General features: G+C 69.8%; 43 protein-coding genes and 2 pseudogenes (2 of these 45 cut by a window edge). 31 read left to right on the top strand and 14 right to left on the bottom strand.

The window, feature by feature from the left end; all coding sequences use genetic code 11:
* From ABD357_RS40215 to ABD357_RS40205, 3 genes and pseudogenes are all read left to right on the top strand, one after another.
* Nucleotides 1–352 (top strand): annotated as a pseudogene (locus ABD357_RS40215) (5-deoxy-glucuronate isomerase); its annotated part reaches 111 nt to the left of the window's first position; the annotation flags it as partial.
* The gene (gene iolD, locus ABD357_RS40210; RefSeq protein WP_344396381.1) at nucleotides 349–2,283 is read left to right on the top strand and encodes a 3D-(3,5/4)-trihydroxycyclohexane-1,2-dione acylhydrolase (decyclizing); all 1,935 of its coding nucleotides are present in this window, start codon (nucleotides 349–351) and stop codon (nucleotides 2,281–2,283) included. The pseudogene ABD357_RS40215 and the gene iolD, both read left to right, overlap by 4 nt.
* Nucleotides 2,284–2,297: 14 nt before the next feature.
* Nucleotides 2,298–2,477, top strand: a pseudogene (locus ABD357_RS40205) (methylmalonate-semialdehyde dehydrogenase (CoA acylating)); the annotation flags it as partial.
* Between the two features lie 265 nt (nucleotides 2,478–2,742).
* Here the strand turns inward: ABD357_RS40205 and ABD357_RS40200 are convergent.
* Nucleotides 2,743–3,951, bottom strand: coding sequence for a S8 family peptidase (locus tag ABD357_RS40200; RefSeq protein WP_344396380.1), 1,209 nt, complete (start codon nucleotides 3,949–3,951; stop codon nucleotides 2,743–2,745).
* Between the two features lie 399 nt (nucleotides 3,952–4,350).
* Here ABD357_RS40200 and ABD357_RS40195 point away from each other — a divergent pair, with 399 nt between their 5' ends.
* From ABD357_RS40195 to ABD357_RS40180, 4 genes are all read left to right on the top strand, one after another.
* Nucleotides 4,351–7,167 (top strand): alpha/beta fold hydrolase, encoded by a 2,817-nt coding sequence (locus ABD357_RS40195; RefSeq protein WP_344396379.1) that lies wholly within the window; start codon nucleotides 4,351–4,353, stop codon nucleotides 7,165–7,167.
* Entirely contained in the window at nucleotides 7,164–8,042 is an 879-nt protein-coding gene (locus tag ABD357_RS40190) for an ABC transporter permease (RefSeq protein ID WP_344396378.1), read from the top strand. The genes ABD357_RS40195 and ABD357_RS40190 overlap by 4 nt, the downstream gene beginning before the upstream one ends.
* Nucleotides 8,043–8,244: 202 nt before the next feature.
* A complete protein-coding gene (locus tag ABD357_RS40185) occupies nucleotides 8,245–8,754 on the top strand; it encodes a hypothetical protein (RefSeq protein WP_344396377.1) in 510 nt (169 codons plus the stop codon).
* 436 nt (nucleotides 8,755–9,190) lie between these two features.
* A complete protein-coding gene (locus ABD357_RS40180) occupies nucleotides 9,191–10,783 on the top strand; it encodes a vWA domain-containing protein (protein WP_344396376.1) in 1,593 nt (530 codons plus the stop codon).
* 4 nt (nucleotides 10,784–10,787) lie between these two features.
* Here ABD357_RS40180 and lacZ read toward each other — a convergent pair whose 3' ends face one another.
* Nucleotides 10,788–13,934, bottom strand: a complete 3,147-nt coding sequence (gene lacZ / locus ABD357_RS40175; RefSeq protein ID WP_344396375.1) for a beta-galactosidase, LacZ type — start codon at nucleotides 13,932–13,934, stop codon at nucleotides 10,788–10,790.
* A 282-nt stretch (nucleotides 13,935–14,216) separates the two neighbouring features.
* Here lacZ and ABD357_RS40170 point away from each other — a divergent pair, with 282 nt between their 5' ends.
* Nucleotides 14,217–16,136, top strand: a complete 1,920-nt coding sequence (locus ABD357_RS40170) for an AMP-dependent synthetase/ligase (protein ID WP_344396374.1) — start codon at nucleotides 14,217–14,219, stop codon at nucleotides 16,134–16,136.
* 208 nt (nucleotides 16,137–16,344) lie between these two features.
* Here the strand turns inward: ABD357_RS40170 and ABD357_RS40165 are convergent, their stop codons facing one another.
* Nucleotides 16,345–17,748 carry a condensation domain-containing protein gene (locus ABD357_RS40165; protein WP_344396373.1) on the bottom strand — a complete coding sequence of 468 codons (1,404 nt, stop codon included), beginning with the start codon at nucleotides 17,746–17,748 and terminating at the stop codon, nucleotides 16,345–16,347.
* A gap of 477 nt (nucleotides 17,749–18,225) precedes the next feature.
* A complete protein-coding gene (locus ABD357_RS40160; protein ID WP_344396372.1) occupies nucleotides 18,226–18,357 on the bottom strand; it encodes a hypothetical protein in 132 nt (43 codons plus the stop codon).
* 266 nt (nucleotides 18,358–18,623) lie between these two features.
* Between ABD357_RS40160 and ABD357_RS40155 the strand changes: the two genes are divergently transcribed.
* The 5 genes from ABD357_RS40155 (at nucleotide 18,624) to ABD357_RS40135 (ending at nucleotide 24,425) form a co-directional block, all read left to right on the top strand.
* A complete protein-coding gene (locus ABD357_RS40155; protein WP_344396371.1) occupies nucleotides 18,624–18,794 on the top strand; it encodes a hypothetical protein in 171 nt (56 codons plus the stop codon).
* A gap of 241 nt (nucleotides 18,795–19,035) precedes the next feature.
* On the top strand, nucleotides 19,036–19,368 hold the full coding sequence (locus ABD357_RS40150; RefSeq protein ID WP_344396370.1) for a hypothetical protein: 333 nt from the start codon (nucleotides 19,036–19,038) through the stop codon (nucleotides 19,366–19,368).
* 1,958 nt (nucleotides 19,369–21,326) lie between these two features.
* Nucleotides 21,327–21,569 (top strand): hypothetical protein, encoded by a 243-nt coding sequence (locus ABD357_RS40145; protein WP_344396369.1) that lies wholly within the window; start codon nucleotides 21,327–21,329, stop codon nucleotides 21,567–21,569.
* A 650-nt stretch (nucleotides 21,570–22,219) separates the two neighbouring features.
* Entirely contained in the window at nucleotides 22,220–22,903 is a 684-nt protein-coding gene (locus ABD357_RS40140) for an LPXTG cell wall anchor domain-containing protein (RefSeq protein WP_425585202.1), read from the top strand.
* A 229-nt stretch (nucleotides 22,904–23,132) separates the two neighbouring features.
* On the top strand, nucleotides 23,133–24,425 hold the full coding sequence (locus ABD357_RS40135; protein WP_344396368.1) for a glycoside hydrolase family 26 protein: 1,293 nt from the start codon (nucleotides 23,133–23,135) through the stop codon (nucleotides 24,423–24,425).
* Here the strand turns inward: ABD357_RS40135 and ABD357_RS40130 are convergent.
* The 8 genes from ABD357_RS40130 to ABD357_RS40095 form a co-directional block, all read right to left on the bottom strand.
* Nucleotides 24,415–25,527 (bottom strand): GNAT family N-acetyltransferase, encoded by a 1,113-nt coding sequence (locus ABD357_RS40130; protein WP_425585208.1) that lies wholly within the window; start codon nucleotides 25,525–25,527, stop codon nucleotides 24,415–24,417. The genes ABD357_RS40135 and ABD357_RS40130 overlap by 11 nt on opposite strands.
* A 5-nt stretch (nucleotides 25,528–25,532) precedes the next feature.
* Entirely contained in the window at nucleotides 25,533–26,216 is a 684-nt protein-coding gene (locus ABD357_RS40125; protein WP_344396366.1) for a YveK family protein, read from the bottom strand.
* Between the two features lie 19 nt (nucleotides 26,217–26,235).
* The gene (locus tag ABD357_RS40120; RefSeq protein WP_344396472.1) at nucleotides 26,236–27,375 is read right to left on the bottom strand and encodes a glycosyltransferase; all 1,140 of its coding nucleotides are present in this window, start codon (nucleotides 27,373–27,375) and stop codon (nucleotides 26,236–26,238) included.
* Nucleotides 27,376–27,394: 19 nt separating this feature from the next.
* Complete coding sequence (locus ABD357_RS40115; protein WP_344396364.1) at nucleotides 27,395–28,084, bottom strand: polysaccharide deacetylase family protein; 690 nt, start codon at nucleotides 28,082–28,084, stop codon at nucleotides 27,395–27,397.
* 85 nt (nucleotides 28,085–28,169) lie between these two features.
* Nucleotides 28,170–29,897 (bottom strand): murein biosynthesis integral membrane protein MurJ, encoded by a 1,728-nt coding sequence (gene murJ / locus ABD357_RS40110; RefSeq protein ID WP_344396363.1) that lies wholly within the window; start codon nucleotides 29,895–29,897, stop codon nucleotides 28,170–28,172.
* Complete coding sequence (locus tag ABD357_RS40105) at nucleotides 29,894–31,258, bottom strand: O-antigen ligase family protein (protein WP_344396360.1); 1,365 nt, start codon at nucleotides 31,256–31,258, stop codon at nucleotides 29,894–29,896. Before ABD357_RS40105 ends, murJ begins: the two co-directional genes overlap by 4 nt.
* A gap of 6 nt (nucleotides 31,259–31,264) precedes the next feature.
* Nucleotides 31,265–32,854, bottom strand: a complete 1,590-nt coding sequence (locus ABD357_RS40100) for a sugar transferase (RefSeq protein ID WP_344396359.1) — start codon at nucleotides 32,852–32,854, stop codon at nucleotides 31,265–31,267.
* Entirely contained in the window at nucleotides 32,851–34,122 is a 1,272-nt protein-coding gene (locus tag ABD357_RS40095) for a glycosyltransferase family 4 protein (RefSeq protein WP_344396471.1), read from the bottom strand. The genes ABD357_RS40100 and ABD357_RS40095 overlap by 4 nt, the downstream gene beginning before the upstream one ends.
* A 425-nt stretch (nucleotides 34,123–34,547) precedes the next feature.
* On the opposite strand from ABD357_RS40095, the gene ABD357_RS40090 reads away from it, so the two are divergent.
* The 18 genes from ABD357_RS40090 to ABD357_RS40005 all read left to right on the top strand — a co-directional run bounded on the left by ABD357_RS40090 (nucleotide 34,548) and on the right by ABD357_RS40005 (nucleotide 54,793).
* Nucleotides 34,548–35,189: a hypothetical protein gene (locus ABD357_RS40090; RefSeq protein WP_344396357.1), complete on the top strand. Its 642-nt coding sequence runs from the start codon at nucleotides 34,548–34,550 to the stop codon at nucleotides 35,187–35,189.
* A 295-nt stretch (nucleotides 35,190–35,484) separates the two neighbouring features.
* Complete coding sequence (locus tag ABD357_RS40085) at nucleotides 35,485–35,736, top strand: hypothetical protein (protein WP_344396356.1); 252 nt, start codon at nucleotides 35,485–35,487, stop codon at nucleotides 35,734–35,736.
* 338 nt (nucleotides 35,737–36,074) lie between these two features.
* Nucleotides 36,075–36,494 carry a tyrosinase family oxidase copper chaperone gene (locus ABD357_RS40080; RefSeq protein ID WP_344396355.1) on the top strand — a complete coding sequence of 140 codons (420 nt, stop codon included), beginning with the start codon at nucleotides 36,075–36,077 and terminating at the stop codon, nucleotides 36,492–36,494.
* A complete protein-coding gene (locus ABD357_RS40075) occupies nucleotides 36,478–37,344 on the top strand; it encodes a tyrosinase family protein (RefSeq protein ID WP_344396354.1) in 867 nt (288 codons plus the stop codon). The genes ABD357_RS40080 and ABD357_RS40075 overlap by 17 nt, the downstream gene beginning before the upstream one ends.
* A gap of 93 nt (nucleotides 37,345–37,437) precedes the next feature.
* Entirely contained in the window at nucleotides 37,438–37,806 is a 369-nt protein-coding gene (locus ABD357_RS40070; RefSeq protein ID WP_344396353.1) for a hypothetical protein, read from the top strand.
* Nucleotides 37,807–39,637: 1,831 nt separating this feature from the next.
* The gene (locus ABD357_RS40065; protein WP_344396352.1) at nucleotides 39,638–40,381 is read left to right on the top strand and encodes a TetR/AcrR family transcriptional regulator; all 744 of its coding nucleotides are present in this window, start codon (nucleotides 39,638–39,640) and stop codon (nucleotides 40,379–40,381) included.
* A gap of 346 nt (nucleotides 40,382–40,727) precedes the next feature.
* Nucleotides 40,728–41,369 (top strand): thermostable hemolysin, encoded by a 642-nt coding sequence (locus tag ABD357_RS40060; RefSeq protein ID WP_344396351.1) that lies wholly within the window; start codon nucleotides 40,728–40,730, stop codon nucleotides 41,367–41,369.
* The gene (locus tag ABD357_RS40055; RefSeq protein ID WP_344396349.1) at nucleotides 41,366–42,907 is read left to right on the top strand and encodes an AMP-binding protein; all 1,542 of its coding nucleotides are present in this window, start codon (nucleotides 41,366–41,368) and stop codon (nucleotides 42,905–42,907) included. The genes ABD357_RS40060 and ABD357_RS40055 overlap by 4 nt, the downstream gene beginning before the upstream one ends.
* Before the next feature lie 54 nt (nucleotides 42,908–42,961).
* Nucleotides 42,962–43,894 (top strand): TauD/TfdA family dioxygenase, encoded by a 933-nt coding sequence (locus ABD357_RS40050; RefSeq protein WP_344396348.1) that lies wholly within the window; start codon nucleotides 42,962–42,964, stop codon nucleotides 43,892–43,894.
* A gap of 2 nt (nucleotides 43,895–43,896) precedes the next feature.
* A complete protein-coding gene (locus ABD357_RS40045) occupies nucleotides 43,897–44,247 on the top strand; it encodes a darcynin family protein (protein WP_344396347.1) in 351 nt (116 codons plus the stop codon).
* Nucleotides 44,231–45,166, top strand: a complete 936-nt coding sequence (locus tag ABD357_RS40040; RefSeq protein ID WP_344396346.1) for a hypothetical protein — start codon at nucleotides 44,231–44,233, stop codon at nucleotides 45,164–45,166. Before ABD357_RS40045 ends, ABD357_RS40040 begins: the two co-directional genes overlap by 17 nt.
* Nucleotides 45,167–45,198: 32 nt before the next feature.
* On the top strand, nucleotides 45,199–46,410 hold the full coding sequence (locus tag ABD357_RS40035; protein WP_344396345.1) for an aminotransferase class III-fold pyridoxal phosphate-dependent enzyme: 1,212 nt from the start codon (nucleotides 45,199–45,201) through the stop codon (nucleotides 46,408–46,410).
* On the top strand, nucleotides 46,407–47,792 hold the full coding sequence (locus tag ABD357_RS40030; RefSeq protein WP_344396344.1) for an aspartate aminotransferase family protein: 1,386 nt from the start codon (nucleotides 46,407–46,409) through the stop codon (nucleotides 47,790–47,792). Before ABD357_RS40035 ends, ABD357_RS40030 begins: the two co-directional genes overlap by 4 nt.
* A gap of 286 nt (nucleotides 47,793–48,078) precedes the next feature.
* Nucleotides 48,079–49,500 carry an MFS transporter gene (locus ABD357_RS40025; RefSeq protein ID WP_344396343.1) on the top strand — a complete coding sequence of 474 codons (1,422 nt, stop codon included), beginning with the start codon at nucleotides 48,079–48,081 and terminating at the stop codon, nucleotides 49,498–49,500.
* 3 nt (nucleotides 49,501–49,503) lie between these two features.
* Complete coding sequence (locus tag ABD357_RS40020) at nucleotides 49,504–50,802, top strand: metallophosphoesterase (protein WP_344396342.1); 1,299 nt, start codon at nucleotides 49,504–49,506, stop codon at nucleotides 50,800–50,802.
* Nucleotides 50,803–51,101: 299 nt separating this feature from the next.
* Nucleotides 51,102–51,659, top strand: a complete 558-nt coding sequence (locus ABD357_RS40015; RefSeq protein ID WP_344396341.1) for a MarR family winged helix-turn-helix transcriptional regulator — start codon at nucleotides 51,102–51,104, stop codon at nucleotides 51,657–51,659.
* Between the two features lie 1,065 nt (nucleotides 51,660–52,724).
* Complete coding sequence (locus tag ABD357_RS40010) at nucleotides 52,725–54,410, top strand: hypothetical protein (RefSeq protein ID WP_344396340.1); 1,686 nt, start codon at nucleotides 52,725–52,727, stop codon at nucleotides 54,408–54,410.
* Nucleotides 54,410–54,793, top strand: coding sequence for a hypothetical protein (locus tag ABD357_RS40005; protein WP_344396339.1), 384 nt, complete (start codon nucleotides 54,410–54,412; stop codon nucleotides 54,791–54,793). Before ABD357_RS40010 ends, ABD357_RS40005 begins: the two co-directional genes overlap by 1 nt.
* Before the next feature lie 22 nt (nucleotides 54,794–54,815).
* Here ABD357_RS40005 and ABD357_RS40000 read toward each other — a convergent pair whose 3' ends face one another.
* Both ABD357_RS40000 and ABD357_RS39995 read right to left on the bottom strand, forming a co-directional pair.
* Nucleotides 54,816–57,266, bottom strand: a complete 2,451-nt coding sequence (locus ABD357_RS40000; protein ID WP_344396338.1) for a DEAD/DEAH box helicase — start codon at nucleotides 57,264–57,266, stop codon at nucleotides 54,816–54,818.
* On the bottom strand, nucleotides 57,263–57,671 hold the 3' portion of the coding sequence (locus ABD357_RS39995) for a hypothetical protein (protein ID WP_344396337.1). 491 nt of this gene lie beyond the right edge of the window; the window shows 409 of its 900 coding nt (coding positions 492–900); its start codon lies beyond the right edge, outside the window; its stop codon occupies nucleotides 57,263–57,265. The genes ABD357_RS40000 and ABD357_RS39995 overlap by 4 nt, the downstream gene beginning before the upstream one ends.

Raw genomic sequence — 57,671 nt, 5'->3', positions numbered from 1 at the left:
ATCGCCTCCGGCGTGGGAGGCCGCTTCGCCCTGGCAGGAGCGAAGTGCGAGCGCCGACTCCCCGCCCGCTACGGCCCCGCGCCGGAGGTTCCCGTCCACCCCACGAGCGAACGGATTCGGCTGCCGGCGCGTATTTCCCTCGCGTGAGGGCGGTTCCGATGTCCTCGCCGAGGTCCGCACCGGCGATACCGGCGGTGCCTTCCTCGTACTCGACGGATCGCACGGCCCGTCCATCGCCCAGCCCGGTCACGCGGGGTACTACTTGAACGTGACGGCCGGCCCGGGTGAGGACGGGCGGGGGCGGATCTGTTTCCACCCGGGACACGTAGAAAGCACAGAGGGCTTCCGATGACAGAGCCGAAGACGTCAACGGCGACGACAAGGCTGACGGTCGCGCAAGCGCTGGTGCGGTTCCTGGCCGCCCAGTACACGGAACGGGACGGGGTGCGCCGCCGGCTGATCGGCGCAACCTGGGGCATCTTCGGGCACGGCAACGTCGCCGGGCTGGGGCAGGCGCTTCTCGAGTACGCCACCGTGCCTTCCGGGGGGACGCCCCCCGGACGTCCCGTCATGCCGTTCCACCAGGGCCGCAATGAACAGGCGATGGTGCATGCGGCGGTCGGCTACGCCCGTCAGTCGCACCGTCTGTCCGCCCACGCCGTCACGACATCCATCGGCCCGGGCGCCACCAACCTCGTCACGGGCGCCGCCCTCGCCACGATCAACCATCTCCCCGTACTGCTCCTGCCCGGCGACATCTTCGCGACCCGCCCCGCCGACCCTGTCCTCCAGCAGCTCGAAGTCCCGTACGCGGGCGATGTGTCGGTGAACGACTGCCTGCGCCCGGTGTCGAAGTACTTCGACCGCGTCACGCGCCCGGAAGCCCTCATTCCGGCCGCCCTCCAGGCGATGCGCGTGCTCACCGACCCGGTCGAGACGGGCGCCGTCACGCTCGCGCTGCCACAGGACGTGCAGGCCGAGGCGTACGACTGGCCGGAGGAGTTCTTCGCCGACCGCGTCTGGGCCGTCCGCCGTCCGGGCGCGGATCCGGAGGAACTGGCCGCCGCCGTCAGGGCCGTACGGGACGCCCGGCGCCCCTTGGTCGTCGCGGGCGGCGGGGTTCACCACAGCGAGGCCGAGGACGCGCTGAAGGAGTTCGCCGACACCACCCGTATCCCGGTCGCCTCGACCCAGGCGGGCAAGGGCTCCCTCGCCTGGGACCACCCGGCGGACGTCGGCGGCATCGGGCACACCGGCACCGCGACCGCCTGCGAGCTGGCCCGCACCGCCGACCTGGTGATCGGCGTCGGCACCCGCTACACCGACTTCACCACCGCATCCGGCACCCTCTTCGCCGCCCCGGGTGTCCGCTTCCTGAACCTCAACATCGCGCCCTTCGACGGCCACAAGCTGTCCGGGCAGCCGCTGATCGCGGACGCCCGGACGGGCCTGGAGTCGCTCACGGAGGCGCTCGCGCTGCACGGCCACCGCGCCGAGCCGGCGTACGTCACCGAGTACACGGACGACAAGGAGCGCTGGGAGCACCGGGTCGACGCGGCCTACGAGGCGGACGAACCGGACACCCGACCGACCCAGCCGCAGGTCCTCGGCCTGCTCGACGAGCTGGTCACCGAGGACGACATCCTGATCAACGCGGCCGGCTCCCTCCCCGGCGACCTGCAGAAACTGTGGCGGACCCGGTCCCGGGACCAGTATCACGTCGAGTACGGCTACTCCTGCATGGGTTACGAGATCCCGGCCGCGATCGGCGTGCGCATGGCGGCGCCGGACCGTCCCGTATGGGCGCTGGTCGGCGACGGCACGTATCTGATGATGCCGACGGAGATCGTCACCGCCGTCCAGGAAGGCATCGCGATCAAGGTCGTGATCCTCCAGAACCACGGGTACGCGTCCATCGGCGGCCTCTCCGAGACCGTGGGCGCCGAACGGTTCGCCACCGCCTACCGCCACCGGTCCGAGGACGGCACGTTCACGGGGCGCCCGCTGCCCGTCGACCTCGCCGCCAACGCGGCCAGCCTGGGCATGCGGGTGCTGCGTGCGAAGACCGTACGCGATCTGCGGGCCGCCCTCGCCGAGGCACGGGCCGCCGACACACCCGTATGTGTCCACGTGGAGACCGAGACGGCGGACACGGTCACGGGCGCGCCCCCTGCGCAGGCCTGGTGGGACGTACCCGTGGCCGAGACGGCGACCCGCGCGTCGGCGGTCAAGGCACGCGAGGTGTACGACCGGCACGCGGCCACTCGCCGCCGCCATCTGTGAGGGCGTTCCCGGACATCACGAAGACCGTCAGCCACTGGATCGGTGGCAAGACCGTCGAGGGTGCGTCGGGTACGTACGGGCCGGTCGCCGACCTGGCGACCGGCACCGTGACCACTCAGGTCGCCTTCGCGACCGTGGACGCGGCGGTCGCCGCCGCCAGGGAGGCGATCACTGGCGGCAGCCGGCTGGATCAACCGCGCCAGGAGACCAACCAGCAACTCCCGAAATGACTGCCGGCCATTGCGCTGGGTACCGATGCGACAAGCGCCGGCGGACCGGTTCGTAGTAGCAAAAGCCAGACCCTTGGGGGCCCAGGGGTCTGCAGTGTCGCCCGTGCTCGCCAACCTCTTCATGCACTGTGCGCCCAGCGGTGGGAGATCGAGAGCATCCGGAACGAGATCAAGACCCACCAGGGCGGGCCCCGTCTGGTCCTGCGCCCCAGCACTCGGCCAGCGTCATCTACGGTACGAGTCTGAGGAGCCTGTTGGGTGAACCGGATCCGATGTTGCGCAGAACTCCGGTCGTGGCCCCGCTGACGAGAGCGCTGTGTACGGTCGCCGGACTGGCGGTGGGGTGCGAGGTGAGGTAGACCGCCGCGGCTCCCGCGACATGGGGGGTCGCCATCGAGGTGCCGGAGAGCGTGCGCGTCGCCGTGTCGCTGGTGTGCCAGCCGGCGGGAATCGACGAACCGGGGGCGAACATATCGACCACGGAACCGTAGTTGGAGAAACTGGATCTGTAGTCAGAGCTTGTGCTGGCCCCCACGGTGAGGGCAGCACTCACACGGGCGGGTGAGAAGTAGGCGGCATTCCGGGCCGAGTTGCCGGCGGCCACCGCATAGGTGATACCGGAGCCGATGGAGTTCCTCACCGCGGTGTCCAGCGCCGTGCTGGCGCCGGCGCCCAGCGACATGTTGGCGACCGACGGCCCGACGCGGCGCGCAGTGACCCAGTCGACGCCCGCGATGACGCCGGAGGCGGTGCCGGACCCGCTGTTGTTCAGCACCCGTACTGCCACGATATCGGTGCGCTTCGCCACGCCGTACGTACTGCCGGCGACCGTAGTGGCGACGTGCGTTCCGTGACCGTTGCCGTCGGCGGCGATGGGGTCACGGTCGACAAAGTCGTAGCCGTACCTGGCGCGCCCGTCAATCTGACTGTGAGTGATACGCACGCCGGTGTCGATCACGTACACAGTCGCGGAACCGCCCGCCGTATCCGGATACGTGTACGTCAGGTTGAGTGGACGGTTGGCCTGGTCGATCCGGTCCAGGCCCCACGGCGGGAGGATCTGCGTCTCATTGGCGTGGACCTCCTGGTCCTGCTCGACGAACGCGACGGCCGGGTCGGCGGCGAAGCTCCTCGCACCGGAGGCGCTGACACGGACGGCGTAGCCATTGAGCGCGTGGCTGTAGGTCCGCTCCACCGTGGCGCCGTACTTGGCCGCCAGTTCATCGCCTTTCGTCGAGTTCGCATTGAACCCGGCGGACTCCTTCAGCGCGACGATGTAGCTGTTTTCGATGGCGTTGACGGAATCCTCGTGCAGGATCCTTCCGGTGGCCGGGGCGGCTTCGGCGGGCAGGGCGGTACCGCACCCGATGACGGCGGCCGCGGCCGCCGCGGCGATCGCCGCGGCGATCCGCCGCCGGGCGGTGAACATTTCTCTCATCCTGAAGAGCCTTCCTCGGGCGGACCCGTGACGGTGTTCGCTGATGCTGCTGATCCGAGGATGACCAGACGGATCATCATTTAAATGCTCCGTTGGTGCTTTTCACCCTTGATGGCCACTAGTCACCCCGTATGGGCGGAATCTGTGCCGGGGTGTCGGGCGACTGACAGTCACTCAAGGGCTGGTCCGCGGCCGACCGGCTGAGCGCACGAAGCCGGCCTCGTAGCGCGCCGTGAGTGCGGCGGCCTGGGCCGGGTCGTTCACGTCCATCGCGTGGTTGCCCATGGCCTGCGTACCACGGTTGCGGTATGCGCAATGAAGGCCGTACGACCGTGGGAGGTCTGCCACTTCCGACCGGAGACGGCATCCGTTGTCGGTGGCGGCACTTACCGTTGACGCATGGATCTTCGACTGCCCCGACTGCGCGGGGCCGTACTTCGGAGGCCGCGTCGGCTGATCGCCGCCGCGGCCGCCGTGGTCGTGCTCGCCGGCGCCGGTACGTGGACGGCCGTCGCCTCGGACGAGGCCGCACCTGTGGACCGGGCCGACAGAGTCATGGACATGGGCAGCGGGGTGAAGATCGACACCTCGTACTTCACATCGGGCTCCGGCCGCCGCCCCGCCGTCCTCCTCACGCACGGCTTCGGCGGCAGCAAGGACGACGTACGGTCCCAGGCGGAGGACCTGGCGCGCGACGGGTACGCGGTGCTGACCTGGTCGGCACGCGGAATGGGCGAGTCCACGGGCAAGATCGGCCTGAACGACCCCAAGGGCGAGGTCGCCGACGTCTCCAAGCTGATCGACTGGCTGGCCGAGCGCCCCGAGGTCGAGCTGGACCGGGACGGCGACCCGCGCGTCGGCGCCACCGGCGCCTCGTACGGCGGCGCGGTCTCGCTGCTCGCGGCCGGCCACGACCAGCGGGTGGACGCGATCGCCCCGGCGATCACGTACTGGAACCTCGCGGACGCGCTGTTCCCGAACGGCGTCTTCAAGAAGCTGTGGGCCGGGATCTTCGTGAACTCCGGTGGCGGCTGCGACAACTTCGAGGCCACGCTGTGCGAGATGTACCAGCGGGTCGCGGAGTCCGGCGAGCCGGACGCCGAGGCGCGGGAGCTGCTGGAAGCCCGCTCCCCGTCCGCCGTCGGCGCCGAGATCAACGTGCCGACGCTCATCACGCAGGGCCAGACCGACTCCCTGTTCCCGCTCGGCCAGGCCGACGCGATGGCCAAGGCGATCCGGGCCAACGGCGCACCCGTGGACGTCGACTGGATCTCGGGCGGTCACGACGGCGGCGACATGGAGACGGCCCGGGTGTCCGCGCGCGTGGGCACCTGGTTCGACCGCTATCTGAAGGACGAGCCGGGTGTGGACACCGGCCCCGCGTTCCAGGTCACGCGCAGCGGCGGCGTCGATTCCCAGGAGGGCACCACCCGGTTGACCAGCGTGACCTCGGACAGCTACCCCGGCCTGACGAGCAAGACCCGCCCGATCGCCCTGTCCGGGCGTGAGCAGAGCTTCGAGAACCCGGCGGGCGCCAACCCGCCCGCAGTCTCGGCCCTGCCCGGCCTCGGCGGCGCCGGCGGCCTCTCCCAGCTCTCCTCGCTCGGGATCGGCGTGTCCCTCGATTTCCCGGGCCAGTTCGCCGCATTCGACTCCGAGCCCTTCGTGGAGGACCTCCAGATCACCGGCTCGCCGACGGCGACGGTCCATGTGAAGTCGACCAGCGAGGACGCCGTGCTCTTCGCGAAGGTGTACGACGTCGGACCGGACGGCGGCACGCAGCAGGTGCTGCCCGCCCAGCTGGTCGAGCCGATCAGGGTGGAGGACGCGAAGGCCGGCAAGGACGTACGGCTCACTCTGCCGGCGATCGACTACGAGGTGGACGACGGCCACCGGCTGCGCCTGGTCCTCGCCTCGACGGACCTCGGCTACGCGTCACCGACGGCTCCGGCGACCTACACGGTCTCCATGGCGGGAGACGGCGGCCTGAGCGTGCCGATGCCACTCGGCGACTCGGAGGCGACGGCACCACTGCCCGCATGGGTGTGGTGGCTGCCGCTGGCCGGCGCGCTCACAGCGCTGGCCCTGCTGCTGACGGCCCGCCGCCCCACCGCTGCACCTGCCCCCGACCCGGAACTGGCCGATGTCCCGCTCCAGATCACGGACTTGAGCAAGAAGTACGCCAAGTCCAGCGACCGTTACGCGGTCCGGGACCTGTCCTTCACGGTGGAAAAGGGCCAAGTACTGGGCCTGCTGGGCCCGAACGGCGCGGGCAAGACGACGACACTGCGCATGCTGATGGGCCTGATCAAGCCGGACGGCGGCGAGATCCGGGTCTTCGGCCACGCGATCCGCCCGGGCGCCCCGGTGCTGTCCCGCGTCGGTTCCTTCGTCGAGGGCGCGGGCTTCCTGCCGCACCTCTCCGGCCGCGAGAATCTCGAGCTGTACTGGAGGGCCACGGGCCGCCCGCCCGAGGACGCGCACCTGGACGAAGCCCTGGAGATCGCGGGCCTCGGTGACGCCCTGTCCCGCGCGGTCCGCACGTACTCCCAGGGCATGCGCCAGCGCCTCGCCATCGCCCAGGCCATGCTCGGCCTGCCCGACCTCCTCATCCTGGACGAGCCGACCAACGGCCTCGACCCGCCGCAGATCCGCGAGATGCGCCAGGTCGTGATCCGCTACGCGGCCGCGGGCCGTACGGTCATCCTCTCCAGCCATCTGCTGGCCGAGGTCGAGCAGTCCTGCACCCACATCGTGGTCATGGACCACGGCCGCCTGGTCCAGGCGGGCCCCGTGGGCGACATCATCGGCGGCGGCGACACCCTGCTCGTCGGCCTGGCCTCCGACATCGCCGACCCGGTGGTGGAGAAGGTGGCGGCCCTGCGGGACGTGGAGTCGGCGGTACGGACGGATGACGGCCTGCTCGTACGGCTGACTCCGGCGACGGCACCCACACAGGGAGCCGCCGTGCCCGAGACCGCCGGCGTGGGGGCTTCCGTCGGAGCGGACCGCGCCCAGGGCACGGTGACCGTCTCCGGCACCCCGGAGTCCGCGGGCTCCGCGGACTCCGGGAACTCCGAGGGCGCGCCCGGCGTCACCGAGCGGAGCGCCGCGCTGCTCGTCGAGCTCGTACGGCTCGAAGTGCCCGTCGCCTCGATCGGCCCCCACCGTCGCCTGGAGGACGCCTTCCTCACCCTGATCGGAGACTTCGAATGAGCACCCTCGAAAAGGCCGAGAAGGTCGAGAAGGAAGAGGCGGCGGAGGGCTACCGGGCGGGACGGACGCTGCCGCTGCGCGTCGAGCTCGTACGGCAGCTGAAGCGGCGGCGCACGCTCATCATGTTCGGGATCCTGGCCGCCCTGCCGTTCATCCTGGCCATCGCCTTCCAGGTCGGCGGCGAACCGGGCGACGGCAACGACCGCGTGAACCTGATGGACACGGCCACGGCGTCCGGCGCGAACTTCGCCGCGGTGAACCTCTTCGCGTCCGCGGGCTTCCTGCTCGTCGTCCCCGTGGCGCTGTTCTGCGGAGACACGGTCGCCTCGGAAGCGAGCTGGTCGTCTCTGCGCTATCTGCTCGCGGCGCCCGTGCCCCGCGCCCGGCTGCTGTGGTCCAAGCTCGTCGTCGGACTCACCCTCAGCCTCGCCGCGATGGTGCTGCTGCCGGTCATCGCCCTCGCCGTCGGCACGGTCGCGTACGGCTGGGGCCCGCTCCAACTGCCCGTCGGCGGCACACTGCCCAGCGGCGACGCCGCGCGGCTTCTGCTGATCGTGATGGCGTACATCTTCGTGTCCCAGTTCGTCACCGCCGGGCTGGCGTTCTGGCTGTCGACCCGCACGGACGCCCCGCTGGGCGCGGTCGGCGGCGCGGTGGGCCTGACGATCATCGGCAGCGTCCTCGACGAGGTGACGGCCCTCGGTGACTGGCGCGACTTCATCCCCGCGCACTGGCAGTACGCCTGGCTGGACGTCATCCAGCCGGAGCCGGACTACAGCGAGATGATCCAGGGCACGGCCATCTCCGTCACCTACGCACTGGTGCTGTTCGCCCTGGCCTTCCGCGGGTTCGCCCGCAAGGACGTCGTCTCGTAGGCCGAAGGTCGGCTTTATCCGGGCCCGGATGGAACGCCTGTTCCCGACCCGAACATCCGGGACGTATTCGCCACGGTGCGCCACCCCTCCCGCAGAGTAGAAAGATCCATCAGCATGAGCAGGCAAGGGTCCGACCAGCCCTGGCGGTGAGGGGGAGAGCGCTGTCCCGCACGTGCGGGGCCAACGGATCCGGAGGGTCACCATGCAGACAGTCACCAAGCAGGCCACGGAGTGGCTGGCCGCCGCCGCGACCGACCCGCGCGACTGCAAGCGGCGGTGGCAGGGATACGAGGGGATCGCGGTACTGCCCTGCGGACGGTTCTGGGACGTGCTGAGTGTGCCGGAGGAACTGGGTGTGCCGGCCCTGGACGCCCTGCTGTGCATCCCGCAGGCGCCCGGACCCGTACTCGCGGACACGGGCGCACGCAGGGTGGGCTTCTTCCTGCCGCCGGATCCCGAGGGCCGCTGGGTCGGCTCGGATGTCCGGTACCTGGGCAAGGGAGCCTGGATCACGGTGCCGGCGCCGGATCGGACGCCAGGACGTTTCCGATGGCTGGTACCGCCCGACGGCACCGGGACGCTGTTCGTCCCCGCCGCAGTGGAACTGGCCCTCCAGCAGGCCCTCGGCACCCTCGCCGCAAGGGCCTCCACAAAGGCCGCCGCACGGCGCCGCTGCCCGACGTGCGGAACAGCGACCGCGGCAACGAGCTAGGCCGCAAGCCATGCGACAGGACCGCCGCCCCATACGAGGCGGCGGTCCTCTGCCATCGTTCCCGGTCCGGGAACGGTCAGTTGAGACGCGGGCCCATTAAAAGACCGCGGTCGCGCCCGGCAGGCAGGTGAACACCGAAGACCCTTCACTTGTCACGACGCTGCAGGCAGGCACGCTCACCACGCCGCCGAAACCGCTATGCCACCCGCCCCTGGACCTGCCCCTGCCGGAACCAGCCCCGCTGGTCTGCCGCTGAGAACACGGGGTCGTAAGGGCCCCTACGGACACCCTCAGGTCTCCGGGAGATCACCTACCGGTCTCAACAGGCGCCCGCCGTGCCCGCTTTGAGATCGATCCGCAACGCCCCGTGCCGCACACCTCGGCCCTCTCCGGCGTCACAGTCACAGACGTCGACGTCAACTCAGAGGGGGCCCACATGGGCGAGTACCGGACGACACACCGAACACGGCGACCGCGCGGCGCACTTGCCGCTCTGATGGCCGCGGGCTGCCTGCTGCTCGCCGCATGCGGCTCGGGCGCGGGCGAGTCGTCGGCCGACGGCAGCAACAAGGCCAGCGACACCGAGCGCTTCCCGGCTCCAGCCCCCGCGCAGCCGACCGGCCCCGCCGGCACCGACGAAGGCACCCCCCTGGGCGAGCAGCAGGGCGAGATACGCGAGACCACCCCGCCTCCCGCCGACTACCTCTCCACGTTCGCGCTGGACGTCGACACCGCCTCGTACGGATACGCACGCCGCATTCTCGCCGACGGCCGGCGGCCGGACCCGGCGACCATACGGCCCGAGGAGTTCATCAACAGCTTCCGCCAGAACTACGAGCGTCCCGATGGCGACGGCTTCTCCGTCACGGTCGACGGCGCGCGTACGGACGCAGGTGGAGAGAGCGACGACTGGCGGCTCGTGCGCGTCGGTCTCGCCACGCGCCCGGCCGAGGACAGGGGAGAACGGCCGCCCGCCGCCCTCACGTTCGTCATCGACGTCTCGGGCTCCATGGCCGAGCAGGGCCGACTCGACCTGGTCAAGAAGTCTCTCAGCGTGATGACGGACGAACTGCGCGACGACGACTCCGTCGCGATCGTCACCTTCAGCGACGAGGCCGAGACCGTACTGCCGATGACCCGCCTCGGCGACAACCGCGACCGCGTCCACGATGCCGTCGACACCCTGGAACCCACCCTCTCCACCAACCTCGGCGCGGGCGTCGACACGGGATACGCCACCGCCGTCGAGGGCCGCCGCGAAGGCGCCACCAACCGTGTCGTCCTGCTCTCCGACGCCCTCGCCAACACCGGTGACACCGACGCCGACTCGATCCTGGACCGCATCTCCGACGCCCGCCGGGCGTACGGCATCACCCTGTTCGGCGTCGGCGTGGGCAGCGACTACGGCGACGCCCTGATGGAACAGCTCGCCGACAAGGGCGACGGCCACACCACCTACGTATCGAACGAAGAGGACGCCCGCACGGTCTTCGTCGACCGACTGCCCCGCAACATCGACCTGACGGCTCGTGACGCCAAGGCGCAGGTCGCCTTCGACCCGCAGACGGTCGAGCAGTTCCGGCTCATCGGCTACGACAACCGCGAGGTCGCCGACGAGGACTTCCGCAACGACAGCGTCGACGGCGGCGAGATCGGCCCCGGCCACACGGTCACGGCCCTCTACGCCGTCCGCACCAAGCCCGGCGCCTCCGGCCACCTCGCCACCGCGACCGTCCGCTGGCTCGACCCCGACACCCGCACCCCGCACGAGGAGTCGGCCCAGCTGGAGTCCGAAGCCCTCAACCAGCCCCTGTGGAGCCGCGACAACGCCCGCAACGGACTCCAGGTCACCGCCATAGCCGCCTATTTCGCCGACGCCCTCCGCTCCGGCGACTCCCGCTGGTCCGGTCTCCCCGCCGCCCCCTCACTGCCCGAACTGTCCGACCGCGCAGACGAGCTGGCTGACACCACGGAGTCCGAGGAGGTACGCCAACTCGCCGACGCGATCGAACAGGCCGGCCGCCGGTAGCGGACTAGGCGGGCCTGAGCCGATAGGCGTACGTGTACGTCCGGCCGGAGTGCAGCAGGTACTTCTCCAGCGGAGCCGCACCCCACGAGTCGATGCCGCCCACGCCCATCTGCCGGTGGTTGACGCCCAGCACGGTCTCGTCGCGCCGCTTCAACTCGTACGGATGGCGCGGCCCGTCGAGGTCGAACGGCGAGTAGTGCAGCGCGCTGGTCTCCAGCAACGGCTCGCCGTCCGCCGGATCGGCGACCACGGTGAGCCCGTCACCGGAACGGTCGGTCAGCGACAGGTGGCGTACGTCCGTCATGTTCCCCGTCTGCTGGGGGCGGACGTACGGCGCCACCTGATCGTCGACCGTGGATCGCCAACGCCCCACGAACGCAGACGTCTTACGGTCCCAGTAGTTCTCGTGCGGCCCACGACCGAACCAGCCCAGCCGCTCGAAACCCCCGGGAACGGTCAGCAGGGCACCCACCATGGGCAGATCGGGCAACCTCGCGGCCGCCTCAAGTGTGTGCCGCACTCGCACTTCGCCGTCCCCGCGCACCCGGAACTCGGTGCGCCACGACGAGGCGCTCGGCGAGGTGGGCAGCGTACAGCCGACCTCGATGACGACCTCGCCGGGTGAGGGCTGCGAAGCCTTGACCGACGCCACGGTCCGCTTGGCCCCCGCGTCGCGCCACGTGCGCGCCGTGTTCTGGAATTTACGGCCGATGTCGTTATCCGTCGGCCCTCGCCAGAAGTTCGGGACGGGGCCCTCGGCGAGCAGAAGCCGGCCGCGGAAGACGTACGAGGAGAGCGTGCCGGAGGCCTTCGACAGCACGACCTCGACGTTCCGGCCACTCACCTTCACTTCGCTGTCGGTCTCCGTGAGCCTGAGTTCGCCTCGCGGTGCGGGATCGGGAACGGCGGGTGCGGATGCCTTCCAGCCCAACGCCAGCTGTTCGGCGGCGACTTCGTGTCCGGCGTCGGCCCAGCTCGTCTTCTTCCGCAGCACGAAGGAGAGGTTGAGGAAATACTCCGCACCGGGTTCGAGCGCGGACGGCTTCCGGTACGGGATGCGTACGGTGCCCTCCCCGCCCGGCGCGACCTTGGGTGCCGCCAGCGTGCCGTGCTGCACGCGTGCGCCGTCCCGTGTGACCGTCCACCGCAGCTCGTACGCGTCCAGGCCGCTGAACAGGTGCTTGTTACGCACCTTCACCACACCGGCGGCGAGATCACCGGCCGTGATCCCCACCGGCTGGTAGACCTTCTTCGCCTCCAGCAGTCCCGGATGTATGGCCCGGTCACCCGCCACCAGGCCGTTGCAGCAGAAGTTCCCGTCCGTCGGATATCCCGGCTTCCAGTCGCCCCCGAACGACAGATACGTGCGCTTCGGGTCGCCGGGGACGGGCAGCCGTATCGTCTGGTCGGCCCAGTCCCAGAAGAACGCGCCGTGCAGATTCGGATAGCGCTCGATGATGTCCCAGTACTCCGGGAGGTTGCCGCCGCTGTTGCCCATCATGTGCGTGTACTCGCACAGCATGTACGGCTTCGGATTGCCGGACTTGCCGTACCTCTCGACGCCCGCCGGGCTGGTGTACATCTCGCTGTGCACGTCGGTCACGGCGTTCATGCCCTCGTAGTGCACCGGCCGCGAGGCGTCGCGCGCGTGCACCCAGTCGGCCATGACCTTGAAGTTCGAGCCCTGGCCCGCCTCGTTGCCGAGCGACCACACGACCACGCACGCGTGGTTCTTGTCCTGCTCGACCATCGAACGCAGCCGGTCCACGCACGCGTCGGTCCACTCGGGCAGCGAACCCGGCACGGTGTCGCGTACCCCGTGCGTCTCCAGGTTCGTCTCGTCGATGACATACAGGCCGTACTCGTCGCACAACTCGAGCCAGCGCGGGTGATTGGGGTAGTGCGAGGTGCGGACGGCGTTGATGTTGTGCCGCTTCATCAGCAGGATGTCCCGCACCATCCCTGCCTCGTCGACGGCCTGCCCGCGCTCGGGGTCGTTCTCGTGGCGGTTGGTGCCGCGGAACATGATCGGTTTGCCGTTGACGGTGAACGTGCCCGGCCCATAGTCGACTTGGCGGAACCCCACCCGCTTGCTGTGAATGTCGACGGCCCTACCGGAGCCGTCCTTGAGTGTGACGACCAGGGTGTAGAGATTCGGCTGCTCGGCCGACCAGAGGGCCGGGGCCTTCACCTCGCCCTTCAGCGTCACCTCGTCCTCGACGCCGTCCGCCAGCTTCAGCACACGCCGCCCCCGGGCGTCGAACAGCTCGGCCACCACGCGATGCCCGGCGGCCGACTTGTCCCCACCCCGGTCGCGTAAGGCGACATCGACGCTCAGCACGGCGTCGCGGTACGCGGAATCAAGTTCTGTACGCACGAACAGGTCGTCGACGTGCACCTGCGGAACCGAGTACAGATACACGTCCCGGAAGATCCCGGACAGGTCGATCATGTCCTGGTCCTCCAGCCAACTGCCGTCGGACCAGCGGTAGACCTCCACGGCGAGCGTGTTTCGACCGGTCTTCAGATACGGGGTGATGTCGAACTCGGCGGGTGTGTAGCTGTCCTCGCTGTAGCCGACGCGCTTGCCGTTGACCCACACGAAGAACGCGGACTTCACGCCCTGGAAGGAGATCAGTGTGCGCCGGCCCTTCCAGCCGTCGGGGACGGTGAAGGTACGGCGGTACGAGCCGACGGGGTTGAAGTCGTGCGGGATCTGCGGCGGCTCAGGGGTCTCGTAACCGACCCACGGATACGGGATGTTGAGGTAGATCGGCTCCGGGTAGCCCTCGATCTCCCAGTTCGACGGGACGGGGATGCGGTCCCAGGTGCTGTCGTCGAAGCCGGGTGCGTGGAACCCGGTGGGCCGCTGGTCGGGGTTTCTCGCCCAGTGGAATCGCCAACTGCCGTTCAGGGAGCGGTGGTACGGCGACTTCGCGAACTGCCCGCGCCGGGCGTCGGCAGCGCTGGCGTACGGCACGAGGCGGGCGGCCCGGGCCGGCTCTCTGTTGACCTGGAAGACTCTCGGACTCGCGTCCCACTCGTCGCCCGCGGCCGCGAACGCCCGCTTCTGCGCGGCGAACGCGGCTGACCCTGCGAGGGCGGCTCCTGCTGCGAGGACGTTGCGGCGGCTCGGACGGTATGTGCTCATACGGCGGCTCCACCGGAAGGCAACATGAAGCCTCAGCGTCGAACGGAATCGCGCAGGGCGCAAGACCTCCTCCGCCTCATACGCCTCTGGGGATGCCTCTTTGAGGGCGCGGGGCTGTGTCAATTTGCGCCTCCGCCTGGGTGGGCGCGTCCCAGTAGCCGCCCACAGGCCCGAACACAGGCGAACAATCGATTGAAGTTCGGCTACGCGCGAGTAAGTTGACGCCCGCGTAAGTAACGTACCGCACCACTGCAAGTGAGCCGCCGCGACCGGGGAGCCGTCATGGGTGTACGCAAAGATCTGAAACAGGCGAAGAAACGTACCGACCTGGCGAACCGCACCGAGGTCGAGATCGTCAGGGACCACCGAGGCGTCGTCCGCGAGGCCCGTATACCGCCCCTCGCACCGAGGGCCACCACCGGCAGCATCGCCGACCTGCCCTACACCAACGCGGCCGAGGCCCCCGACGCCGTGATCCTCCGCCGCAGGGCGAACGGCACCTGGCACCCGGTCACCGCGGAGGCCTTCGCCGGCGAAGTCACCGCTGTTGCCAAGGGGTTGATCGCGGAGGGCCTCGAACCAGGCGGCCGAGTCGCGCTGATGTCCCGTACCCGCTACGAGTGGACGGTCCTCGACTTCGCGATCTGGGCGGCCGGCGGCCAGTCCGTCCCCATCTACGCCACGTCCTCGGCCGAGCAGATCGAGTGGATCGTCCACGACTCGGGCGCGCGTTTCGTCATAGCCGAGACCCCCGAGAACGCGGAAGCGGTCACGGCCGGCACGGCTGACCACCCGGACCCGCCGCGCGTATGGCAGATCGACGAAGGCGCGATCCCCGAACTCGCCGCCCGTGGCCGGAACATCCCCGACGAGGAAATCATCAAGCGCCGGGAGGCCCTCACCTCCGACACACCCGCGACGATCTGTTACACCTCCGGCACCACGGGCCAGCCCAAAGGCTGCGTCCTCACCCACGCGAACCTGCACGCCGAGGCCGCCAACACGGTCGAACTCCTGCACCCCATCTTCAAGGAGATCACCGGCCAGGTCGCCTCGACCCTCCTCTTCCTCCCTCTCGCCCACATCCTCGGCCGCACCATCCAGATCGCCTGCCTGATGGCCCGTATCGAGCTGGGACACTTCCCCAGCATCACGCCGAACGAACTCCGGCCCGCGCTCAGGGAGTTCGGCCCCACCTTCCTGGTCGGCGTCCCGTACCTCTTCGAGAAGATCCACGCCACCGGCCGCGCGACCGCCGAGCGGATCGGCCGCGCCGCCTCCTTCGACCGTGCCGACCGTATCGCCGTCCGCTTCGGCGAGGCCCACCTCAACAGGTTCCTCGACCGCGGCCAGGGCCCGAACCCCGGCCTGTACGCCGCCTGGGCCCTGTACGACCAGCTGGTCTACCGCCGCATCCGCAAGGAACTCGGCGGCCGCATGCGCTACGCCATCAGCGGCGGCTCCCCCCTCGACCGCAACCTCAACCTCTTCTTCTACGCCGCCGGAATCATCATCTACGAGGGCTACGGCCTGACCGAGACCACAGCCGCCGCAACGATCGTCCCGCCCCTGAAACCCCGCCCCGGCACGGTCGGCCTCCCCGTCCCCGGCACGTCGATCCGTATCAACGACGACGGCGAGGTCCTGATCAAGGGCGGCATCGTCTTCAACGCGTACTGGAAGGACCCCGCCGCCACAGACGCCGCCCTGACCGACGACTGGTTCGCGACCGGCGACCTCGGCGCCCTCGACGAGGACGGCTACCTCACCATCACCGGCCGCAAGAAGGACATCCTCATCACCTCCGGCGGCAAGAACGTCTCACCCGCCATCCTGGAGGACCGCCTCCGCAGCCGCCCCCCGGTGGGCCAGTGCATAGTCGTCGGCGACAACCGCCCCTATGTAGCCGCTCTGATCACCCTCGACCGCGAGGACGTAGCCCACTGGCTCCACGTCCGCGCAATGCCCGCGGACACCCCCATGGCCGACCTCATCCGCGACCCCGCCATGCGAGCCGACGTCCAGAAGGCCGTGGACTACGCGAACCAGGCGGTCTCCCGCGCGGAGTCGATCCGCGAGTTCCTCCTCGTAGAGGGCGAGTTCACGGAGGAGAACCGTCTGCTCACGCCGTCGCTGAAGGTCAAGCGTCATGCGGTGGCGCGGGCGTACGCGGATCAGATCGAGGCGTTGTATCGGGGCTGACGCGCTCCCGGGTGCCGGAGGGGGCGTCGACCAGGTCGGCCAGGACGCGATAGTGACCCTGCCAATCCAGGAGCCACGCCGTCAACCAGCTCGACAGCCTCCTGGTTCGAGGAGGTTGATACTTCCGGGAATGGCTCGGACTGAAGGGAATCGCCCCGTTGTCCGGCCGTGATCACCACCGCCTGCGGCGATACCGACGTCGGTCCCGTCAGACGGGCTCGCCGGGGCCGTTCCGGGCCACCGAGAGGATGACCTCCCGCATCTGCTCGACATACAGCCGCATGTTCTTGTAGGCGATGTCTGTGTCCGGGTAGCGGCCGGCGAAGTACAGTCCCTCATGGAGTCTGTTGAACCAGGCGCACACCCTGTCCCCGTAGGACACTCTGACCAGGCCGTACGCCTTCAGCTCGGTCCAGCGCTCTGATCCGGGGAGACCCCGGGCATCGATGAACGAGACGATCGAGTACAGGTCGGGCGACGTCGGGCGGAAGTCCGAGCCGAGCAGGCGCAGCACCCGGCCGATGGGCATGCGGGCCATCGGCCTGTTGGCGTGCACCGCGGTGTGGACCATCTCCAGGACGCATCGGAAATCGACTGCCTGTGCCGTGTGAATCTCGATCGGCGCGCCGCCGACGTACCAGCCGACGGAGTCCCGCCATTCGCTCTTCGCGCGTGTGTGGAACGGCACGACTGTCCGAAAGGCGGGTTCGCCGCCGATCTTGTGGACGACGAGGCTCGTGGCAGCCAGGAGGCCGACCGGAACCCCGCCGAAGGGCCGGCACGCCTCGTCGAACGCGGCGATGGCGTCGGCGTCGACGAGCATGTCGTGCATGAGCTTCTGCGTGGGCAGAGCGCCGCCGGGATCCAGGCCGAGATCGACGGGGAAGTTCGGCAGGTCCCCGCCGCACAGGTCGATGAACTCCCGCCAGCGGGCGACGATTTCGTGCGTGTCGTCGATCCGGTCCGCGTCTGCCCGCTCGATTTCGCAGAAGTCCACGTAACTGCCGACCGGTGCCCATTGAGCGGGACGGCCCTCGACGGCCGCCGCGCAGAGCTCGTGGATCTCGGCGGGGATCCGTTGGATGGAGTACCCGTCGACGTTGCTGTGGTCGAAGGCCATGTACACGCTCGTGCCGCCGTCCCGGACGATCGCCGCGTAGATGAAGTTCGGCCAGCTGAGCGCGTTCGCCGCGACGTCGAAGCGGTCCTGGAGGCGCTGCACGAGTCTCTCCACGTCGGAGAACTCGCCGACCACCTCGCGATGAAGTACGACGGCCTCGGCATCGAGCGTGAACCGGCGCAATTCGTCGCCGGCCCAGCGGAAGCCGCTGCGCAGTGTCTCGTGCCGGAGGGTCCAGGTCCGCAGTGCGTCCTGCAGTACGTCGAGATCGACCATGCCCGGGATGTCGAACGCCGTGCCGAGCCAGGTCGGAACGAACAGGCCGTCCTCGCGCACCGACTTGGCCGTCCGGATGTGCGATTCCTGGACATACGCCGGTGGCCGGGAATCTTCGGGCAGACCGGTCGCTGTCTCGATGGCCTCCTGATCGAGCGTCCACTCGATGAGGAGTCCCGGCCGGGCCTCGCAATGCTGGATGTCGGTCATTCGCACGGCAGGCATCTCCGTTCACATGGGGTGCAGAGGGGCGGTGACTCGGACCGGACCGTCTCTTCGCCGGCGTCAATGCGGTGCGGACCTGCCGCAAAAACCAGCGCGCCCAGACGTTCACCCGTGCGGCCCGGCGAGAAAGTGAAGGAAGGGGCGACTGCCAGCGTCCCAGCCGGTCTCGGAGGCTCGTCGGCGGTGTGGTGGAAGCAGGTGGCGGGACAACAGCGAGCCGGGGCAGGTATGGCTATCGCGCGAGCGGCACTCGGTGTACGGGGCGGAAAGTCCGGGCCGGCAGGCCGCACCGGTGTTGCTGCTCGGGTGCGGCCGGCGCTGTCGTCCTGGCCGGAGACGCCTTTGTCGGCGCGGCTGGCAGGGGGTGCAGACCATCGTCGTCTTTCCGTCGGCCTGCAGCATGGCGCACACGCGCGGCACAGGGTCCCGCGAGTCTGCGCACGGTTTCCCCGATGGTGATCCTCACCCCTACCGGGTCTTCTGGATGTCGGCTTGGCAGGGCAGCTGCTGCTGGGGAACGGCCTGCGCGGGCACGGCCGTGAAGAGGGGCGTGGCAGCCAGCACAAGGGTGGCCGCTGAACGGAGTATGAGGTAAGACATTTGGTCCTCCCTGGGGCTTGGCAGGCCGGGTCAGGGTGCGGTCTGCCATCGTTGCCACTACGAAATATCCTCTTTGCGGCATTCGATAAGATATGATCACGCCTTTGGGGAGCCTGCAACGCGGATGCGCCGGCAGGCCGAGACATGGCAGGTTCCAGGCCTGCCGGCCCAGCGGCGCCATTGGGCTCCTGGCCGAAGGACGGCAACTCTGTTTCCCTGGCCGAACTAGTCTCCGACCCCCGCTGGGCGCCGATGTCCAGAAGGCCGTGGACTACGCCAACCAGGCGGCCTCCCGCTCCGAGTCCATCCGTGAGTTCCGGCTCGTGGAGGGCGAGTTGACTGAGGATGAGCGCCTTCTCATGGCGCCCCTTGAAGGTCGAGCGGCACCGGTGACGGCGGCGTACGAGGCTGAGATCGAGGTGCTGTGCGGAAGCTGACGCTCTCGCACACGGAAGCGCGGGGTGCGCCGCTGTGGCCGCAGAGCCGGGGGAGACGTGCGCCTCTGGCCAAACGGGTGATCACCTGAGTGGAGCAATGCATTTTGCGTGCTTCGTGCAACCCGTGATCACATCTTCCCGAAATGGCGCGTAAGGGATATTTAGGCGCCGCAATCGAAGGTGCCCCTCTGTGGGCCGTCTGCCCCCCCATGACACTTGAGAGGACTTCATGCCTCACCGCATGCTCCGTTCGGCGGCCACCGTGCTGCTGGCTTCCGCACCGCTCTTCGCCGCCGTGCCCGCGCAGGCAGCCGCCGTGCAGCAGGACTTCCCCTGTGACGCCGACATCGAGAAGGAGGACAAGGAGCTGACCAGTAAGGTCACCCTCACCATCGCATGCGACGAGACGCGGACCGTCGGTACGAGAATCGCCGTCGGCAGTTCCGTCCTGCAGAACCGACAGACCGTTCAGGGTGGTGTTGAACAGAGCTTCACCGTCACCGTGAACAGGGTCCCGCAAGTCTGCGCCACGTTGGAGACCGACGATGAGACCACCACGGTCTGCACGGACTGAAGCCACCCCCTCATCGGCACCCGTCTGATGGAACGGTCGTCGCCGCCCCGTCCAGTGATCCGTGAGGCCTGGTGCTGGTCCACTCCAGCGGGAACGGCGACGTAAGTGCCCGCTGTAGGAAGGACAGCCGCAGCTGGGAACCGGAGCGAATTGCTGACCGGTTGGTCGTACCGCCCGCGTGGTGGCGGGCGCGGCTGGCTGCGTAGCCGCCTTGTTCTCCAGCTTCTCCAGAAGGCGGCCGGCTTGCCGTAGAAGAACGTGCGGGTGGCGATGCGGCCCCAGACGCCCTCGGAATGCGACTGGATGTACACGGCGAGCCCGTCGCCACCGCCGAGAGGTGCGAAGGCTGGGTGAGGCGGTTGCCGACCACCGTGTAGCGGTAGGTGCGGCGGTGTCGTATGTGGAGGACACCCCGACATGGGGCGCCGACCAGGAGCGACGTTGTCCTCCGGTTGGTGAGGCCCTCGGTGCGGACGGTAGTCCTGCCGAGGGCTGTCTTCTGTTTTGGGGTTGTCGCGGCCGGCTGCACCTCACGTTCACGGTTTTCGGGCACCGAGTCACCGGACAGGTGGCTGAGGGACTTGGGGAGCTGGACGGTAGCGGGTCTGGCCGGCTTCCTTGTCCCGTTGGTCCAAGATGAGGCGCGGGACACCGGGGCGCAGGAAAGCGGGTCCCGGTGGCGACCTGCGGGGAAGCGTCCGCGGGGCGGCTGGTGGGGTGCGGGTGGTAGTTGCTGGTGAGCCGGGGAGCCGTATGTTGGGGGCGATCTCCAGGTATTCGACACCCTGACCATTGCTGTGCGTCTTCATTCGCCCCATGGCGTTGCTCAAGTCGGCTCGTGCGGCGCGCATTGGTTCGGGATAGATCGTGGACGAGGGAGAATTCGGCGACCTCCTCCGGCGTCTTCACCAGCTTCCCTGAGAGTGAACTCTGGGTGTAGGCCCCGTTGGGACCCCGTTCAAAAGCTCGGGGAAGGTCAACGACCCCCTCCTGACCGGGTGTTCGCCCTGGCCGAAGGGCAGTGCCCGCATGACCACGTGCGCAGTGCTGGAGGATGACCTGCCGCTCAAGTCGGGTGGTCACGAGCTCGTTGATCTCGGCGTCGGTGTCGCGGGAGCGACTGATGCGCAGCAGGGCACGCGCGTAGGCCTCGTGTCTGCAGGAGGCCGAGCACCTCTTGCCCCGGTACTTGAGCTTTGGTCGCCCTGGTCTCGTGCCCCATGAACTTCCGTGCCCAGTCCGGGATCGGTGTCCTCTTGACGTGGCCCCCCGCAGGGCGATGAGTAGCCATCAGCCCTCGGCAGCGCATCCAGCTTGGCGTTGAGGTCCTTGGATGGGGGCTCCTTGCCCAGTTGGAACTGGTCGATATGGCTGTGGGCGATGGGGACCTTGTCGCCGAGCTGCCGTTGGGTGAGCGCGGCCGCGGATGCGGAGCTTGTTGGCGGCGGCCCGCGGGAGAAGCACACGATGGCCGACCATGAGGTCCCGAACCGCTGGACGGCGAAGGTGAGGGCGGGGCACTGAGGCCGCAGAGAACACGAATGCGGCTGCCGAGGCCTTACGCCGCGATACGGAAACTCCTCGCCAGTGTCCGCGAGGCGAACCTGTAGAGCCGCCTCAACCGGCTCCGGTGGACCGCCAGCGCCACGAACGGCCGGAAATCAAGGCGTCTCGGCCCGATGGCGGGGTCACGGGGAAAGTGCGCGTCGCCCCGCGCATTCGGGCAGCGTTTCGAAAATAACGGTGGTTCAACTCTCTTTCCTGGCAGGTGTGTCCTTGCTCCATTGGGAGGCCGACCCCATGTGACCTGGGCAATCTTAATTCATGTCACCTGCAGTACAGGGCCATGTGGATGAAGTTCCGGGCCCGGGGCCCTTTCAAGTTGTGTGGCCTTCCACGTCGAGGCAGTATCGGTTGCGTTCTTCCGACGGGGAAGAAACAGAAACGGAGATACCAAAATGCGCAAGAGCATGATGCGGGGCGCCGCCTCGACCGTCGCGGCGGTGGCCATCCTCGCGGGTTCTGCCTCGGCTGCCAGCGCCGGGGACTACAGCGACGAGCCGAACATCACCATCGTGAACGAGAACACGAACACGAACACCAACGCGAACGAGAACAACAACACCGCCACGGCCACGGCCACGGCTGGCGCCGACGCCGCCGGGCTCGTCGAAGAGATCGCGGACGTGATCGGGGGCTGATCCCTCGTTTGATCGTTCGAGTCAAGTTCGGCGATCACGGGCATCCCTTGTCGATTCCCTTGGGATCGTAGCTTGACCCGAAAGCGTCTTTCCCTGACGGGCGGGTGAGGGGACACCCTCATCCGTCGAGGGAGAGGCGCTTTCCCTTTCCTTGGTTGATCAACTGAAAAGGCGTCATGCCGCAGGTGGTCGCACGAAGTAGCGCACATCGGAGGGGACATGAGTGACACGATCATCCTGCCGCGTTGTCCGGAAACGGGTAAGGCCTCGTTCCGTACTGAGGGCGAGGCTCGTGTCTGGATTGTCAGGCAGCCGTTGATCGAGAGCATTCCGGACCGGATCTATCAGTGCCCCGAGTGCCGGTACTGGCACTTCACCGGATCGCATCATCTGACCAGTCAGAAAATCCAGTCGCGGCGAAACTATGGCAGGCGTGAAGCCGCTCCCCGGCGCAGTCGTAGGAAGAGAGGGAGGAACTGACGAGAGAGCCAGTTCTTTCGCCCCCACCGTGCCGCTGTCGGAAGACCAGCCGAACGGCTGAGGCGCAGGTCGGCTTGGACCGGTTCCTTCGGTTTGAATGCCGGCTTCTCCCACTTATTTCGAGCAGGAAGACGACCAGATTGCGACAGAACCTGAGCAGGGGAATGGTCGTGGCAGCCGCCGCGACGAGCATTCTGTCCCTGTACGGCACCCCGGTGTTCGCGGACTCGCGTGCCGAGGGAGCCTCCGGGGCATCGTCCGGCGCCCTGTCGGGCGGCGACGTCGAGGCTTCGGTGGACGTTGACGCAGACGACAATTCCGTCGGTGTAAGCGCCGAGGTCGACGCCTCCGCTGAGTACCCCCGGAACAGTGGCCCGGACTCACGCGGATCGAATGGCGCTTCCCCCGGCGTCGATTACGGCGATGACAGCGGCTACGGGGACGACGACAGCGGCTATGGCGACGACGACGTCGGCTACGGGGACGACGAAGGCAGTGGCTATGGCGGCGACGACGTCGGCTACGGGGACGACGAAGGCAGTGGCTATGGCGACGACGTCGGCTACGGGGACGACGGCGGCGACAACTCGCACACGCCGCCCGACGAGCCGTCGACGTCACCGCCTGCCACCACTCCGCCGGAGGTGACGACGCCCACGTCGCCGCACCCGTCCACCCCGGCTGCCGAGCCCCCTGCCGCCGAGCCTCCGGCATTTGAGCCCCCGGCGGAGCCGCCCTCGCTCGCTGAGACCGGTGGTGATGAGCAGGTGCTCCTGGCCTCGGGTGCTGCCGCGCTGATGCTGGCGAGCGGCGCCATTCTGTACCGGCGAGGTCGAGCCGCTTCGCTGAGGTAGCGGGGATTCACGCGGGAGTGCTTCCCTCGGGGGCCGGACGGAGACTCGTCCGGCCCCCGAACTCGTTCCCGGACAGGGCTCACTCGCGTGGGTGGTCAAAGGGTGGCCAGGCAGGGGACTCCGCTGGCGGGATTGCCGTATATGTGACTGGATGTCAGGAACAGTCCAAGGAAATGGGCGGCAGTGCAGCCGTTGCGGCCGCCGTTGATCAGTGGAGACGGGAGCAGCCATGGCCGCACGGTATCGGCGCCTCAGGCGATGGCCCGTTTGTGCGGCGGCCGGGATTGTTGCGGCGGGTGCTCTGCTGGCGGGACCTGGACACCTCGTGGGCGGCGGGGCGGAAGAGGGCGCCAGGACGCCGGGGTCGGTGCCGGCGCCGGGGCCGCTTCCGGCCCCGGCGCCGACAGCCACCGGTGCAACCCCCACCTCTTTCCCCGCCTTCGGGGCCTACCTCGACTACAGTCGGCGTGGTGTCGTGCGGACGGACTGGTTCAGCCGGTGGCTGGGTGGGGCCGAGTTGCGGGTGGGGCGTACGTATCTGGCTGGGGATCTCTGGCGCAATATCGAGGGGGCTCCTCGGTTTCTTGACGACTGGGCTGAGTGGCGGCGGGCCAGGGCGGATCGGATGCTCGTCCTCAATGTGCCGATGATGGAGCGCAACGAGGAGGATGTCTCCGATGCCGAGGTGCGTCACCTGCTGCGTCGGGGCGCGGCCGGGGCGTTCGATGTGCACTTTCGGCGGTTGGCAGAGCGGCTGGTCAAGTTGGGGGTGCCGGACACCGTCTTGGTGTTGGGGTGGGAGATGAACGGCGTCACCTACACGCATCGGTGCGGGCCGGATCCGGATGCCTGGAAGGCGTACTGGAATCGGATCGTCGGCACGATGCGGTCGGTGCCTGGGCAGGCGTTTCGGTTCGACTTCACGCCCAGTCGGGGGCGGGATGCCGTTCCCTGGACCGAGTGTTATCCGGGGGACACGACTGTCGACATCATCGGGATGGACAGTTACGACCAGCCGCGTGGGATGGCGTTCGACGAGCAGGTTTCGGAGCCGTACGGGCTGCAGAAGCATGTGGACTTCGCCAAGGAGCATGGGAAGCCCATCTCGTATCCGGAGTGGGGGTTGTTCCGTAACGGGGACAACGCGGAGTACATGCGGCGCATGCTTGCCTGGATGGATGAGCACAAGCCGGTGTACAACACGATCACCGACTACTGCCCGCACGGGGTGTGGCAGTGCGGGCGGAATCCGCGGGCGGCTCAGGTGTATCGGGCCGTGCTCTACGGACGTACCGAGACCGGGAGCGGGACCACCCCGCCGACGACGTTGCCGGTGCCGTCGCAGGTACCAGCGCCAGTTCCCACTCCCGTGCCCGAGCCCGTTCCTGAGCCCACTCCCGAGCCCCAGACCACCTCAGGCTGCCGCCCGTTGAATCTGAGTGACTGGGTCGAGTACTGGATCGGTGGTGAGCCCTGCATTCGCGATGACTGGTGGGGTGACTGGTGGCCGTTCAGTTGGTGAGCGGGTCCTTCCGGCGGCGTACGAGTTCCCGGGCCCGGTTGCGCCCGTAGGCCTCGCAGGCGACCGCTGACAGGAGGGGGGCGGTGCGGCGGCGGGCCAGTAGGAGGCGCTGGTTGACCACGGCGTACGGGCGCCAGCGGAATTTGTACGGCTCGGTTCCGCGCAGCAGGCTCAGTACCTGGCGGTCGTCGCGGGATACGTGGTCGGCGCAGGCGTGCAGCAGCATGGTGGCGATGTCTGCCTTCCGTTCCCGCAGGCGTGGATGGGCGCCGTAGAGGTAGTTGCCTGCCAGGTGGCGCGCGAGCAGGGTCACGTCGACGGCCAGTACGTCGGGGCCGGCTCGGAACTCGGTCACCACGGCGTCGCCTGACCGGACAAGCGGGCCGAGCGCGCGGGACAGGTGCTCGTGGAAGCGGGGTTTGAGGTGTTCGGGGGTCACCTTTCGGTGCTGCCACTGGAGGCGGTGCAGGTCCAGCATGGTGCGTACGGTCGAGGCCACCTCTTCGGGGCGGACGAAGCGGTGTTCGATGCCCAGTTCGGTGAGCTTGCGGAGCTTGCTCTCGACGCGTCGGGCGCGGCTGGTCGGCATGCGGGTGAGCAGCTCGTTCAGGGGGCGGGCGGGTAGTTCCAGGCACACCGAGTCGGGCAGTTGGAGCTTGGGGCCGCGCCAGTGTTCGTACAGCTGCTCCACTGCGCTGCCTGGTCGGGCCTCTCGGATGTCGATCAGTGTGGTGCGGGCGGCTGTCCACAGGGTCTGAGTGAGGGCAGTTGCTGCGTGGTCGGCGTGGTCGTCGTCGAGTAGTACGTCGCCGTAGTCGGAGATCGGGCCGCCCAGGGGGACCAGGCGGGGCAGCGGGCCTCCGGCGCGCATCAGCGGGGCTGCCGCCCGCAGTTCGGGGCCTTCGCGGACCAGTACCAGCCGCAGTCGGCCCGGGGTGCCGTACGACGTCCACCATGAGTGCAGCCAGGCGTGGCTCTGGAACGGGGTTGCCGTGCCGCAGTTGCGGTACAGCCGGTCCCATGCCGGGGCCAGGGCGGTGAACTCGCGCTCGTCGGTGCACAGTTCGGCCCGCAGTGTGTCCTCGGCCGTCTGCACCGTCAGCCCGCTCACAGCTGTCCGTGTGCGTCGGCGGCCGTGGCCGGGCCGGGGACTACGGCCGGGTTCGCGCCGCCCGCGGCGGTGTTGCGCGGGCGGGCGAGCAGTGCGAGGCCGCCCAGTAGGCCGCCGGCGCTTGCGCCCACCAGGGCGGTCAGGGCCGGGGACGGCGAGGACGGGGCGGTGGGTTTGATGGCCCTGGAGAACCGGCGGAGTTCGACGTGCGTGGCCTTCTTGGTGTGGGTGGCGTGGCGGGTCATCGCGCCGGTGACCGCGTTGGCCATGTCGGCGGCCAGGTCTGGGCGGGTGGACGTGGCCGTCACGGCGATCATCGGGGCGTCCGGCGAGGTCGCCGACCGTACGCTCTCGCGCAGCGTCCGCGCCGGTACGCCCGCCCAGACCTGGGCGTCGCCGAGCACCGCGAGTTGCGTGGCGACCCGGCCGTATGCCTGGGCGAAGCCGAGTGCGGCCTGCGGGTCGGACTTGGCGGTGGGTACGGCGACGACGTAGGCCGCGGCGGAGTAGGCGGGGGGTGTGAGGGTGCCGTACGCGGTACCGGCCAGGGCGCCGGTGAGGGTGCCGGCCGCCAGCAGGGACCAGGGGGGCAGGGCGCGCAGGCGTCTCAGTGCCCGCAGATGAAATGGAGCGGTTGCCGGGGGTGTCTGGGTGGCCGGGGAGTCGGTCTTGGTGGTCATCAGGGGAGCACTCCGAGGGTTACGGGGATGAGACGGCGGCCGCGTACACGTCCATGAGCCGTGCTGCGGTGCGCGTGATGCAGTAGTGGCGGGCGGCGGCGGAGGCCCGGCGTTCCGTCGGGCGGGAGGGGCCGTGTCCGGTCCGGGCGCGGGTCTCGGCCAGGGCGCGGGCGAACGCGTCCGCGCCGCCGCGTACCCGGTGGGCCCCTGCGGCGAGGCGTGGTGGGAGGTCCTCGACGGCTGGGCAGGAGCGGTACAGCACCGGAAGGCCTGCTGCCAGGCCTTCCACGACGGCCAGGCCGAAGGATTCCTCCACGCTCGGTGAGGCGAGTACGTCCATCGCCGAGGTCAGCGAGGGCAGATCCAGACGGTCGCGGGTGCCGTCGGGCTCGTACGGCTGTTCCCCCGTGAACAGCACCCGGCCGGTGACCCCGGCCCGCTGGGCGGCGCGTCGCAGCACGCTCTCCTCGGGGCCGCCGCCGACCAGCAACAGGACGTAGTCGCAGGGGAGTCGGGCGAGGGCGTCGATCAGGACGCCGAACCGCTTGCCCGCGGTCAGCCGGCCGATGCCGCCGACGACGTACGCGTCCTTCGGCAGCCCGAGGCGGCGGCGGGTGCGTTCGCGGCGGGCCGGGTCGAAGCGGAAGCGGGCCACGTCGATGCCGTTGGGCACGACCTCGATGCGCGGCTCGGGCACGCCCCAGCCGCGGAGGAGGTCGGCCACCGTGGGGGAGACGGCGACCGTGGCGCGGCCCAGCCGCTCGCTGGCCAGGTACAGCGAGCGCATTCCGGAGGTGAGGGCACGGCCCTCCAACTGGGTGCCGCCGAGGGAGTGTTCGGTGGCCACCACGGCTCGTACGCCTGCCATGCGGGCGGCGATCCTGCCGTACACGCAGGCCCGGTAGAGGTGGGTGTGTACGAGGTCGTAGCCGCCGTACCGGATCAGGCGGGCGAGGCGGGGCAGGGCGGAGAGGTCCCGGTTGCCGGACATGCCGAGGTGGAGGACCCGGACGCCGTCCGCGGTCAGGCCCTCGGCGACCGGGCCGGGATTGGTGAGGGTCACGACGTCGCAGTTGATGGGCAAGTGGCGCAGGAGTAGGCGGAGTTGCTGTTCCGCGCCGCCTACGCCCAGGCCGGTGATGATGTGCAGGGCCTTCAAGCCGGGCATCGCGAGGGCCTCATACTCCGTCGATGGGACGGCGGTGCAGGTGGTGCAGGCGGCGCTTGAGGTGCAGACGCCAGGCCGTGTCGTTCTCGCCGATGTGGACGCGGGGGAGGGCGTACGGGCCGGTCAGGTCGCCGGGGGTGGTGGCGCAGGCGTAGCTGTAGCCCGCGTCCCGTACGGCTTCGACGGTTCGGCGGTCGACTCGGCCGTATGGGTAGCAGAAGCCGCGGATGTGAGCACCGGTCACTTCGGAGAGCAGTGCTCTGCTGTCGTTCACCTCGGCACGGAGCAGCGTGTCGTCGGCCAGTGTCAGGTCCTGGTGAGTGAGGCCGTGAGAGCCGATCTCGATGCCCTCGGCGGCCGCCTGGCGGATGCCCTCCGCCGACAGCAGCGGCTTGCGCGGGCCACAGGGGTCCCAGGCGTTGTCGCCGCCCAGCCTGCCGGGCAGTACGAACAAAGTGGCGCCGAAGGCGTGGCGGCGCAGCAGCGGCAGGGCGTGCGCGAGGAAATCGGCGTAACCGTCGTCGAACGTCAGGCCCACCAGGTCCTGGCCCTCCCCGCGGGCGCGCGCGGCGAGCAGTTCGCGCATACCGACGCCGCGCAGGCCCCGGCGGCGGAGCCAGCCGAGCTGCCGGTCCAGGCGGTGGGGCGAGACGGTGACACGGTACGGGTCGTTGGAGCAGTCGCCCACGGAGTGGTACATCGCCACCCACGGGGGCGGGCCGGGTCTGCGCCGGGGCGTGTTGGGTCGGGGCGTGTCGGATCGGGGGGCGGCGGAAGGGTCGCGGTCAGCGGACACGGGCACGGGGAAGCCTCCGGGTGATGGTGCGGATCGTGGGAGTGAGGCCCTGCCCGCCCGGCAGCCCGGCGAGCAGGAGGAAGACGACGGTGACGGCCGTGCCGCCGGCCGTGAGCCCGAGGGTGGGGGAGTCGACGAGGCTCGCGCCGGACCAGCCCACCCCACAGGCGACCACCGCGGCGCGCAGCGGTCCGACCGTCGCGGCCAGCACCGGGCGGGTGCGGATCGGTACGCCGCGCGTTCCCATGCCGTACAGCAGGATCAGGGCGGTGAGGCTGATGCCGGCCGCGTTGGCGGCGGCGATGCCGAGCACGCCCCACGGGCCGGCCGTCCACGCGCCGGCCCCCGCGGTGGCGGCGATACCGGCGGTCATGGCGGCCACCGGGTACCAGGTCGGGCGCCCCGCCGAGAAGTATGACCGGACGAGTGCGCCCACCAGTGCGTGGCCGAGCAGACCCAGCGCGTACACACGCATCACGGCGGCAGTGGCCGTCGTGTCCTGCGCGGTGAACGCGCCCCGCTGGAACAGGACATGGACGAGCTGTGGGGCGCAGGCGACGACGACGGCGGTGCCGAGCAGCACGACGTACGACACGGATGCGAGGTCGCGTTCGACGCGGTCGCGGGCCCGCTCGGTGTCGCCCTCGGCCAGTGCCTGCGAGACGACGGGGAAGGTGACCGTGCACAGCATCAGGGCGAGCACCATCGGCAACTGGGCCACCTTTTGGGCGTAGTTGAGATGCGAGATGGTGCCGGCGGGGAGCGGGGAGGCCAGGAAGCGCTCGATGAGTACCTGGGACTGGCGGCACAGGGCGAAGAGCAGGACGGTGAGGAAGAGGGCGAGGTTCAGGGCGCGCGGGTCGGCAGCTGGCTCTCCGAGGGCCGTAGGGGCGGTGGAGGCGGTAGGGGCCATCGCGTTCGTCGCGGTCGGGCCGAGGGTCGTCGCCCGTCGGCGGCGCAACTGCCGTAGCAGCGAGGGTAGTTGGGTGACGATCATGAGCACCCCGCCCAGCGCGACGCCGATAGCCGCCGCTCGCACGCCCCAGCGTCCGCCCAGGACGAACATCGCCGTGATGATGGCGGTGTTGTACGCGACGTAGATGGCCGCCGGCGCGACGAACCTGCGGTGTGCGCGCAGGGCCGCGCTGCAGTAACCCGCGAGGCCGAAGGTCAGGACGCAGGTGCCGGTCAGCCGGGTGCAGTCCACCGCGAGACGGGGGTCCGGGAGCCCCGGCGCCAGCAGCTCGACCAGGTAGGGCGCTCCCCAGATGAGCAGCGCCGACGCCACGGTGAACGCCAGCGTCAGGCGGGGCAGCGTGCCGCGTACCAGGGCGCGCACCGGGTCGCCGCCGCCGGGGTCGCCCGTGCCGCCGTGGGCGCGGCGGGCCACGACCGCGCTGAACGCCGGTACGAGCGCGAAGGCCAGCCCGTCCTCGATCAGCAGCGTCGCCGCGAACTCCGGCACGGTCCAGGCGACCAGGAAGGCGTCCGTCTCGCTCCCCGCCCCGAAGAGATGCGCCATCGCCTGGTCCCGGCCGAGGCCCAGCAGGGCACCGGCCAGGGAGAGGAGGACGGTGACGAAGGCGGCCCTGGCGAGGAAGCCGTGCGAGACGAAAGTGGTCCAACTGCCGGGGGAGGGGCCGGGGGCGCCGGTGCCGGGGCCTGCCACCGCGTTGGCCGTGGTGTCCCCGGCCTGCGGAGGGGGAACGATCGTCATCGTGGAACTGCCTCCCTGGAGGCCTTGGAGACGGCCGGTTCGGGAAAGCCCACCCGGCCCCCCAATGCCCACCACGCCGTCAGGCCCAGGCAGATCGCGGTGAGGACGGTCGTGGGCCCGCCGATATCGGCGTACGCGAAGTTGATCAGCTGCCAGACCAGCAGCCCGCAGGCGACGAGCCCGCAGTCCAGGGACGATTCCTCTGTGAGGGCGTCGCCGGGGTCCCGCGCTCTGCGGGCGCGGACCAGCCTTCGCAGTGCCAGCACCAGCAGCGCCAGCCAGCTCCCCGCGAGGGCCAGCAGCCCGACGATGCCCGCCTCGCTGAGCACCAGCAAGTACATGTTGTGCGGCGACAGCAGCGGCTGCTTCCGGTACTCCGTGCCGGCGCCCTCGATGTCGCTGCCCGACGACAGCGCCAGCGAGGCATGGCCGTCGCGGTGCTCGGGGAAGCCCTTGAAGCCGACGCCCGTGAGCGGCTGTTCACGCCACATATCGGCCGCCGCCGCCCACATCGTGTACCGGTCGGTGACCGACTGGTCCGGCGCGTCGCCGACCTGGCCGATGCTGCTGACCCGCTCCTGCAACAGCGTGGAGCCGACGCCGAACCCGCCGACGAGGATCACCGAGACCGCGGCCACGACCGCACCCGTCGCCACCGCCCGCCGCAGGCCCGCGAGCATCAGCTGAGCCCCGCACGCGACGACCGTCGCGATCCACGCACCACGGCTGAAGGACACGGCCAGCGGCACGACGAGCATCACCATGCACACCAAGGCCCACACCCGCTGTCGTACGGACCCGGCTTCGAGCGCCAGGCCCACCGCGCACACAAGCCCGAAGGACACCACGGTCGCCATGCCCATGACGTCCGCCGGCCCGAAGGTGCCGACCGCCCGGATCTCCTGGCCCATGTACGAGGCGCCGGTCCCTGTCGCGTACTGGTGCACCCCTACGGCCCCCTGCCACACCGCGAGCGCCACCACCGACCAGGCCAGCAGCCGGACGTCGCGCCGGTCGCGGACGAGCATCAGGACGGCGGCCGGGACGAGCACGAAGATCTGCAGCCAGCGCGCGAAGCCGGTGAGCGCCGCGCCCGGCGTCATGGCCCCCGCTGCCGCCACCGCGAACCCGGCCACGGGCAGGCCCAGTACCACTACGGCCGTACGGGACAGAGGGCGCCGCCGGTACCGCAGCAGACGGATCGCGCAGCACAGGACGACGACACCGGAGGCGGCGTCGGCGGGGCTCGCGCCGCCCTCGCCGCCCGGCGTGACGGGCAGCGCGAGCAGGGCGATCACCGCTACCACCGGCAGGACGGGCGCCAGTCCGCGCACGGTCGGCAGGGCGTATGTGTGGCTCACCGGTCGTCAGCTCCCCGTCGGGCGCACCAGCGCGGCGGCCGTGCGCAGCAGGATGCAGATGTCCTGCCACAGCGACCAGTCGTCGATGTACGCGTTGTCGAAGCGGGCGCGGTCCTCGATGGAGGTGTCGCCGCGCAGCCCCTGGATCTGGGCGAGCCCGGTGATGCCGGTCCGCATACGGTGGCGGGCGGCGTAACCGGGGTAGGTCCGGCTGAAGCCGGCGACGAAGTACGGGCGTTCGGGGCGTGGCCCGACAAGGCTCATGTCGCCTCGGAAGACGTTCCACAGCTGGGGAAGCTCGTCGAGCGAGGTCCGGCGCAGGAAGCGGCAGAACCGGCTCATGTCCCGCTCGCCCGCCACACTCCAGCGGGTGGCGGCCTCGTGCTCGTCGGCCGGGCGATGGGTGCGGAACTTCAGAAGGGTGAAGGGGAGTCCGTACTCGCCGATGCGCTCCTGGCGGAAGACGACTCCCGGTCCCTCGCTGATCCGCAGCACCAGTGCGCAGGCCAGCAGTACCGGGGCGGCGAGCAGGAGCAGGGCACCGGAGACCAGTACGTCCAGGGCGCGTTTGGCGGGGCTCATGGGGCGTCGGCCGACTTCCAGGCGACGGCAGGGGAAGCCGGCGATGCGCTCGCGGGGGGTACGGGGATAGAACAGGTGGCTGGTTGACGGCTCGTAGGCCGGGGGGCCCGTGTGCGCGAGTGCCATGCTGCCGGGTCCGTCATGTGGGGCGGGGCCTTTGCCGGTCGCGGTTCCTGACAGGTCGTAGGCGGTGCGGTCGGCCTGCTCGTACGCGGGGCTCAAGGGCGGGTCGTACGACGGCATCTCCGCGTCGATCTCCCACAGCGCGCAGCCTGATTCAGCCAACTCCCTTACCAGTGCGCCGTGTTCACCGACGAGTCCGACGAGGAGCACGGCCCGTACGCCGTTCTGGACGACGGCCCGCTGCACCTCCTCATCCGTGCTGAGCACCGGCAGCCCGGCACCGCCTGCCGTGTCGTCGGCGAGGACGCCCACCGGTCTGAGGCCGCACCCCGGCCGGCGCAGGAAGGCGGCGGCCACGCGCTGGGCGGTGGCGGCCGGGCCCACGACGAGGGCGGCGGCGGGGTTGCGGACCAGCATCCGGCGGCGGCGCCAGTGCACCAGGCCGCGGCCTGCGCAGCTCGCCGCCGTCTGCAGGGCGCAGCCGGTCAGCAGCGTACGGGCGGACGGGGCGTGGGCCGGGGAGAGCGCCGCGACCAGCGCCGCGAGGGCACACCAGGTCACCGTGATCCGGGCGCAGAGGGCGGGGAGTTCGTCCAGGACGGCGGGCACGGCGGCCTGGCGGTACAGCGCCGCCAGCGCGTTCAGCCAGAGGACGGCGAGCAGCAGGGGCGCGGTCAGCAGGGGGTGGGGGAGGGCCGGAGCGGCGGTGAGCGCGGCCGTCGCGTCCACGAGGAGCAGGGGTAGCGCGGGGGTGCGCCGCGCCGCGGGCCGCTGCCTCGCGGGGAACCCCGAGCCGCCGGGGGCCCCGCGTGCGGGGAGGACCGAGACGGGCAGGAATCCCCGCTCCGGTTGCTGGGCTGCGAGGGGAGAGGCGGTGCGTTCGACGGTCACGAGCGGATGGACTCCCTGCACTCGATGGGTTCCTGGGTCACCGGGCGCCCGGAGCCGAGGAGTTCGCGGTAGAGGGCCGCGACCGCCTCGGCCGAGTGCCGCACGTCGTGCGCGGTCAGTACGTGGCGGCGCCCGTGGCGGCCGAGCGACTCGCGCAGCGGCGGATCGAGCAGCGCGCGGGTGAGCGCGTCGGCCAGGGGGCCCGGCCGGCCGGGGGGTACCAGGCAGTGCGTCAGGTGACCGGGCGGCAGACTCTCGCGCGCCCCGGCCACGTCCGTGACCACCACGGGCCGACCGCACGCCATCGCCTCCAGCGGTGCCAGCGCCATGCCCTCCCAGCGGGACGGCAGCACCACCAGGTCGGCGGCCTGGTACCAGGGCACGGCGTCGGCGACGGCACCGGCGAACAGCACGCCCTCGGGCGCGCGGTGCCGCAGCAGCTCCTCGTCCGGCCCGTCCCCGACGAGGGCGAGCCGGGTCCCGGGCACGCGTCGCAGGACCGAGGGCCACGCCTCGAGCAGTACGTCCTGGCCCTTCTGCCGGCACAGCCGTCCTACGCAGACGACCAGGAGGGCGGACCGGTCGAGGGTGGCGAGGGGCGCAGGGGTGGCTCGTACGGGGGTCTCGGTTTGTACGAGGGTGTCGGTGGCGTGGGCTTGTACGGCTGTGTCGGCTTGTGTGGCCGTGTCGGCGGCGGGTTGGAAACGCTGTGGGTCGACCCCGTTGGGGATCAGTCGCCAGTTGGCCCGCACTCCGGCCCGTACGCCTCGCGCGCGCTCTGCCTCGCTGACGCACACCACACGGGCGGCCCATCGCGCCGCCCGCCGCTCCCACGCCAGGGCTGCCGCCGCCGTGAGCCCGCCGACCGCCTCGAACGACCAGGCGTGCGGCTGGAAAACGGTCGGGATCCGCCCCCTGACCGCCAGCCGGGCGGCGAGCCCGGCCTTGGCGCTGTGCGCGTGCAGCACCTCGGGCCGGATCTCGTCGACGATGAGTGCGAGCCGGCGTACCTCACCGGGAAGCGACCATCCCGGCGCGCGGGTGGCGGGCCAGTGCCGTACGTCCGCGCCGAGTTCCCGCAGTGTCCGGGCGAGGCCGCTGCCGGGGCACGCGACCGTGACGTCGAAACCGGCCGCACGCTGCGCCCGCACCAGTTCGGTGACGACGTGGGCGACGCCACCGTCCACCGGCTGGGTGACGTGGAGGACGCGCGGCGAAGTCCCTCGCCGCGTCGCACCGCGCAACGACCCGGCGGACCGGCTGACCATCACCGTACGAGTCGACCCGAAGGGCGGTCGTCCCGCCCTGACGGGCCGTGGGACGGGCGGACCTCCGTGTGAGTCGCAGTGGAAAGAACCCGGGCATGACCCATGACCGGCGTTGCCCTTTCGCGAGGAACATCAAATTCGGCTGACGGTGCGTCACTCTATCCCGGAATACCTCGTATATCGGGCAAGAGTGACAAAGTGCTTAAATCATCGTCTCGTGTCGGTGGCTGTAGGGCCGGTGCCGTCGGGGTGCTGCGCCGAACGGGGCGGAGTGCCGGGAGGGAGCGAACAGTGCCGCTCACCAGTGGCGATGCCTGGTCGGGAGCAGCCTGACGGTCGCTCTGGGCGCCTGATCGGTTGCAGTGTGTGGCCACCGGTTTAAGGGTGGCCCCAAGACCCCACGCACCCTTGCGAAAGGAACCTCCATGCGTGCTCCTTCGGCACGGCGCATCGCGACCACCGCACTCTGCGCCACGTTTCTGATCGGTGTCACGGCTCCTACCGCCATGGCGGCCGACACAGCGCGGGAAAGCACTCGCGAGTCGGCCCCGGCCAACGACGCGGCCACCCTCCAGAGCCAGGTCCAGCAGCTGGGCACCGTCAGCTCCGTGGTGGCCCCGGTCACCGAACTTCAGAACGCCGTGCTCAAGGCCCAGGCCGAGAACTCCCAGCTCTCCGCCGCGGAGGTGACGAGGCTCGGCGACGCCGCCAAGGCCGCCATCGCCGCGGCCGCCGCGAACCCGGTGACTCCCGCGGACCCGTCGACCCCGTCCACGCCGGGCGTGACGACTTCCACCTCGCCCCTGGCGCCGGTGACGCCGGCCGATCCGGCGACGTCGGCCCAGCTGCCCGCTGACGGCCTGCAGGATGCGCTCGCCGCCCTGCAGGAGGCCGTGACCGCCTTGGTCGCCGCCGCCACCTCCGGTGACATCGAGGGTGCCCTCGCCGCGGTCAAGACCGTGTCGCTGAAGCTCGTGGCCGTCGTCCTCGCCCTCCTGGGCGGACTCCCCGGCCTGCCCATTCCCGGCCTGCCCATCCCTGGCCTGCCCCTTGAACAGCCTTCCTGAGAACGGGAGTTGTGCCTGAGGCGAAGCAGGCACAACTCGGCCCGGACGCCGTACCGACGCCGTCGCGGATCGGTACGGCGTCCGTTTCTCCGGCCGGACCCCCGTTGCCCCGTCTTCTTGGTCGCGTTCATAGGAGGATGAGAAACGCGGATAAGACGCGCCCTTCATTCGGGTGACCTTCTCTGCGGCGGGCCGGAATTTTCGGTGTTCGGGGTTTCCGTGGTGTCCGGGGCTCGTTGGCTTCGGTGAAGCAATTCCCGCTGGCGACTCACGGGTTGCCGAAGAAAGGAACGCGATGAAGTCTCTGAAGGCTGCCGCCATCGTTGCCGGTTCCCTGGTCGTGGCTGGTCTCGCCACCCCCGCTGTCGCCGCCGACGTCGCGGGGAGTCAGCCCGCCGACCTCAATGGGAACGTGCGCAACCTCACGCAGGGTGTCAAAGCGCCGGGGCTGGACGGCCAGAAGATGCTCGACACGGAGAAGGGCCTGGTGCCCAAGGCCGTCGAGAAGACGACGGGCACCGTGGGTAACGGCCCGGTGGGGCGCTGAGAACTCGTGCAGAAGTGAAGGATTAGGGCGCACTTTCGTCTCGGGCCTTCGCTCGGATTTTCCGCCCGGGCTCCTTTCCGGATCTGTGTATCGGTGCTTGTGACCGTCCCTGGGTTCCCTGGGCCGATTCCGCCGCATGCGGGATCGGCCCTTTGACCCTGTTCAGCGTTCCGTGCATTCCGTGCGTTCAGTGCGTTCCGCGCAGAGACGAGGAAGGAGACAGATCGTTGTCGAGCAGCAGAACATTGAGGTTTCCATCGGCACGACCGGTACGCAGTGCGGCTGAGCCCGCGGGGCGGCGGCGTGTGTTGCGGGGGGCGTTCGCGGCGGTGGTCGGGATGGCGTCCGCACCGTTCGTGGTGGCGTCGAGGGCGGCCGGGGTGCAGGAGACGCGGTTCGAGGAGACGTATCGCGGACGCCGGATCGTCGGTGTCTGGCACGACGACGGGCGGTCCGGGGGTGGTGGCTCCGGCACCTGGCACATCGCCGTGGACGGCCGGCCGCTGCATCTGATGCGCCGGGCGGACGGCAGCTGGGTGAGCATGGTCGACCACTACCAGTCGTACGCGACTCCGCTCGCCGCCACGCGCGCGGCCGTCGACGAACTCGGCCCCACCGCAGGGCTGGGCGCACCGGAAGGCGCGCCGGATGACACCAGCGGCCGTACGCCGTGCGGGGACCCGGGAGCTAACGGGGACACGGGAACTAACGGGGACACGGGAACTAAGGGGGATCACCGCTGTGGTGTACACGCGTAAGGACGTCAGCACGCTCACCCGGTCCGAGCGGCGCCGGTTCGTCGACGCGCTGCTCGAGGTGAAGCGCCGTGGCGAGTACGACGAGTTCGTGCGCACGCACATCGAGTACTACCGCTCCGACGGCGAGCCCGGGCTGCGCGTCGCCCATATGGCTCCTTCCTTCCTGCCCTGGCACCGCAGGTTCCTGATGGACCTGGAGGAGGCGCTGCGCCGCGTGGACGACTCGGTGACCGTGCCGTACTGGGACTGGACACGCGACCGCACCACCACGTCCGTTCCCTGGACCGAGGACCTGCTCGGCGGCACCGGGCGGCGGTCCGACCGGCAGGTCATGACCGGCCCTTTCGCCTACGGCAACGGCGCGTGGACCATCGAGGTGGGGATCACCGACACCGAGTTCCTCACGCGCGACCTGGGCCGCCGGCGGGACCCGATCGCGCTGCCCACGGCTGAGGATGTGGAACGGGCCCTCGACGACCCCGTCTACGACACGGCTCCCTGGGACTCCACGTCCGCCAAAGGCTTCCGCAACAAGCTGGAGGGATGGGGGTCGGGGCGGGGCTCCGTGTCATGGCGTACGCACAACCGGGTCCACCGTTGGGTCGGCGGCCACATGGTCGGCGGCGCCTCCGTCAACGACCCCGTCTTCTGGCTGCACCACGCCTTCGTCGACCTCCTCTGGTCCCGCTGGCAGCGGCGGCATCCCAGCGCCCGCTATCTCCCCGCCAGGCCGCCGGCCCGGGGCGACGCGCAGCGCGGCCGGGTCGCCGCGCGGAATGAGCGGATGCCGCCATGGGACGTGACGCCGGGCGAGATGGAGGACCACAGCGCGATCTACCGGTACGCGTAGGCCGCACGACGTGCCGGTCCCTGCCGTGCCGGTCCTTCCCGTGGTGGTGCTGCCGTTGTGGGTAATGGCCGGAGCAATGGCCGGAGGAAGAGCATGGCCCGCGTGGTGGTCGAGGGCGCCGACATCGTCGTACGCCTCGCCTGGTGGGAGAAGCTGGCAGCGCGCCGCCGGGGTCTTCGCGTGCCCGTCGCCGCGCTGCGTGGCGTGTATGTCGAGCCCGACTGGTGGCGCGCTCTTCGCGGCGTACACGGCAGCGGCGTCTGGATTCCCGAAAAGCTGTACGCGGGGGTCCGGCAGCTGCCGCACGGCAAGGACTTCGCGGTGGTCCGAGGAGGGGGAGCGGTGCTCTGCGTCGAACTGAGCCGCAGTGCGCCGTTTCGCCGCCTGGCCCTCTCGGTCCCCGATCCCGAGGGTGTCCTCCGCGCCCTGCAGCCCCATGTCCCCCGAGGTCGCCGGAGATGAGTGCTCACTGCACGGGGCCTCGGCATGCGTGTTACTCCGTTCAGCCCCACACTGAGGGGGACCCGGCTGCACGCAGGAGGTGACTGCGGGTGACCAGCAGACGCGCGGCTTGAGGGGCGGCGTTCTCGCGAGCCCGTCGAGCGAGAACCAGCCAGCCGCAGAGCCCGATCACACTTCCCTCGGGAGGCTCCGTGATCTTGATAGCCCTGCTCCTACCGGTCTTCATGATGCTGTTGATGCTCGCGCTGGAGGCCTTCGAGGACTTCCTGTTCCGCCCTGCCAAGCCCCGTCGACATCCCCCCGGCCTCGTTGAGCGTTCCACGCGGCGGCGAAGGCCTCGTCGAGCAGGTTGCCGAGGTCGAGGCGGCCGTCAGAGTCGGTCCGGTGGCTGACGGCGAAGTTCGGGAAGCCCACCGTCCGGAGTCAGGCCGAAGGCGGGCGGGACCAGTCAGACCTCCCGGACGGCGGCAGCCACCTGATCGAGCAGTGCCCTCGACTGTGCGGTCTTCCCGGGGCCCAGCTTCTCGGCGATCCGCTGTGCTGAGCACGGCACGAACCTACTTGGCGTCTGGGCTCGGCGACCTGCAAGGCACTAACAACTGCCTCTGGCCTGCGAAAAAGCAGCGCCCCCGGCGGGAGCCACAGAACATGGCTGGTCGTGCCCACGGCGCTGACCTGCGTATTTGCGCCGTGGTGGCGGTAGAGGGACGGGCCCGGCTGGTGCCGCTTCCGCCGGGAGCGGACTCGACGGTTGCAGAATCCACGAGTGTGGTGGGGGAGAGTACCGCCCCCTGCTGACGCCTTCCACGAGTTCGGCCGACATCGCGGAAACCCGGTGAGCCGGGGAGAAGGTGGTGGCATGGCGAATGCAGAGCGCGCGCAGCCGACCCCTTCGTCGGGGCGCGGCAGATGGGGACCCCGCCCTCTGTTCATGTCCGGTACGTCGTTGTAGACGGGCCGGATGGCGAGGAGCTGCGACGGCGCCAACTGGATGTGATCCGCGACGTCCTGAAGTTTCTTGCGGATCAGGAACAAGCCGCTTGCCCTCCCGGAGACAGCGAGGAGTGACGGTGCGGTAGCCGTGAGTGCTCGACTTACACGCTCCGCGACTCCTCGCACTCGATGTTCTCCCACACTCTCCAACGGCCCTCTGACACCCTCACGGTCTCGGATCCATGGCATGGAGCACGGCGCCCAAGCCTTCGCGGACGCGGCATGCGCGGGCGACCTTCAGCTCGGCCTGCGGGCAACCTGGCCCGACAAATCCACCTCTACCTGGAACCGGGCGGGCTTCACCACCCGTCAACACGCCATCTGGGCATGCGTCGCACGAGAGGCAGGCCTCAGTCGCTGACTGAGCGGAACAGCCAGTTGCTGCGCAGGTCGGCGCTGCCGCACTCCACCATCTGTCGGCGACGGCTGTAGTCTGGCCCAGTTTGGGTGAAATTCTCCCGCCGTCAGAGGGTCAGGACTTGCCCGTCGCCGAGACCGTCAACACGCAGTGCCGGGCGTGGCTTATCTGGCCTCTCTGTGGAAGACGGCTGAAATCTTCCGCCCCTGCGGAGGAGGCGGCAGGCCTGACGGTCGCAACTCCGTTCGAAATGTCGACTGCATGGCGTCAGTGTGCCCTGTGGCCAGCCGGCGAGAGTGAGTAGTCCGCACCGACCTGCAGTCACGCAGCCGTATCAGTCGAAGATTCAGGGCCTCGCTGAAGTTCAGCGCCGTGCGGGTGAAAGTCGATCGCTGGCTGTCAAGCTACTTGAGCCTTACTTAAGCTCGACTTTAGGACAGAATTTTTGACTAGGGGTCGAACTTCGACCATTAGTCGGGCATGCTGGAAGGCATGAGAACTACGCAGAGGAAAGCCCAGGAAGTTGCAGAGCGTGAGCAACGGCTCCTTCGGACAGCGCTGGAGGTGGTAGCGCGGGACGGCTTGCACAACCTCACCCTGGCACGGCTGGCGGCCGAGGCCGGCTACTCGAAGGGAACCATCTACAACCACTTCACGTGTCGCGAGGATCTACTCGTCGCGCTCTCGACGGACAGCGCGAAGCGGCAGATCCGGTACTACCAGGCCATCGCCGATCTGCCATGGGATGGGGTGCGGGCGCTCTACGGCCTCATGCTCGCCTATATGCGGCACGCGGAGACCGCTCCTGAGCTGTTCGAGTCGAGCATCGCGGCCCTCGCCAACGCGGTAGGCGCGTTGGCGTCGCCGGAGCGTCTGGAGCGGAGGGATGTGATCGACCGCCAGATGGGTCAGGTCATCGGTTCTGTCGTGGAAAGGACCAAGCGTGAGGGGGCATTCAAGCACCCGGCACTGCTGCCGGAGGCGGCCCTCGATGCCCTGCGATCGGCGGTCCTCGGGTACACCGTCACCCACCTGCTGTCCCGTCGCTTCCAGTGGGGTGACGTCACGACCGACGGAAATCGCCTGGTTGTGGCTGCTTCGGTGATGCACGGCCTGGGCTGGCCGCGGATCGAGGCGAGCGCTGCGTCTTCGGTGCAGCGGGTTGTGGACGACCTGATTCCCGCGGAGGAGAAGGCAGGAGGAGAGCGGTTGGTTCACGGCTGATCGCGCGGACCGGTTTGCGACGAAGGCGGATGCCCCCGGAGAGGGTGCTTCCGCCTTCTTGTTGTTTGTCCATTTCAACAACCTGGCTGTTACGCAAAGTAATCATCTGGCGAGGTGGCGCTCTCCGTAAGCAACCCTCCCCATCTCCCTCGCGCCTCGTTGTGTGAACTAGTTGTCAAAAATCGACGGATGGTCATAGTGTCTGTCGCGTCGCCGGTTCGGCCCGGCGACGGCACCAATCCCTGGCGGCACGGACCCACTCCGGGTCCAGCTGCCGCTTGCTCGGCCGGCTGGAGATCCCAGGCGGTCGAGGCAGATGAGAACGGCGATTGGAAAAGGGGGAGAAATGCAGATCAATATCGCGCGCAGAGACACCGCGCTGTGGTCCGCGTGCTCGGATCTCGCGCAGGAGCGGTATCGGCGCGACTACCAGGCGGACATCACCGCGGCTCCGGACAGTTTCATCGCGCTGTGCGCCATGGAGGATGGCGTCGAGATTCCCATGGCCTGCGCGGGGCTGACGTTCGGCAGTGCGCGCGGTCTGCTCGTCGACAACTACCTGGGTCGGCCGGCCGCCGAGGCGATCGCCGCGCATGCGGCGACGCCCTGCGAGCCGAGCAGCCTGATCGAGATCGGGCCGCTGGCCTCGCGCGAGGCCGGAGCCGGTCTGGCGCTCATCCGGATGGTGCCGGCCCTGAGCTGGTGCAACGGAGCCGAGTTCCTGATGTGCACCGTGACGCGCTCCCTGGCGCGCACCCTGGCCCGCGTCGGTATCGAGTTCACCGGCCTCGCCCCGGCGCGTGAGGAGTCGCTGCCGGCCGAGCAGCAGGGGCGCTGGGGGTCGTACTACGCGACGGAGCCGGTCGCAGGCTACGTGGACCTTCGTCACTTCGCGGCGCAGCTGAGCATGCGCGGTGACTCCGGCCCGCACCTTGCCGTGACGTGGGAGCAGACGACCACCGAGAGCACGCTGGCGGGTGCGCGATGAAGGACGTGCTCGCCGCCCTGCGGGCGCCGCGGCACCAGGAACTCGTCCTCGTGGAGTGCCTGGCCGAGGACGGCACGGCCGAGCAGACCTACACCTATGGGCAGATGACGGACTGGGCCGACAAGGTGCGCGAGGTGCTGCGGTCCCGTGGTCTCACGTCGGGTGTGCGGGTCGGGCTCGTGGCGGACAACAGCCCGGAGTGGGTGGCCGCCGACCTGGCGCTGCTGATCGACGGGTACACCGAGGTGCCGGTTCCGCTGGCCTTCTCCGCCGAGCAGGCGGCATCGCTGCTCCGCGATGTCCAGGTCTGCGTGGTGGACGCCGCGGGAGCAGCCAAGTTGGCGGCCTGGGGTCTGTCGGGTTCGGCCGAGCCGGTCGTGGTCGAGCGGCCCCGTGACTTCAGCAGCCGCATCCTGAGGGAAGAGGACGGCTCGGGCGCAGCCGATCCCGACCAAATTATCAAGATCATTCACACCTCGGGGACCACCGGCGCCCCCAAGGGCGTCAAGATCCGAGCGGCCGGCCTCGGGGCACTGCTCTCCTCACTGGACGAGGTGTCCCCGTCGGAGGTCTACGACCGTTACCTCTCGTTGGTTCCCTTCAGCCTTCTGGTCGAGCAGGTCACCGCCGTATACCTGCCGATTCTCCGCGGTGGCCGCATGGTTCTGCTGCCCCGTGCCGTGCCGCTGCTGGGCACCGCGGGCTCGCGGGCCGACGAGGCGCTCGACTGGTTGCGGAAGGTCGCTCCTTCGGCTGCCGTGCTGCCGCCGGCGCTGGTCAGCGCCCTGGACAAGGCGGTACGCGACGGCGACGGTGCTCCGCTGTTCCCCGCCGGGCGGTCTCCGTTCCTCATGGCCGGAGGTGCTCCCGTGGACGCTGAGGCGCTCAAGCGCCTGGACGCCGCCGGCTTGCGCGTCCACGAAGGGTACGGGCTGTCGGAGAACGGTTCCGTGGTCTCCTGGAACACCGCGAGGCACTGGCGTCCGGGCACGGTCGGGCGGCCGCTTCCGCACTGCTCGGTCAAACTGTCCGATCAGGGCGAGCTGTTGGTGAAATCCACGTCCCTGTTCGCGGGATACACCGTGGAGGATCCGACCAGCCGGCCGGTGGACGACGCAGGCTGGCTCCACACGGGAGACCGGGCGCTCATCGACGAGGACGGCTTCATCCGCATCCTGGGCCGTCTGAAGAACGTCATCATCACCGGGCACGGACGGAACGTCTCGCCCGAGTGGGTGGAAGGACGGCTGCGTTCGTGCGGCGACGTGGCCGACGCGGTCCTCTTCGGCGAAGGGATGGAGCATCTCGTCGCCGTCCTGGTCTCCTCGTCCCGGGGCAGTGATGCCGCACGCGCGGTGGAGCGCCAGGCACGAGCCTATGCCGAGCGCGCGCTGGCGGAGACCGACCGCCCCGAGCGGTACATCGTCCTGCCGGACGGCAAGGACCTGCGGGAACGCTACTTCACCGTCACCGGCCGCCCGCGCCGTCAGCTCATCTTCGACGAGATAGTGCGCCCCGCGCTCGCACCCGTCGCCTGATCCGTGGACATCACTCGCAACGCACCGCTTCATCAAATTCGTCACATTCATCACATGGGGGAAACGATGACGCACGCCCAGAACACCCAGAACAAGGTGCAACTGACCGCCCTCGGAGACGGCGACGGCCTGCTGGTCACCCCGCGCGACGCCGGCACCAAATTCACCGATCTGTACGAGGCCGGACTCGACGGGCTCCTCGCCGACGCAGGACACCTGCTGATCCGGGACTTCCAGCCTGCGGTCGACGACTTCAACGCGCTTGTCCGGCAGTACAGTTCGCGCACCACGCTGGACCCGGCCCGGGTCTTCCACGGCGACGCCGCGCAGAAGGTCGACTCCGGTACGGACGCGATCGGCCTGCACGTGGAGAACGGAGCGACCCCGTACGCCCCGGAGCTGCTGTGGTTCCACTGCGTGAAGGCCGCCTCCTCCGGTTCGCAGACCACGGTGTGCGACGGCTTCCGAGTCTGGGACGCCCTGTCCGAGCGGGCCAGGGACGTGTTCGCGGCCCAGCCCATCAGCTACACCCGCACCGTGCCGGCCGAGCTGTGGCGCAAGCTGGCCGCCTTCCTCGTCGGAGACGGGCGCGGCCCGGACGAGGTCACCGTCGCCGACCTGTACGCCCAGGCCAACCCGGGCGCCAAGGTCGAGTTCACCGAGCGCCCGGACGGCGGCCTCTTCTACCACTACCAGGTGTTCGCCGCGCACCCCACCAAGTGGTCCACGCGCACCGCCTGGGCCAACAGCCTGCTGGGCCCCTCGTACAACTACGAGGTCCCGGACATCCGGTTCGCGGACGGCAGCCGGATACCCGACGACGTCACCGCCGAGTACATCGAGGTCACCGAGCAGGTGACCGAGGAGATCGCCTGGCAGGACGGCGACATCGTCCTCATCGACAACTCGCGCGTCATGCACGGCCGCCGTGCCATCACCGACACCAACCGCACCATCCTCAACTCCCAGAGCTACGCGAGGAACTGACTATGAAGTACGGGATCTTCATCGGCTACACCTTCACCCCGGCCTGGCTGCAGAAGTCCGGCAAGGAGCGGGAGCAGTTCCAGCAGGAGCACATCGCGCCGCTGATCGCCAAGTACGCCGACCGGCTCACCGTCCAGCACTACGACGCCGAGGCGTTCTCCGCGCAGCCCACGGACTTCGCCTTCATCACGACCGAAGACTTGCGCGCCTACTACTTCTTCATCGAGGAGCTGCGGGACTCGCCGCTGTTCGCAGACGGCTACGCGCAGATCAACGTGATCCACGTCGGCATGGCCGACGGCTACCGGCAGTTCGAGGAGGAGGTCCACGGTGACGGTGACGACGCACACTGACACGCCGGCCGACCACGCCGGCACCCGCGCCCGGCTGCGCGACATCTACGCGGCGGCGCACGAGCAGACCCTGCACCCCAACGCCCTGGGCTGGCCCGGCCGTCCCGACGAGCGGGAGCTGGACTTCATCTCCCACGTGGTCTACGGACGTCCCGGCATGGCTCACGAGGGCTGCGCCTACCTGGTCAAGGAGCTGTCGCAGCTGGCCGAGATCGAGCGACACCTGTCGGCCGTCTTCGGGATCATCACCGCGCAGCTCGGCGCGGACACCTCGCCCGTCAGCGACGGGTACGACCTGCACCACGCGCTCAGCTGCTTCGCCGCCGAGGAGTACCTGCACGCCGACTTCTTCTACCGGTACGTGCGGGAGTTGGCCGCTGAGGACATCAAGCTCGCCGATTCCCTCTTCCCCGAGCGCCTCGCGCTCTACCAGGGCGACGACTCCCCGTACGTGAAGCTCGCGGCGATGTGCATGGCGGCGTACATCGGCGAGTCCGTCATCACGGTGTTCGAGAAGCGCACCGCCCATCTCGACCCGGGGCGCGAGCACTTCCTCACCAAGCTGCTGTGGGCGCACGGCATGGACGAGGCCCGGCACGTGCAGGTCGACCATGTCGTCCTCGAGTGCATCATGCCGTCCTTCAGCGAGGCCGAGCGGCAACGTGCCTTCGAGATCTTCTCCGGAACCGAGGAGCTCAACGCCGAACTGGCGGGCCGCTTCAAGCAGCTCATCGTGGACGTCTTCGGTGTCGACCACACCGTCGGCAACCCCGCCTGGGACGTGCAGCTGCGTCTGACCTCGGCCTTCCGCCAGGCCATGACCGCGACCTGGCCCCCGTCCCCCGTGGACGAGCGGATGGACGACGAGACTCGCAAACTGCTGCACGAGTTCGCCGGGACCGACCGCGTCCACCCCTGATGCACGCCCCACCCAAGCCATTGGAGCAGCACATGAGTTCGCGTGACCCTGGTGCCGTCGTCCGTCGGCACTCCATAGGCACCATCGATCCACACGCTCCCGTCGTCACCGGCATGGTCGGGGCCAGGATGGAGACGGCTGACGGCAGCCACTGGTTCGACGCGTCGACCGGCGGCTTCGGCGCCGGACACCCCAACGTCACCGCCGCCATCGCCGAACAGGCCGGCCGAGTGGCCCTGTCCAGCCGCATCCTGCTCAGCCGGCCGCTGGCCGAGGCCGTCAACGCACTGGACGCCTTCTGCCCGGACCCGCTCACCGTCTCCTACCTGTGCAACAGCGGCGGCGAGGCCCTCGACTCGGCACTGAAACTGGCCAAGGGCACCCACCCCGACCGCTCGCGCGTGCTGGGCATCGCCGGGGAGAACTTCGGCACCCTCACCCACGGCCAAGGCCTCAGCACGGGAGCCACGCCCGTACCTGTCCTGCCGCTGATGCCCGTGACGGTTGCCAGCGCCCGCCCCGAGTCCCTGCTCGAACAGGTCGACGCCACCCTGGCGGCCGTGGTCGTCGCACCCGCGGCCCCCGGCCGCCCGCTGGACCGGCTCTCCCCGCAGTGGTGGCGGGCCCTGCGCGACCGCTGCACCCAGCACGACGTCCTGCTGATCCTGGACGAGCGGCTCACCGCTCCGGCCCGCCTGGGCTGGGACCTCGCCACGCAGGCACTCGGCATCGTCCCCGACGCGCTGATCCTCGGCGAAGCCCTGGGGGCGGACGCCGTACCCGTCGGTGTCATGGTGACCAGCAGGGCGGCGTACGACCGCGTGTACGCCGGGAAGAACCCAAGCCTGCACGGCTCCACGTTCGGCGCCAACCCGCTGTCGGCGGCCGCCGTCTGCGCGGTCCTCGCGGCCGTGGCGGCCGACGGGCTGGCCGACCGGCAGCGCCGGGCGGAGGACAGCGCCCGGCGGCTCCTGGGCGACATCGCCTCGTTCGGCACGGTGACCGAGTTCTGCGCGGACGGCGGCCTGGTGTGGCTGCGCCTCGCCACCGCCGAACAGGCACGAGCCCTGACCGCGGCCCTGGCTGAGGCCAGGATCCTGGTCCGGCCGCCCCTCGGCCCGGATGGCGACGTGGTGGCGATCCTGCCGCCGCTCACCGCCGATCCTGCCGACCTGGAGCAGATCCACGGCATCGTGCGCGCGGTCGCCGAGGAAGTCCTCACCGTGCGGGAGGTCGCCGCATGAACGCCGTACCCCAAGCCGTCCTCCAGCAGCGGCAGGACGTGCTCGACTCACTCGGGCGGCACTGGAACCCGACCGCGGCCCTGATGCTCGCCGCCGCCTCACGGCCCGTCGAGCAGAGCGCGAGTGGCACCGAAGTCATCTCCGAGGAGGGCGACCGCTTCCTGGACCTCGCCGGCAGCTACGGTGTGTTCCTGGTCGGCCACGGAAACCCACAGGTGCGCGACGCGGTGCTCGACACCCTGTGCACCGCGCCGACCGTGCCGCCCGGTGCGGTGCACCCGGCGACCGCCGAACTCTTCGAACTGCTCACCACGATCCTCCCCGCCGGCCTGGACCGCTTCGTCCTCGGTTGCTCGGGCGCCGAGATCAGCGAGACTGCGCTGCGCGCCGTCCACCTAGCCCGCCCTGACCGACGCAGGATCCTCATCGCGGAGGGCGGCTACCACGGCAAGACCCTCGGAGCCCTGACGGTGTTGGGCCAGCCCAACCATCGCGAGCCATTCGAGCCGCTCGGCAGCGAACTGATCACAGTGCCCTACGGGGACGCTGCGGCCGTACGCGAGGCGCTCGCCGACCGGAGCGTGGCGGCGGTCTTCCTGGAGCCCGTCCTCGGCGGCGCCCACCTCACCGTCCCGCCCGAGGGGTACATCGAGGAGGTCGCCGCCGCCTGCCGGGCCACCGGCACCCTGTTCGTCGCGGACGAGATCCAGACCTGCCTCGGGCGCACGGGCAAGATGTTCGCCGTCGAGCACGACGACGTCGTCCCCGACATCCTGCTGTTCTCCAAAGCGCTCACCGGCGGCTTCATCCCGGTCGGGGTGTGCGCGCTCAGTTCCGAGGTGGTGGCGCAGGCCGAGCGGCACCCGCTGTGGCATCCGTCGCTGCTGGCCGGCTCCAGCAGCATCTCGGCCCTGTCCGTGAGCGCCGCGACGGCTGCCATCCGCGAGGTCATCGCCAAAAACCTGCCCCACCGGGCCGCCACCCTCGGCCCGCGCCTGACCGAGGGGCTGGCCGAGGTGGCGCGGCGGCACCCCAAGCACCTGCTGGGTGCCCCCGGGGTCGGCGTCATGGCCGGGTTGCGGACCCGCAACCCCTCGGTGGAGCTGCTGATCTCCATGGTGATGGCTCGTCACGGCATCCACACCGGCCACTCGCTCAACGAGCAGATCGACCACCCCGTCCTGCGCTTCTATCCGCCGCTGACTATCACCGCCGAGGAGATCGACCGGGTCCTCGCGGCGCTCGAGGCCACCATGACCTGGCTGGACCGGCGGCCCCGGCGGCTCACGGACGGCATCACGAAACTGATCCGGCGCCAGTACCAGCTGCCGCCCTGGCTCGTGCTGAAGCTCAGCCACTCGAAGATGCGCGTCGACTGGTGACCGGCGGGCGGGTGCGGCCACGAGCCACGCCCGCCCGGCGATCACAACGGCCACGCAGTACTCCCGTCCTGCCCGCGCAGACCATTACCGCCATGTGGACCGACCAGTTCCGCACGGCGCCGAGGCCCACCCATCACCTGGCCGGCCCGATGGTCTTCGTCTCCCACCGGCGGCGCCCCCGGGCCGCCGGTGGGCCCGGAGGTCGGCGGAGGCACCACCCCTAGCCCCGCCGGCCCCACCACACGGGCTTCCACCACCGGACCTCACGATCGGAAGAGGACCGCTCATGTCCGACACCTCGCTGTCCAGCGGCATCGGCGCCACCGACACACCGGCCCAGAGCGGGCCGACCGATGCCCGAAGCAACCGCAGCTCCCTGCTTGCCGGCGTGCTGCTCGCCTTGTTCCTGGCCGCTGCCGACTCCACCGTGGTGGGCTCGCTGCTGCCCACTATGGCGAACCAGCTGGGCCAGACCGACCTGTACCCCTGGCTGATCTCCGCGTTCCTGCTCACCAGCGTGCTGGTCACGCCGCTGGCGGGCTTCGCCGCCGACCGTTACGGCGGCCGCACCACGATGCTCGCCGCTCTCCTCGCCTTCGCCGTCACCTCCGCGGCGGTGGCGGCGGCCACCACGATGCCGCTGCTCATCGCCGCCCGCGCGGCGCAAGGCATTGGGGCCGGCGCGGTGGCCGCGCTGACCTACGTCGTCATCGGCCAGGCGTTCGGCCCCGATGAGCGCGCCCGCATGCAGGCGACACTCTCCGCCGTATGGGGCCTTGCCGCGGTGGCCGGACCCGCCCTCGGCACGGCCGCCGAGGCCACCGTCGGATGGCGCTGGGTCTTCCTGATCAACCTGCCCCTCGCCGCGCTGGCCGCGTTCCTGGTACGGCGCGTGCCCCCGGCGCAGGCCCAGAGCTCCCGCACCATCAGTCCCTGGGCCTTGCTGTCGTTCGCCCTCGCCCTGGGCGGAGCGCTGCTGCTCCTCGAAGCCCCCGCCCTGGACTTCCCGGCCCTCATCGTCATTGCCCTGGCGGTGCTCACCGCAGTCGGCATCGTCGGCCACGTCGTCCAGGTGCGGCGCAAGCCGCAAGCGGCCGTGGTGCCGGTCGCCTTTGCGACCAGTGGCGAACCGCGCATCGCTGCCCTGCTCACCATCGGAGCGGCCGCCGTCCTCTATGCCTCCGTCACCCTTCTCCCGCTCGCCCTGGCCTCCCACGGCACGGCCGGCGACACGGCGAGCGGTCTCTTCGTCATGGCCGGTGCGCTGGGCTGGGTGGTGGGATCGGCGGTCTGTGCCGGCCTGCTCAAGCGCTTCGGAGCTCGCGGCACGGCGCTGATCGGTGGTCTGCTGCTGACGGCCGGTCCGCTCGTCCTCGTACTCGGCGGCAGCGAATCGCTCGTCCTGGCCGTCATCGGCGAGGCACTGGCAGGTCTCGGCACCGGTTTCGTCGCCACCACCGGCCTGGTGCACATCCAGAACACGTCCCCGGCCCAGTGGATCGGCGCCTACACGGCCGGCATCACCCTGTGCCGCAACGTCGGCGCGGCCCTCGGCATCAACCTCATCGCCACCGTGCAGCTGATCGCCGCGGACCAGCGCACGGGAACGGAAACGGCCAGCGGCTCCTACCAGGCCGCGTTCGTCACCCTGGCGATCATCGGCCTGCTCACGCTCACCGGCGCGCTCCGGCTGCCGAAGCGCGGCTGAGCGATGGTCACGGCGCTCCTGACGTTCGCGCTGTACACGGGTGCCAGCGCCCTCGTGCACTGGTACCTGTGGCGGCGGCTCATCCACGACACCGCCCTCGGCGCGCGCACCGCCCGGCACAGTGGCAGAGTCCTCGCCGTACTGGCCGTACTGGCCGTGCTGCCGCCGCTCGCCATGGCCACCACCAGAGATGCGCCGCAGCACATCGGCCGCTGGATCGCCTGGCCGGGCTACGTGTGGCTCGCATTGATGATGTACCTGACGATCACGCTTCTCCTCGCCGAACCACTTCGGCTCCTGGTCGCGCGTGGCGGCAAGTCTCGTCGTACCAGTGGCGGGACCCATGCTGAAGCACTGCCGCAGAAGGTCCCTGCGGGCGTGACGGAGTCAGGGCGTCCGACACCACAACGTCACATGCCGGGTGGCGAGGGGGAACGCCTGGCGGAGAACCGTGCGCCGAGCGATGGGCCGACGCGGCCGACACGGCGCGTGGTGCTCGCCCGGGCCACCGCCATCACCGCGGGAGCCGTGGCCACCTCACTGGTCGGCCACGGCATGCACACCGCTCTCGGCTCGCCCCGCCTCGCACGCGTACGCATACCTCTCGCACGACTCGGCCGCCAAGCCGACGGATTCCGTATCGCCGTCGTCAGCGACATACACCTCGGCCCGATCCTCGGCGAGCGGCACACGGAACGGATCGTCGAGATCGTCAACCGCGCCGCCCCGGATGCCGTGGCGATCGTGGGCGACCTCGTGGACGGCAGTGTCGACCACCTCGGCCGAGCTGCGGCCCCGTTGCGGCACCTGACCAGCCGCTACGGCAGCTACTTCGTCACAGGCAACCACGAGTACAAGTCCGGCGCCGAACCGTGGATCGAGGAGATCGGCGAACTGGGCATCCGCGTCCTGCGCAACGAACGCCTGGAACTGCCGGCCTTCGACCTCGCGGGCGTCAACGACCTCACGGGTACCGACCACGGCGACGGGCCGGACTACGAGGCCGCGCTGTCCGACCGCGACCCGGGGCGAGCGGTCGTCCTCCTCGCCCACCAGCCGGTGATGGTCCACGAAGCAGCCCGCCGCGGAGTCGACCTGCAACTCTCCGGACACACCCACGGAGGTCAGATGGCCCCACTCGGCCTCCTCGCCTCCCTGCAGCAACCCGCGATCGCCGGCCTGCACGAAATCGACGGCACCCAGCTCTACGTCAGCCGCGGCACAGGCTTCTGGGGACCTCCGGTCCGGGTCGGCGCGCCACCCGATATCACCGTCGTCGAACTGCAGAGCAGAAACAGGTAGCTCTCTTTCCGCACCCATCAGGGGGATCCCGCAATGCGCGTGACACACCGCCCCAGCCACGACCAAGGACTTCGACCCTCCACAGAGCTCCACCCAGGAGAAGCAGACGCCACGGCCCCCTCCTCACAGGACGTGGCAACGGACCCCATCGCACGCATTTTAGGAATGTTCATGGGAGCGAGCCCAGCTGCACCAGCAGTGGGAACCGTTCCCGGTCCGCTACACCGCATCGAGCACTGACGCCCCCGGCGGCGTGTACCGAGCTGCCCCGTCAATACCGCCCGGAAAGGACGACAACCGTGCACCGTCTGGCTCAGGGCGGCGATGAACCGTACGCCCCAACGGGCGACCGACCGACCGTGCGGACAGCGTCGGTTGAGGCGCCGGAAGTCGCGACGCCGGCAAGAGCCTCCGCGATCACCAGGGACTCTCAAACCAGCCAGGTGTTCAGGAGCATGGAGCTGATCAACTCGGCGGTGGAAGCCCGAGCTCACCCCATCTATCAACGACACGGCATCCACCGTGCCGACTACCCCATCCTCGACTCACTCTCCCGTCACCACCCCACGCACATCCTGGCGCCCACGCAACTGGCCCAGCAGTTGATGATCAGCACCGGCGCCCTCACCCCCCGGCTCGACCGACTCGAAGCATCGGGGCTGATAAGGCGCCTCTCCGTACCCCGCGACCGCCGTCGCCTTCACATTCAGCTCACCCCTGCCGGGCGGCGATGCGTCGGGGCTGTCAGACGCGATCTGAGCAGCCATCTGCAAGAGGCCGTCCGGGGCATGGGAAGGATACAGCTCGACGAACTCGCCTCGCTTCTGAAGACACTTGAGGAGCACATCCAAGGATGAACGCCCGCAGCTCCCCTTCCTCGGTCAACCGCCGAGCGCTCCGCCCTGAGCCACGACGGTCGTTCCTCCCGCGCCGAGGGTCGCGTGCTGCCTGGTAGCGTGTACCAACTTCGAAGCATCCACTGCGGGTTGGTGCTGAGAAGGCCGCCAACTGCGCGGGGCTGATCAGGCGCAGGCTCCCCCTTCGCGGCGCCTGCCGAGGTCGCTGGGCGCCCATAGCCCTTGAGCGGGGGACCAGCCATGTTTTGGGTGCCCCGTAGGGCCCGAACCTGTGGCCGGCCGCTCACATTTCGAGCCATGGCCAAGGGGTCGTGACCTGCGTTTTTCCCTCAGCTTTGCCGGGATTCTGCCGACTCGGCTTTTCCTCGCTTCCCCAGGGGCGCACAACCACGAGCGCCGCGGACGGGCGAAACGCGCCGCTGACCTGCGACGATGCCCAGGCAGGGCTGACCACAGGTTGGCGCCCCCGGCAGGAGCCGCCGTCAAGGGCTGGTCGGGCCGAACCCCATGTGACCTGCGAAGATTCGCTCATCGTGACCATGTCGGCACCTCTACCGAAGACACGGGTAACCGAGACGAGACACGTTCGGGGCGCCAAGAGGTGAACGAGAGCGGTCGAGAGTCGGCAGAGGATGGCGAGCGGGGGAGCGGGCTCTGCCACCGAAGGGTGTTCGGCAGCGGTCAACTGGGATGACGGCGGAGGACGTGTGGGAATACTTCCAACGGTAGCTGGCTGCCGGGCACGTACCCAGTGGTGCGGAGTTGGACCGGGTGGCGGGCACGAACAACTACGGCCGGGCCGTGCTGGCTCGCTGGCGCCGCGCCGGCCGGATCCCGAGCACGGTGGACCGGGCGCATGTGAACGGAAGCCGGTTCATTCCTGAGGTTCTGCCTCTGCCACCGATTTTGGCCTGATTGGCCTGCTTGGGCGTAGTAGGCAGCGACCGCCTCCGTGGGGCACGATCGTTCGTCGTGCTGATGGACGGGGGGCGTGTGGATACGGGTTCATCAAGATCCGAGGACGCGGGTGCGGGTGGGGGCGGGTCGCTGCTGAAGGTGCCTGCGGTGCCACGGCAAGCGGCGGGTGGCAACGGCCAGCCCGGCTACGGGCAGGGCGGGATGACCGAGCCCACGCGATTACTGTGCGCGGTCGTGCATCTACGGCCTGACAGAGCCGAGGAGTTCGCTGAGAAGCTCAGAAAGTGGCGGCGGAACAAGGCCAAGCAGTTCGGTGACAAGCTCACCCCGAAGAAGGTGCGCGAGCGGCGCCGGGAACAGGTGGCCAAGCGGGCCCTCGAGAGTGGCAAGTCCGCGCTGGAGAAGGCGTTGGACGACAACGAGCCGACCGAGCGCAAGCAGCCGCGAGTGCTCGTCGGCCACGAGTACGTGCGCTGGGTACGTCGCCGAATAGCGGCCGGCGGGCGTCCGGTGCCGTCACACGGCTTCGACCTGGAAGCCGTACTGACCGCGTGTGCGCAGGCCGAGCGGCTGCTGTGGCTGCGTCGCGGCCTTATGGCCCTGGCCTGCACGGCCGGTGGCCTGTGGCTGCTGGCACCGCTCGCCTACCTGGCGCCGTTGATCACCCTGATGGGGGTGTGGGCGGCGTTCTATACAGACCGGGTGCTCGCCCGGGGTCGGCTTCGTGCCCTGATCGGCGCCGACGCAGGGGAGGCATGGGGTGCCGAGGTACCTCGCCGGTTTCGGCGGGCGGTGGAACAGATCCGGGACGCGGCTCACGGAGAGGTCGTGCCGTATCAGAACCAGATCCGCGCCTCTGGGGCGAAGTACCACTTCGTCGGGGCCGGCAAGGTCTGGTTCGAGACTCAGATCGGCATCGACGTGGGGCCCGCCAAGCCGTCGGACGAGCACGACGGTCAGGCCTCTGAGAACGGGAACAGCCCGTCTCGGTTTCTACCCAGCGTGGAAGACCTGCTGGCCGGCGGCCGGCCAGGCGATGGGGTGGTCACGTTCACCCCGGATGATCTGCACGCGCATGTGGCCAGCGAATTGCAGCGTCTCATCAAGCCTCTGCAGGACTTCCACCCCGACAGCGAGCAGGAGGTGTTCGGCGTCGCAGCCATCTCCGCCGATCGCTGGAAAGCGCTGACCCCCGAGGGGTGGGAGGGGCTGGTCACGCTGGCCCGGGACGGCGTGCGGGCGGCGAACGCGCAGCGGACCCCGAAGGTCGCCCGACGCTTCCTGTGCGCTCGGATGACCTCGTGGGACGGCGAGTTGGTGGCCTCGCTGTTCGTGGGTTTCGCCTATGAGAACCACTACCTGCGGGTTGTCATCCGCCCGCACGTGGTCAACCCCGTCCACCCCGAACCCCGCAGGGCGGAGAAAGAAGCGATGCGGGGAGGCTGGGTCTGGAGACGGCGCATGGCGTACCTCGCCGCCGTAGATACCGGCTGGTGCCTGGTCCGGCCGTTCAACCGGGACAAGAACCGCAAGCCGCATCCCGAGCAGGATCCCGATACGGGACCGGTGAGCCTGCGGGAGGTCTACTCAACCCGGTACATGGACGACATGCTCCAGTACGACGATGCCCGCCGCTACATCGACATGATGCAGGGACGGGTCCTCGCCGCCGTCGAGGGCTTCCTTGTCGAGCACAACGTGGACACCGGCGCGTACCGGGAAAAGATCACGGTCGTCATGAACAACGGCATCATCAACACGGGTGAGATGAGCAACGTCCAGAACCAGCCGGGGGCCGTCGGTTCCCAGCAGTCGTCAGGAGGAGGAACGTGATGTTCGGTCGTAACCGGCAGCCGGGTGGCGCCAACTCGGGGATCCAGAACAGCGGATCGATGCAGAACGTACAGAACCAGCCGGGTGCCTACAACTCGACTCAGAGCCAGGACAACTCCGGCATCGGCCGGGACGAGTTAGAGGGCATCGCCGATCTGCTCGGGCGGATCCGGCAGGGTATGGAGCTCGGACGGGCCCGTGTCAACGACTACGAACTGTGCGTCGGCTTCCTGGACACGGTGGCCGAGCAGCGGCTGGACGATCCCGAAGGGCGAGCCGTGGCCAAGGGGCTGCTGGAGAAGATTCAGCAGAAGTGCGGTGGGGTGCCCGGGCTGGTGTCCCTGATCGCGTCCACACTGGCGGCGGTCTCTGCACTCGCCTGACGGACCCCCGGCAGGGTGAATGTCACTCCCGCTTCTGGTCGGGCTGCCAGGCGTGGGTGGGCAGGGCGTCGGCGAGGGTGGCGAAGAAGCGCTGGTCGCGCCAGGCGTCGCGGTTGCCGATGACGAACAGGCGGCGCTTGGCGCGGCTGACGGCGACGTTGAGGAGGTTGGGGCGGGAGGCGGCCCAGGCGCGGGCGCCGGGGCGGCGCGGGTCGGTGCCGAGGACGAGGATCACGACGTCGGCTTCCTTGCCCTGGGTGGTGTGGATGGTGCCGACCCGTCCGGCGGGCAGCAGGTTCCGGCAGGTCTTCTGCGCGGCGGCGACGACGGCGCGGAAGGGGCTGATGACGTATACGTCCCGGGCCAGGTCGACGCCTCCGTCGTCGCGCAGCTTCTGAAGGACGCGGCGCAACGCCCGGCCCTCCTCGGGGATCCAGTGCCCGTCGGCTTCGGCGGCGGGCACGTGCACCCAGCAGCTGCGGGGGGCGTAGCGGTACAGGCCGCGGTCGGGTGTGCCGTGCACCATGAGGTTGGCGTAGGCGATGGCGTTGCTGATGGCGAACATCGGGTCGTCGCAGCGGCGGTGGACGCGCAGCGGAGCGCCCGTCCACACTTCCCGGGAGCCGTCGGGGAGTTCGGCGGGCAGCAGGGTGCCGAAGCGGTTGGTGCGGTCGGCCAGCTGCTGCACCGAGGTGCGACTCGGCGCCCACTCCTCGCTCACGCCGAAGTCGTCGCGTAAGGCTCGCTGCGCGGTCCACGGGAGGACGACGACGGGTTCGAGCTGCAGTGGGTCACCGACGACGACGGTGCGCTTCGCCCGCCACATGCCGCCCACCGCCAGCTGCGGGGCGGCCTGTCCGGCCTCGTCGATGAACAGCCAGCCCAGTGCCTCGCGGCCCAGCCGTCCGAAGACCCGGTCCAGTGACGCGAAGGTCGTCGACACGACGGGCACCACCAGGAACAGGCTCTGCCAGGCCGCCCGCAGCCGCTCCTCCGACACCGTCCTGGGGGCCGCGCCGGTCACCGCGTCCATGGCTGCCATGAGGTTGCCGTACATGGTGCGGGCCGTGCAGCGCAGGAACGCGTGATGCAGGTCGAGCGCGGCCAGGAACAGCTCGCTGCGGGCTCGGGTGATCTCCTCGTCCGCCCACGGCGCGGCCGGCTCACGCGCGGTGTCGTCGCTCAGCCAGTGCTCGCGCGGCACGTGACCGTCCCACCGGGAGCGGGCCCGGACAACGCTGTCCGCCAGCCGCGCGACCCGCGCTTCGGCCTCGTCACGGGCCCGTTCACACGCGCTCCGCTCCGCCACGGCGTGGGCCACGGCCTGCCGGGCCTGCTCGAGCCGGACGCGAGCGCTGTCCCGCACGACGCGCTGCTCCTCCTCCCGCGCGGCGAGGTCCTGGTCGACACGGTGCCAGTCCCGGGCTGCTCGCCCCCACGTGAACAGACTCACCACCAGGCCCGGGCGGCGCTCGAAATGCGCCGCCCGGCGGGCTTCCGTCTCCGCGAGAGGCGCCTGAGCGTCGTCCAGGGCTTGTTCGGCGCCGCGGACTGCGGCGCGGCACTGCGACAGCCGGCCGGCAGCCCGGCCGGAGGCCTCCTCGGCCGCCCGCAGCTCGGCCTCCGCGGCGGGGAGACCGCGCAGTGCGGCCGCGGCGGACTCGCGCTCGGCACGCAGCCGCTCAACGGTGGCAAGCACGGTCCGGAAGCGCTGTCCGGCCTCGCGCCAGAGGCCGCTGCGCGGTGTCCTGCCGTACTCGCGCAGCAGTTGAGCCAGCCCGCGTTCGCTGTCGACCCAGCCGTTCCGGTTACGGCGGCGGCGCCCGCGCGGCGGGGGCGGCGGAGGCGGCGTGCCCTGGTCGGACATCCGGTACTTGCCGTGCCAGAGCCGGTTGACGAACTCCACCCGGTTTCGCTTGTTTCCCAGCCGGGCCGCGACCACGCCCCACGCCGGGACGCCGCCCAGCAGGCGGGTGGTCTGCTCGGCGAAGTAGTCGGCATCGTCGCGCCATGGCTCCCCGAGTGCCTGGCGGGCAGGGATCTCGGTGGAGATGTTCTCCACGGCACCGTTGTTCGCCGAGGCCACCACCATCTCGAAGCCGGTGAACTCGGGCCGCAGAGGTGTGACGGTGCGTGTGTAGTCGCCGCTCTTCCAGGTGTACGGCGTCTGCTCGGCGAAGGCCTGCGACGGCAGCCGCAGCGCGGCCAGCCGCACGGCACGCTGCACGATCACCGCGGCGAAGCAGTCGCGCAGCATGGTGGTCTTGCCGGTGCCGGGCGGCCCGTTGACGGCGAACAGTCCGCCGACGTCGTCCAGTTGGGCCTGAACGGTGGTCACGGCGAACTGCTGGCTCAATGCCAGCGGATGCCCGGGTTCGGTCGGCCACCGCCCCACCGGTACGGCGGCGGGGGTCACCGCGGCGAGCGCGACCTCGGGGCGCTGCCGCAGGTCGATGCGCCACGCGGTGTTCACCTCGGCGCGGGGGTGAGATACGCGGCCAGCCCGGCGCCCGGATCCTTTTCGCGCAGCGCCCGCGCCACCCGGTCCAGGTCCGCGGCGATGAAACTGTTCAGGAAGTCCTGCTGGTCGGCTTCCCTGGCGAGGTCCTGGCGTACGGCGACACTCCGGACCCGTACGCCGTCGGGGCGCAGCGTCTTGGCCACACCCCAGGCCTCGGACAACTGCCGGGCGAAATCCAGCAGTTCCTTGGCCGACAGCAGCCTGTCCCCGACACGCGACCTGCGGTCGTTGTTCTCGTCCTCGGCGTCGGCATCGTCGTCCCGGTCCTCCGGCTCGTCCTCGGGCGGTTCACCGTCCGAGTCCGGGCCAATGCGCCCATCGCGTCGTTCGCCGACGCCGGTCTGAGCGGTTCTGCTG

This window comes from Streptomyces vastus (assembly GCF_039532825.1).
In the GTDB taxonomy this organism is placed as follows: Bacteria; Actinomycetota; Actinomycetes; order Streptomycetales; family Streptomycetaceae; genus Streptomyces; species Streptomyces vastus.
Note: the sequence above shows the minus strand (reverse complement) of the source record. Positions and strands in the feature narration are given on the sequence as shown.

What these genes read in the sequence shown, in the direction of transcription:
- ABD357_RS40005 (WP_344396339.1), top strand. Translation starts at nt 54,410, where the DNA reads ATGTTCGGTCGTAACCGGCAGCCGGGTGGCGCCAACTCGGGGATCCAG.
- ABD357_RS40025 (WP_344396343.1), top strand. Translation starts at nt 48,079, where the DNA reads ATGTCCGACACCTCGCTGTCCAGCGGCATCGGCGCCACCGACACACCG.
- ABD357_RS40195 (WP_344396379.1), top strand. Translation starts at nt 4,351, where the DNA reads ATGGATCTTCGACTGCCCCGACTGCGCGGGGCCGTACTTCGGAGGCCG.
- ABD357_RS40160 (WP_344396372.1), bottom strand. Translation starts at nt 18,357, where the DNA reads ATGTCTTACCTCATACTCCGTTCAGCGGCCACCCTTGTGCTGGCTGCC.
- ABD357_RS40115 (WP_344396364.1), bottom strand. Translation starts at nt 28,084, where the DNA reads ATGTACCACTCCGTGGGCGACTGCTCCAACGACCCGTACCGTGTCACC.
- ABD357_RS40125 (WP_344396366.1), bottom strand. Translation starts at nt 26,216, where the DNA reads ATGACCACCAAGACCGACTCCCCGGCCACCCAGACACCCCCGGCAACC.
- ABD357_RS40135 (WP_344396368.1), top strand. Translation starts at nt 23,133, where the DNA reads ATGGCCGCACGGTATCGGCGCCTCAGGCGATGGCCCGTTTGTGCGGCG.
- ABD357_RS40185 (WP_344396377.1), top strand. Translation starts at nt 8,245, where the DNA reads ATGCAGACAGTCACCAAGCAGGCCACGGAGTGGCTGGCCGCCGCCGCG.
- murJ (WP_344396363.1), bottom strand. Translation starts at nt 29,897, where the DNA reads ATGACGATCGTTCCCCCTCCGCAGGCCGGGGACACCACGGCCAACGCG.
- lacZ (WP_344396375.1), bottom strand. Translation starts at nt 13,934, where the DNA reads ATGAGCACATACCGTCCGAGCCGCCGCAACGTCCTCGCAGCAGGAGCC.
- ABD357_RS40045 (WP_344396347.1), top strand. Translation starts at nt 43,897, where the DNA reads ATGAAGTACGGGATCTTCATCGGCTACACCTTCACCCCGGCCTGGCTG.
- ABD357_RS40190 (WP_344396378.1), top strand. Translation starts at nt 7,164, where the DNA reads ATGAGCACCCTCGAAAAGGCCGAGAAGGTCGAGAAGGAAGAGGCGGCG.
- iolD (WP_344396381.1), top strand. Translation starts at nt 349, where the DNA reads ATGACAGAGCCGAAGACGTCAACGGCGACGACAAGGCTGACGGTCGCG.
- ABD357_RS40060 (WP_344396351.1), top strand. Translation starts at nt 40,728, where the DNA reads ATGCAGATCAATATCGCGCGCAGAGACACCGCGCTGTGGTCCGCGTGC.
- ABD357_RS40170 (WP_344396374.1), top strand. Translation starts at nt 14,217, where the DNA reads ATGGGTGTACGCAAAGATCTGAAACAGGCGAAGAAACGTACCGACCTG.
- ABD357_RS40020 (WP_344396342.1), top strand. Translation starts at nt 49,504, where the DNA reads ATGGTCACGGCGCTCCTGACGTTCGCGCTGTACACGGGTGCCAGCGCC.
- ABD357_RS40030 (WP_344396344.1), top strand. Translation starts at nt 46,407, where the DNA reads ATGAACGCCGTACCCCAAGCCGTCCTCCAGCAGCGGCAGGACGTGCTC.
- ABD357_RS40055 (WP_344396349.1), top strand. Translation starts at nt 41,366, where the DNA reads ATGAAGGACGTGCTCGCCGCCCTGCGGGCGCCGCGGCACCAGGAACTC.
- ABD357_RS40080 (WP_344396355.1), top strand. Translation starts at nt 36,075, where the DNA reads ATGGCGTCCGCACCGTTCGTGGTGGCGTCGAGGGCGGCCGGGGTGCAG.
- ABD357_RS40090 (WP_344396357.1), top strand. Translation starts at nt 34,548, where the DNA reads ATGCGTGCTCCTTCGGCACGGCGCATCGCGACCACCGCACTCTGCGCC.
- ABD357_RS40085 (WP_344396356.1), top strand. Translation starts at nt 35,485, where the DNA reads ATGAAGTCTCTGAAGGCTGCCGCCATCGTTGCCGGTTCCCTGGTCGTG.
- ABD357_RS40150 (WP_344396370.1), top strand. Translation starts at nt 19,036, where the DNA reads ATGCTCCGTTCGGCGGCCACCGTGCTGCTGGCTTCCGCACCGCTCTTC.
- ABD357_RS40050 (WP_344396348.1), top strand. Translation starts at nt 42,962, where the DNA reads ATGGGGGAAACGATGACGCACGCCCAGAACACCCAGAACAAGGTGCAA.
- ABD357_RS40200 (WP_344396380.1), bottom strand. Translation starts at nt 3,951, where the DNA reads ATGAGAGAAATGTTCACCGCCCGGCGGCGGATCGCCGCGGCGATCGCC.
- ABD357_RS40145 (WP_344396369.1), top strand. Translation starts at nt 21,327, where the DNA reads ATGCGCAAGAGCATGATGCGGGGCGCCGCCTCGACCGTCGCGGCGGTG.
- ABD357_RS40035 (WP_344396345.1), top strand. Translation starts at nt 45,199, where the DNA reads ATGAGTTCGCGTGACCCTGGTGCCGTCGTCCGTCGGCACTCCATAGGC.
- ABD357_RS40180 (WP_344396376.1), top strand. Translation starts at nt 9,191, where the DNA reads ATGGGCGAGTACCGGACGACACACCGAACACGGCGACCGCGCGGCGCA.
- ABD357_RS40095 (WP_344396471.1), bottom strand. Translation starts at nt 34,122, where the DNA reads ATGGTCAGCCGGTCCGCCGGGTCGTTGCGCGGTGCGACGCGGCGAGGG.
- ABD357_RS40065 (WP_344396352.1), top strand. Translation starts at nt 39,638, where the DNA reads ATGCTGGAAGGCATGAGAACTACGCAGAGGAAAGCCCAGGAAGTTGCA.
- ABD357_RS40070 (WP_344396353.1), top strand. Translation starts at nt 37,438, where the DNA reads ATGGCCCGCGTGGTGGTCGAGGGCGCCGACATCGTCGTACGCCTCGCC.